The organism is Phycicoccus sp., assembly GCF_035325325.1.
Lineage (GTDB): Bacteria > Actinomycetota > Actinomycetes > Actinomycetales > Dermatophilaceae > Phycicoccus.
This window is the reverse complement of record NZ_DAOLAC010000020.1, coordinates 9562-61286: the sequence shown is the minus strand read 5'-3', so window position 1 is coordinate 61286 and position 51725 is coordinate 9562. Positions and strand designations below refer to the sequence as shown.

The window sequence follows — 51725 nt, the reverse complement described above, 5'->3', positions numbered from 1 at the left end:
GCGGCGAGGACCTCGCGGGCCGCGGCCACGGCGGCGTCGGTGCCGGCGTCGTCGACGTCGAGGTGCCACACGAGGCGGACCGCGCGGGCTCCGACCGCGTACGTGCGCACCCCGCGGGCGAGCAGGGCGTCGACGAACTCCGTCGCGGTGAGGCCGGCCGCCCCGACGTCGAGGACGACGATGTTCGTCTCGACCGTCGCGGGGTCGACGACGCCGGGCGCCGCGGCCGCGCAGGCCTCGGCGAAGCGCCGGGCCCGGGCGTGGTCGTCGGCGAGCCGCTCGACGTGGTGCTCGAGCGCGTGCAGGCCGGCCGCCGCGAGGATGCCGACCTGGCGCATCCCGCCGCCGTACCGCTTGCGCCAGACCCGGGCCTCGGCCATCGCGTCGGCCGACCCCACGAGGACCGACCCCACCGGAGCGCCGAGCCCCTTGGACAGGCAGACCGAGACGGTGTCGAACTCGCGGCCGTAGTCGGCCAGCGCCACCCCGGACGCCACGTGGGCGTTCCAGAGCCGGGCGCCGTCGAGGTGCATCGCGACCCCGCGCTCGCGGGTCGCCGCACGCACCTCGCGGATGGCCCCGAGCGGCTGGACCGTGCCGCCGCCGAAGTTGTGCGTGTTCTCGACGACGACGAGCGCGGTCTCGACCTGGTACGGCCCGACCCCGGTCGTCACGAGGGACATCGGCCCGGCCGGGTCGAGCAGCCCGCGCTCGCTCGCCCAGGTGCGGCTCGTGATGCCCGAGAACACCGCGGCCGCCCCGAGCTCGGCGCGCACGACGTGGGCCTGCTGGTCGGCGACGAGCTCCCGGCCCGGCGCGACGTGGAGGCGCAGCCCGAGCTGGTTGGCCATCGACCCGGTCGGGGTGAACAGCCCCGCCTCGTGGCCGAGCAGCCCGGCGACGCGCTCCTCGAGGGCGCGCACGGTGGGGTCCTCGCCGAAGACGTCGTCACCGACGTCGGCGCGGGCCATCGCCTCCCGCATCGCCGGAGTGGGACGGGTCAGGGTGTCGGACAACAGGTCCGCGAGGATCTCGGCCACGGCGGTCAGTCCTGGGCCAGCATCTCGGCGACCAGGAAGGCCAGCTCTAGGCTCTGCTGGTGGTTGAGCCGCGGGTCGCACACCGACTCGTAACGCGTGCCGAGGTCGGCGTCGAGGATCTTCTCCGAGCCGCCGATGCACTCGGTGACGTCGTTGCCGGTCAGCTCGACGTGGATGCCGCCGGGGTGCGTGCCGAGCCCGCGGTGCACCTCGAAGAAGCCGCGCACCTCGTCGACGACGTCCTCGAAGTCACGGGTCTTGAAGCCCGACGCCGACGAGAAGGTGTTGCCGTGCATGGGGTCGCACACCCACGAGACCTGCGCCCCGGAGGCGGTGACCTTCTCGACGATGGTCGGCAGCGCCTCCCGGACCCGGCCGGCGCCCATCCGGGTGATGAAGGTCAGCCGGCCGGGCTCGCGGTGCGGGTCGATGACCTCGATCATCCGCAGCAGGTCGTCGACGTCGGCGTTCGCGGACACCTTGACGCCCACCGGGTTCCGGACGCGGGAGACGAAGTCGATGTGCGCGCCGTCGAGGTCGCGGGTGCGCTCGCCGACCCAGATGAAGTGGCCCGAGGTGTCGTAGAGGTCGCCGGTGCGGGAGTCGACACGGGTCAGCGGCCGCTCGTAGTCCAGCAGCAGTGCCTCGTGCGCGGAGAAGAACTCGGTCGTGCGCATCGCCTCGAAGTCGGCGCCGCAGGCGGCCATGAAGCGCATCGCCTTGTCGATGTCGCGGGCCAGCCGCTCGTAGCGGGCGTTCGCGGCGTTGGCGACGAAGCCCTTGTTCCACAGGTGCACGTGGCGCAGGTCGGCGAAGCCACCGGTCGTGAAGGCCCGCACGAGGTTGAGGGTGGCGCTGCTCGCGTGGTAGCCGCGGACCAGCCGCATCGGGTCGGGGGTGCGCGCGTCGAGGGTGAAGTCGTAGGCGTTGACCATGTCGCCGCGGTACGCCGGCAGGGTGACGCCCTCGCGGGTCTCGTCGTGGCTCGAGCGCGGCTTGGCGTACTGCCCGGCCATCCGGCCGACCTTGACCACCGGCATCGACGCGCCGTAGGTGAGGACGGCCGCCATCTGGAGGATGGTCTTGACCCGGTCGCGGATGTTGTCGGCGGTCGCGGAGTCGAAGGTCTCGGCGCAGTCGCCGCCCTGGAGCACGAAGGCCTCGCCGCGCGAGACGGCGCCCATCCGCTCGCGCAGGACGTCGCACTCGCCGGCGAAGACGAGCGGCGGGTAGGTGGCGAGCGTCCCGACGGCCTCGTCGAGGGCGGCGCGGTCGGGCCAGACCGGCTGCTGGGCGGCCGGGAGGTCGGCACCGGCGGCGAGCCGCTGGAGGGGGTCGGAGGGCGCGGTCGTGCTCACGGTCGTCAATGGTAGGTCGGCGTCCGCCATCCGGGACACGTGGCCCGGATGCCGGAAGCCGGGCGCGCGCTCAGGAGCCGGCCGGCTCCTCGTCCTCGAGGCCGTGGGCGAGGGCGAACCGGACCAGCTCGACCCGGTTGTGCAGGTGCAGCTTGCCGAGGGTGTTCTGGACGTGGTTCTGCACCGTCCGGTGCGAGAGGACGAGCTGGGCGGCGATCTCCCTGCTCGACATGCCGGTGGCCACGAGCCGGAGGATCTCGGTCTCGCGCGCGGTCAGCTGCGGGATCGGCCGGGCGGGGTCAACCGGCGCCGGGGGCTGCGGTTCGCTGCCGAGCCGGCGGAACTCGCCGAGCACGAGCCCGGCCAGCCCGGGGGTGAACACCGCCTCGCCGCGCGCGGTCGCGAGCACCGCCTCGAGGATCTCCCCGGGCGACGCCGACTTCACGAGGTACCCGGTGGCCCCGGCCTTGATCGCGGCGAGGACGTCCTGCTGCTCGCCGCTCGCCGAGAGGATGAGCACCCGCGTCGGCAGGTCGCCGAGGGCACGGCACACCTCGTCGCCGCGCATCCCCGGGAGGTTGAGGTCGAGGACGAGGACGTCCGGGCGGGTGGCCCGGGTGCGGCGCACGGCGGCCGGGCCGTCGGCGGCGGTGCCGACGACCTCGACCCCGCGGGCCACGAGGTCGCGCTCGAGGGCGCTGAGCCACAGGGGGTGGTCGTCGGCGACGAGCACCCGGGGCGCGGGCGGCGCGGGGGCGTCGGTCACGGGCGCTCCTCGGGATGGCGCGGGACGGTGATGCGCACCGTGCATCCTGCCCCGGGACGGGTGGTCCAGGTGGCCGACCCGCCGAGGTCCTCGACCCGGCCGCGGATCGAGGAGCTGACCCCGAGCCGGCCCCGCGACGCGGCCGCGACGAGCTCGCCCGGCTCGGCCCCGACCCCGTCGTCGCGGACGGTCAGCTCGACGCCCGAGACGTCGCCCTCGAGCAGCACCCAGGCCCGGGCGCCCTCCCCGGCGTGCCGGGCGACGTTGTCGAGGACCGCCCCGAGGGCGGCGTCCAGCTCGCGAGCCACCTGCGGGTCGACGAGCAGCGGGTCCCCGGGGACCGCGACGCTCACCCCGGGCCGCTCGTGCGCCGTCACGGCCAGCCGCAGGTCGACCTCCGCGCCGTCGGCACCGTGCAGGTCGATCGGGGTCTCCCCCGGCGCGCCGGCTCCGGAGACGAACCGGCGCAGGGCGCGCTCCTGGTCGGCGGCGAGCGTGGCCAGCTCCTCGGCGGGCCCGCCGAGCTCGACACCGCGCCGGTGGATCCAGGCGAGCGACTGGAGCACGCCGTCGTGGACCACCCGGGCGATCCGCTCGCGCTCGCGCAGCCGCTCGCGCTCGAGGAGGACCAGCTCCTCGCGGGCCAGCCCGGAGCGGGCGAGGTCGACGGCGAGGCCGATCAGACCGCCGAGCAGCACGAGGATGACGATGTTGTGGACCGTCGCCTGGGTCGGCCGGCCGGCGATCTCGAGCAGGTCGGCCGCGGCGACGACGCCGGCGGCGAGGAGCCCGCCGCGGGCACCGGCGACCACGGCGCCCCCGGCGACCGAGCCGGCGGCCCAGACCGTCGGCAGCGTGTACTGGCCCGCGGCGACGGCGGCCGTCCCGTCGGCGAGCGGCGTGGCGAGCACGGCAGCCACGGCGATGACGACCTCCACGGCGACGACGGCCCGGCTCCGGCGCCGGTAGAGCAGCAGTCCGAGCGACCAGGCCGCCATCACCGCGAGGACGAGCACCGCCACCCACGGACGGATCATCGCGTCACGGCGGGTCCACGCGAGGAGGGCGGCGTACCCGGTGGCGATCGGGCGGAAGACGTCGAGCCCGCGCAGGAACGCCTCGACGACGACCGGTTCGCGCCGGCCGGTGCGCTCCGAGCGCGGCCCGAGGACCCCCACGGCGTGCCTCAGCTCGCGCGCCGCTCCGGGCCGGCGTCGTCGCGCCGACCGGCGGAGCCCTCCTCGAGCCCCTCGGCGTCGAGCGCGGCCTCGAGCTCGGTGGCGGCCCGGCCGGGCTGCGCGGCCTCGGCGGCCTCCTTGGCCCGGTTCTTCCGCTCGCGCGCGATGCGGTCCTTCATCGCGGTCGCGTACATGTCGACGTACTCCTGGCCGGAGAGCTCCATCAGCGCGTACATGATCTCGTCGGTGACCGAGCGCAGGACGAAGCGGTCGCCCTCCATCCCCTCGTAGCGGGAGAAGTCGAGCGGCTCGCCGATGCGCACGCCGATGCGGACCAGCTTGGGGATCTTCGCGCCGGTCGGCTGTGCCTTGTCGGTGTCGATCATCGCGACCGGGATGACCGGCACGCCCGCCTCGAGGGCCATCCGCGCCACCCCGGTGCGGCCCTTGTAGAGCCGGCCGTCGGGGCTGCGCGTGCCCTCGGGGTAGAGGCCGAGGAGCTCGCCGCGGCGCAGCACCTTCAGGCCCGAGCTGAGCGCCGCCTCGCTCGCCCGGCCGCCGGAGCGGTCGATCGGCAGCTGGCCGACGCCCTTGAAGAACGCGGCGGTCAGCCGGCCCTTGAGCCCGACGCCGGTGAAGTAGTCGGACTTCGCGAGGAAGGTCATCCGGCGGGGCACGACGAGCGGCAGGAAGATCGAGTCGGAGAAGGAGAGGTGGTTGCTCGCGAAGATCGCGGCCCCCTCCTCGGGGATGTTCTCCGCGCCCTCGACCCAGGGCCGGAACAGCAGGCGCAGGATCGGCCCGAGGACGACCGTCTTCAGCACCCAGTAGATCACCGGACCACCCTTCTGCCGTGTCCCCGGGAAGCCTAGTGCACCCCCGCGGTGTTGCCTCCCCGTCACGGGTCCCGGGCGGGCCCGCGGCGACGGCGCCGCCCACCACAGGTGATCGTGCGAAGATCGGTCCCGCCCCCCACACGATCCGAGGAGCACCGTGAGCGAGCGGCCCGACGAGATGGACGAGCGCGACGTCGACGCGCGCTTCGCGTCCATCGTCGCGGCGTGGGAGGGCACCGGCGACACCGACGACGACACCCCGGACGGCCCCAACCGCCCGGACGGCCCGTCGGCGTCCGCCCCGGCCACCGAGGAGGAGTCGCCCGAGCGCCCGCCGACCGTCCGACCGCCGTGGGTCAACCCGCCGCTGGACCTCGTCGTCCCCGCGTCGGCGTGGCGGGCCGCCGAGGCCCCCGAGCCCCGGGCCGCCGAGGAGTCCGCGGGCGACGCCGCCGAGGACGCCGCCGACGAGGAGCACTTCGAGCCACCGGCCGTGCACCTGCCGCCGCAGGAGGACCTCCACTTCTGGGGAGCGGTCGCCGGGCTGGTGGCCGGTCCGCTGTGCCTGCTCTACGTCGCGATCGCCCGCCCGTTCCACAGCACCCGCTGGTTCGTCGCCGGCCTCGCGCTCTCGCTGCTCGGGTTCGGGCTGCTCGTCCTGCGCCAGCCGCGGCACCGCGACGAGGACGACGACGGCGCCCGGCTCTGACCGACCGGGCGGGACGCGCCCTCAGCCGACCTCGAGGTCGACCCACGCCGGCCGGTGGTCGCTCGCGGCGGCCCACACCGCCTCCGGCAGCGCCACCTCACGGGCCGGCAGGACCCGCAGCCCCGGCGAGGCGAAGAGCACGTCGAGCGGCCGGTGCGGTGCGCGCGCCGGGTAGGTCGGGGTCCCGGGCCCCGCGACGGCGAGCCCGCCGGGGTCGCCGACCCGCCGGTAGGCCTCGCCGTCCGGCCCCTCGTTGAGGTCGCCGGCGACGACGAGCGGCTCGACCCCCCGCAGCGCCTCGAGGACCGCCGCGACGTGGCGCACCCGCTCCGGGGCGCGCAGCGAGAGGTGCAGCGAGACGGCCGTCACCTCGTGCCCGCCGGGAAGGCGCACGTGCGCCCTCGCCCAGCCGCGGGTGCGGTCCGGCCAGCGCACCGGCAGCCGGTGGTGCGAGGCGGCGAGCAGCTCGACGTGGGGTGCGGTGAGCACGGTCGTGCCACCGCTGCCGGTCTGCCGCCCGCTCCAGCGCATCCCGCAGCGCGCGGCGAAGCGACGCAGCCGCCACGGGGCGAGCAGCCGGCGCGGCACCTCCTGGAGGCAGAGGAGGTCCGGGTCGATCGCCCGGACGACGCGGGCGGCGAGGTGGTGGTCGTCGAGGAAGTCGCGGGTGTTGTAGGTCGCGACCCGGAACCGCTCGGGGGGCACGGCGCCGACGTCAGCCGGTGCGCCCGGCGGAGTCGTCGGCGTGGTCCGCGGCCTCGGCCCAGGCGAGGTCGGCCGCGCCGACCCGGGCGAGGTCGGCGGCCCCGACCAGGCCGGCCTCGTTGCCGAGCTGGGCGGCGACGATGGCCGCCTCGGGCCGGTACCCGCGACCGGTCAGCTGACGGCGGAAGGCCTCGCGGGCGGGACCGAGGAGCAGGTCGCCGGCGGCGCTCACCCCGCCGCCGATGACGAACGTGCCGGGGTCGAGGGCCGCCGCGAGGTCGGCGATGCCGACGCCGAGCCAGCGCCCGATCTCGCCGAGCAGCTCGCGGGCCAGCGGGTCGCCGTCGCGGGCGGCCTCGGTGACGAGCGGTCCGGTCAGCTCGCCGGGGTCGCCGCCGACCCGCTCGAAGAGGTCGGAGACGACCGGGCTGCCGGCCGACATCAGGGAGCGGGCCTCGCGCACCAGGGCGTTGCCGGAGGCGTACTGCTCCCAGCAGCCGCGGTTCCCGCACTCGCAGCGGATGCCGTCCGGGACGACCTGCATGTGCCCGAACTCCCCGGCGATGCCGAAGCGGCCGCGCATCACCCGACCGTCGATGACGATGCCGCCGCCGATCCCGGTGCCGAGGTTGACCATGACGAGGTGGCTCTCGCCGCGCCCGGCGCCGAACCGGTGCTCGGCCCACACGGCGGCGTTGGCGTCGTTGTCGACGAAGATCGGCAGGGCGAGGCGCTGACCGAGGGCCTGGCGCAGCGGCTCGTTGCGCCACGACAGGTGGGGCGCGAAGACGACGGTCGCCCGGTCGGCGGCGACGAAGCCGGCCGCGCCGATGCCGACGGCCACGACCTCGTCCGGGCCGCCCTCGAGCAGCTCCTCGACGGCCGAGACGATGGTGTCCTCGACCACGCGCGGGCTCGTCGAGCGGTGCGGGGTGTCGCGGCGGGCCCGACGCAGGACGGCTCCGGAGGCGTCGACGACCCCGGCGGCGACCTTCGTGCCGCCGATGTCGACCCCGATCGCGAGGGGACCGTCAGTCACCGTGCTCCTCCTCGGGCGACGCCTCCCGGGCGCGGGCGGAGGCGAGGTCGCCGAGCACGGCGGCCGCGAAGCCGGCGAGCTCGGCCAGGCCGGTGAGGGTCTCCGGACTCAGCCGGCGCACGAACGCCGAGGCCCGACAGACCGGACACCACTGGCACACCGGGTCGTCGCAGGTGAACCCGGCGTCGCGGGGGGCCTCGTCCTGCTGGGCCTTCGCCCGCCCGCCGGGGTCGGGACCGGGGTCGCCGGCCCGGGCGCCGGTCGCGGACGCGGCGTCGTGCCCGGCCCGGCGGAGGCTCTCGAGCAGCCGCCCGGCCTCCTCGGCGACGCTCCCGACGTCCTCGTGCCAGCGCTGCGCGGTCATCGGTGCGCTCAGCCCTCGACGCGCTTCTTCAGCTCGCTCAGGGCGGCGTCGATGATGAGCTTCTCGGCCTTGCGCTTGAGCATCCCGATCATCGGGATGGTGAGGTCGACCTCGAGCGAGTAGGCGACGCGGGTGCCGCCGCCCGCGCGCTCGAGGGTGTAACTGCCGGTGAGGCCCTTGAGGAGGGTGGCCCGCACGAGGTGCCACGACACGGTGCCCGTGCCGTCCTCGGCGACGTCCCAGTCGTACTCCAGCACGTACTGGTCCTTGATGGCCCCCGCGTCCAGGGTGAACTCGACCTGGTCGGCCCAGCCGTCGCCGTCCTCGGTGAGGACGGTGCACGCCTTCACCTGCTCGGCCCACTCCGGGTACTCCTCGAAGGCCGCGATGACATCGAGGACCTCGCCGGGCGCCGCGGCGATGTCGATGGTGGAGCGTGTGCGGTCGGCCATGGCACCGCAGGCTACCCGCACGCCGGGGCCTAGAGTTGAGGGGCCGCCCACCTGCCGTACGAAGGAGTCCGACGGTGCACGAGACCTCCACGCCCCTCGTCCTGCCCGCGACGAGCGAGGGCACCCTCGGGGACCTGCCGGCCCGGCTCGCGGCGGACCGGCCGGGCCGCGTCGCCTTCTCGGTCCGCGCGGGGAGCGGCTGGACCGACGTCACGAGCGCCACCTTCGCCGCCGAGGTCACCGCCCTGGCCAAGGGGTTCGTCGCCGCGGGCATCGGCGTCGGCGACGTCGTCGGCATCATGAGCCGCACCCGGTACGAGTGGACCCTCGCCGACTTCGCGCTGTGGGCCGCGGGCGCGGTCCCGGTGCCGATCTACGAGACCTCCTCCCCCGACCAGGTCGAGTGGATCCTCGGCGACTCCGGCGCCGTCGGCGTCCTCGTCGAGGGCGAGGGCCACCTCGCCGCGGTCGAGAAGGTCCGCGAGCGCCTCCCCGACCTGGCCCACGTGTGGGTCCTCGACCACGGCGACGTCGACACCCTGAGCCACGACGGCGCCGACGTCGACGACGCCGAGCTCGCCGCCCGCCGCGAGGGCCTCGACCGCGACAGCCTCGCGACGGTCATCTACACCTCCGGTACGACCGGCCGCCCCAAGGGTGTCGAGCTGAGCCACGGCAACTTCCTCACCCTCGCCGAGAACACGGCCGAGCAGATCGCCGTGGTCGTCAAGGGCGAGGGGGCCTCGACCCTCCTGTTCCTCCCGCTCGCCCACGTCTTCGCCCGCTTCATCGAGGTCCTCGCCGTCACCGCCGGGGTGCGGATGGGCCACTCCTCCGACCTCAAGACGCTGATGGACGACTTCGCGTCCTTCCGGCCGACCTTCATCCTCGCGGTGCCCCGGGTCTTCGAGAAGGTCTACAACTCGGCCGAGGCCAAGGCCGAGGCCGGCGGCAAGGGCAGGATCTTCGCCGGTGCGGCGGCCACCGCCATCGCCTGGTCCGAGGCCCTCGACGCCGGGACGGTGCCGCTCGGGCTGCGCCTGCGGCACGCCGTCTTCGACCGGCTGGTCTACGCGAAGCTGCGCGAGGCGATGGGCGGTCGGGTGCAGTACGCCGTCTCGGGCGGCGCCCCGCTCGGCACCCGGCTGGGGCACTTCTTCCGCGGCATCGGGGTCTCGATCCTCGAGGGCTACGGGCTGACCGAGACGACGGCCCCCGCCTGCGTCAACCTCCCGGACGCCATGCGCATCGGCACCGTCGGCCCGCCGCTGCCCGGGGTCGACCTGCGGATCGCGGACGACGGCGAGATCTGCATCCGTGGCGTCAACGTCTTCCGGGAGTACCGCGGCAACCCGGACGCCACCCACGAGTCGGTGCGCGACGGGTGGTTCCACACCGGCGACATCGGCGAGCTCGACGACGCCGGGTACCTGCGGATCACCGGTCGCAAGAAGGAGATCCTCGTCACCGCGGGCGGCAAGAACGTCGCGCCGGCCGTGCTCGAGGACCGGCTGCGCGCCCACCCCCTCGTCAGCCAGTGCATCGTCGTCGGCGACGGCAAGCCGTTCATCGCGGCCCTGGTCACCCTCGACGAGGAGATGTACCCCGGCTGGGCGGCCAACCACGGCCTCGAGGGCGTGCCGTTCGCGAAGGCCAAGGACGACGACCGCGTCCGGGCCGAGATCCAGAAGGCGGTCGACGACGCGAACACCGCCGTCTCCAAGGCCGAGTCGATCCGCAAGTTCCACATCCTCGACGCCGACTTCACCGAGGAGTCCGGCCACCTCACCCCGTCGCTCAAGCTCAAGCGCAACGTCGTGATGCGCGACTTCGGCGACGAGGTCGACGCGCTCTACGGTGGGTGACCCGGTCGGCGCGCCGGCCGTCCGGCGCGCCGTCCCCGCCCTGCTCCCGCCCCTCCTCCTCGCCACCGCGTGGCTCGCGTGGTTCGGGGTGCTCCAGTGGAGCGTCGTCCGCTTCCGGGTCCCGATCCTGCTCACCCTCACGGCGTACACGCTGCTGCTCGGCGGCTGGCTGGTGCGTCGGTGGGTGGTCCGCGAGGTCCCCCGGTGGCTCCCTCCGGTGGTCCTCGTCGGGTCCGTCGTCCTCACGCTCACCGTGCCGCTCTTCTCGTACCTGCGCGGCGGCTGGCTCACGGCGGCCCTCACCGTCCTCGCCGTCGGCGGGCTGGGCTGCGCCGCACTGCTGCTCGTCCCCGGTCGGCGTGGGGCGCTGCTCGCCCTCGGCGCCGCCGCGGCGACGCACGCGGCGCTCGCGACCGTCGCGATCCTCGGAGACCGGGCGCCCCGCATCGACGTGTGGGTGGTCCTCCAGCAGGGGGCCGACGCGATGGCGCGCGGCGAGAACGTCTACACCCAGCAGTGGAGCAACTCCCCCGGCGTCCAGGACTTCTTCCCCTACCTGCCGTGGATGGCCGTGCTCACCGCGCCCGGCCGGTGGGTCGCCGGCGACGTGCGCTGGATGCTCCTCGTCTGGACCCTCGTCCTGCTCGCCGGCCTCGTGGCGCTCGCCGGCGGGTGGCGGGGCGGGGGGGACCGCGCCCCGGCCGCCTCGGCGGGGCGCGGCCTCGCCCCCCGCACCCCGACCCAGGTCGACCAGGCCTGGACCGAGCCGGTGCTCGCCGCGCTCCTGGTCTGGTGGGCGGCCCTCGTCCGGCGCGGGCACGCGTGGTGGGCGGTGCTGCCGCTGGCCCTCGCCTGCGCGAGCAAGCAGCACCTCGCGCTCCTCGCCCCCGTCCTCCTCGTGTGGCAGCCGTTCGGCTGGCGGCGCACCCTCGCGACCGGCGGCCTCACCGCGGCGCTCGTGGCCCCGTGGGTACTCGCCGAGCCGGCCGCGTTCGTCCACGACACCGTGACGACCCTGCTGACCTTCCACCCGATCCGCTTCGCCAACACCTGGTACCTGTGGTTCCTCAACGAGCACGGCGTCGAGCTGCCCTTCGCGGTCACCGGGCTCGCGATGCTCGCGGCCGTCGCGGCCGCGGTGTGGATGGTGGGGCGCCGGCAGCCCGACGTCGGCGAGGTGCTGCGCTGGCTCGCGCTCGTCCTCGCCGTCGCGAACCTCGTGAACAAGCAGGCCTTCTACAACCAGTTCTGGCTCGTCGGGGCGCTCGTCCTCGCCTCGCTCGTCGTCCCGGTCACCGTGCGAGGGCCGCGAGCCGCTGCCGCCACGCCCGGGTGAACCCGGCCCGGTCGGTGCCGAGGACGGCCGGCATCGCGGCGTCGCAGGCCCGCTCGGCGGCGTCCTCGTCGCCGGGCACCGTGCACGCCCGCACGAGCCGCACCACGGCCCCCTCGCCGTCCCGCTCCGCGACGAGCTCGACGGCCTGCCACGCCGCGAGGTAGCCGACCTCGATGTCGCCCTGCGCGGGGTCGAGGTCGGCGGCCGTGGGGACGGCGGTGGGGGCGGTGCCGGCGCGGACCGCGGCGGTGAGGGGTGCGAGCAGGGCGGACACCGCGACGTCGGCGCGGGCGTAGCCGAGGTGGTCGGCGTACCCCTCGGCGAGCCACGTCGGGGTCGTGCCGGCCAGCGTGGCACGCACCGCGACGTGGGTCAGCTCGTGGGTGAGCACGACGTCGCGCCCGCTCGGGGTGAGCCGGCGGTGCGCGACGGGGTCGAGGACCACGCGGTCGCCGGTGGCGCGACCGTCGGCCCCGACCGGACCGTCGGTCGTGCCCGCGACCTCGCCGACGGTGGTCCCGGCGTGGCCGAGGAGCGCGGCAGCCTGGGCCGCGGTGCCCGGGAGGAGGACGAGCACCTGCGCCGGGGTGCCGTCCCACGTCCGGCGGAGCCCGGGCAGCGCGCGGTCCACGGTGGCGGAAGCGGCCGCCAGCTCGCCGGCCGCACCGACGCCGACGACGACGGCGTGGGCGGTGCGCCGGACGGTGGCCCCGGGCAGGACGACCCACGGCGGCGCGGCCCGCCCGTCGGCCGGCGTGGCCGAGCGCACCCGCCAGCGCCCGTCGACCTCGGCGACGGCGTAGCGGACGGTCGCCGTGCGGTCGGCGCGGTCGAGACCGCCCAGCCGGTAGCGGACGGTGACGTCGACCGCCGACGGGTCGTCGACCGGGGCGACGACGTCGTGGGCCAGGCGCTGGACCCGCAGGGCGCGGGCGGTCGCGAGCTGGCCCAGCTGCGCGCGCCCCTCGCGCGAGCCGGCGTCGGCGAGGGTCGCCCGGAAGGCGGCGGTGTCGCCGGTGAGCACGGCGGCGTCGCGCCGGGCGAGGAGGTCCTGGAGCACGCTCGCGACGTCGGAGGCGGACCGGCCGGCGGCCGACGCCGAGAGGGCCCCGGACGGGGCGGAGGGCGGGACGGCCGGGGAGCGCCCGCCGGCGCCCGAGCACCCGGCGAGGGCCACGAGGAGGAGCGCCGCCACCGTCCGCGCCCGGTGGCGGGTGGGAGGACGGCCGGTCACCCGGCACATCGTAGGCAGCCGCCCCCCGGGGCCGTCGCCGGTCGCCCGCGGGCTCGGGCTCAGCCGACGGCGCGGGCGCCCCGGGCCGCCGGGTCGAGCGTGGCCCGGGCCCTGGCGGCCTCCTCGGGGTCGACGAGACCGGCCCGCACGAGGCGGGTCACGACGGCCCGCTCCTCGGCGTCGAGCGAGGTCTCGGTGCGGGTGCCGGAGATGCTCAGGAGCACCGGCACCATGCAGTCGTCGCAGTGCAGCTCGCGCACCGGGCAGGTGCGGCAGTCGATGGTCATCACGTCGTCACGGGTCATGCGTCTCACCTCGTCCATGTCGTCGTGGACGACGCTAGACGCCACCACCGACACCACCCCCGGCCCCCGCGCGCCTCGCGGGGGATGTCGGCGGGGCGACCTACCGTTCCGGACATGGCGATGGTCCAGGGCACGTTCGACGACCTGGGCACCCCGCTGTCGGGGGTCACCTTCGTCGTCGTCGACCTCGAGACCACCGGGGGCAGCCCGGCCGAGTGCGGAATCACCGAGATCGGCGCCGTCAAGGTGCGCGGCGGCGAGGTCGTCGCCGAGTTCCAGACCCTCGTCAACCCCGGCGCCCCGATCCCGGCGTTCATCTCGGTGCTCACCGGCATCACCGACGCGATGGTCGCCGACGCCCCGCGCATCGAGGCCGCCCTGCCGGCCTTCCTCGAGTTCGCCGCCGGGGCGGTCCTCGTCGCCCACAACGCCCGGTTCGACGTCTCCTTCCTCAAGGCCGCCGCGGCCCGCACCGAGCGCGACTGGCCCGGCTTCGCCGTCCTCGACACCGTCCACCTCGCCCGCCAGCTGGTCCGCCGCGACGAGGCGCCCAACCACCGGCTCGGCTCGCTGGCCCGGCTGTTCCGCTCGACGACGACCCCCGACCACCGGGCGCTCCACGACGCGCGGGCCACCGTCGACGTCCTCCACGGGCTCATCGAGCGCGTCGGCAACCTCGGGGTGCACTCGCTCGAGGAGCTCCTCGACTACACCGTGCGGGTCTCCCCCGCCCGGCGCCGCAAGCGCCACCTCGCCGACGGGCTGCCCGACGCGCCGGGCGTCTACCTCTTCAAGGACGGCCAGGGGCGCGTCCTCTACGTCGGCACCTCGGTCTCCATCCGCACCCGCGTCCGCTCGTACTTCACCGCCTCCGAGCACCGGCGCCGGATGGGCGAGATGGTCCGGCTGGCCGAGTCGGTCTCGCCGGTCGTCTGCGCGACGACCCTCGAGGCCGAGGTCCGCGAGCTGCGGCTCATCGCGCAGCACAAGCCGCGCTACAACCGCCGCTCGCGCCACCCCGAGAAGGCGCTGTGGGTCAAGCTGACCGTCGAGCCGTTCCCGCGGCTGTCCATCGTCCGCACGGTCGCCGACGACGGCGCCCGGTACGCGGGCCCGTTCGGGTCGCGCGGCGCCGCCGAGGCCGCGGTCGCGGCGGTCCACGAGGTCCTCCCGCTCCGGCAGTGCGTCGAACGGCTCTCGCCCAAGCGGGTCCGCACCGCCTGCGCCCTCGCCGAGATGGGCCGCTGCGGTGCGCCGTGCACCGGCGCCCAGGGGGTCGACGAGTACGCCGAGGTCGTCGAGCGTGCGGCCCTCCTCCTCGACGGCCACGGCCGCGAGCTGCTCGTCGCCCTCCAGGACCGGATGGCGGCGCTCTCGGCGGCGCAGCGCTTCGAGGACGCCCAGGTGGTCCGCGACCGCCTCGTCGCCCTCGTCCGCGGCGCGGCCCGCAGCCAGCGCCTCGACCCGCTCGCCCGCATCCCCGAGCTCGTCGCGGCCCGGCGCTCGCTCACCGGCGGCTGGGAGGTCGTCTGCGTGCGGTACGGCCGGCTCGCCGGCAGCACCACCGCGCCGCGCGGCGCGGACCCGATGCCCTACATCGATGCCCTGCGGGCCAGCGCCGAGGTCGTCGCGGCGCCGGTGGCCCCGGAGACCGCGGCCACCACCGAGGAGAGCGAGAAGGTGCTGCGCTGGCTCGAGTCGCCCGGCGTGCGCGTCGTCGACGTCGACGGGCCGTGGACCTGCCCCGTCGGCGGCGCGGCCGCGGTCCGCGAGCAGCTCGAGCCGCTCGAGACCTCGCGCCGCCGCACCGCCGGGTTCGCCGGCGTCCGCTGACTCGCGCGGCTCCTCGGTGCGACCCGGACGCCGACCGTCCGCAACGAGCCGTACCGTCCGGTCCATGAGCGCCAAACCCCTCCTCGACCTCGTCGTCCTCGACTGCCCCGACGCCCTGGCCCTCGGCCGCTTCTACGCCGAGGTCCTCGGCTGGGAGCTCGAGGACGGCGCCGACGCCGACTGGGCCACCCTCTCCCCGCCCGGCGGCGGCATCACGCCCGAACGCCGGGACGGGCGCACCTCCCTCGCATTCCAGCGGATCGCTGACTGGGTCGCCCCCACCTGGCCCGGCGGCGCGCACCCGCAGCAGGTGCACCTCGACCTCTCGGTGCCCGACATCGCCGCCGCCGAGCCGGCGGTCCTCGCCGCCGGGGCGACCGTGCACGAGCACCAGCCCTCGGAGAACGGCGGCTTCCGGGTCTACCTCGACCCGGCGGGCCACCCCTTCTGCCTCGTGCGCGGCTGACCCGTCGTCCCCCACGTCGTCCCGCCGCCCCAGCCTCGCCCCGCCTCCCTGGTCCTGCGTCGCCGGGGTGCCATGGCACCCCGGCGAGGCATGGCCGCCGCGGCGACGCGAGGTCGCCCCGGCGGACGGACGCGGCCGCCCCCGGCGTAGCGTCGCCAAGGTGAGCGACCTCCACCTCGTCGACGTCCCCGTCCCCGGCGGCCGTGCCGAGGCCCACCTCTCACGGCCCCCGTCGGGCCAGGGCCCCGGCGTCCTCCTCGTCATGGACGCCATCGGCCTGCGCCCCCGGATCGCCGCGATGTGCGACCGCATCGCGTCCTGGGGCTACGTCGTCCTCGCCCCCAACGTCTTCCACCGCTCCGGCACGGTCGCCGAGCTGATGCCGACCGGCGACCTGCGCACCCCCGAGGGCCGGGAGGCCTTCATGGGCCTCGCCATGCCCCGGGTCGCCGCGCTGACCACCGACCTCGCCGTCCCGGACCTCGCCGCCTACCTCGAGCACCTCACCGGGCTCGAGGGCGTCACCGGCGACCGGGTGGGCGTCACCGGCTACTGCATGGGGGCCCGGCTGGCCCTGCGCGCGGCCGCGCTGCGCCCAGACGTCGTCGCGGCCTGCGGCGGCTTCCACGGCGGGGGCCTGGTCACGGACGCTCCGGACAGCCCGCACCTCGGCCTGGCCACCACCCGCGCCGAGCTCGTCTTCGGCCACGCCGACGGCGACCGGTCGATGCCGCCCGAGGCGGTGGCCGCCCTCGGCGCCGCCGCCGCGGACGCCGGCCTCACCGTGCGCAACGAGGTGTACCCGGACGCGCCGCACGGCTACACGATGGCCGACACCTCGATGTACCAGGAGGCGGGCGCCGAACGGCACTTCACCGTGCTGCGCGACCTGCTCGACCGCACCCTGTGAGCCGGCCCGCGGGTGGCTAGGCTGACCGCGTGATCACCGCCATCGTCCTCATCAGCGCCGACGTCGACCGCATCCCCGAGGTGGCGCAGGAGATCGCCGACCTCGAGGGCGTCACCGAGGTCTACTCCGTGGCCGGCGACGCCGACCTCGTCGCGATGGTGCGGGTGCGCCGGCACGAGGCGCTCGCCGACGTCATCGCCGACCGGCTCAACAAGGTCACGGGCGTGACGGGCACGAACACGCACATCGCCTTCCGCACCTACTCCTCGCACGACCTCGAGTCGGCGTTCAGCCTCGGCATCGAGGACTGACCGGACCACCGCCCGGCGCGGTCAGGCGCCGGCGAGCTCGCGGGTCGTCGAGACCCACCGGTCAAGCAGCGCGGCGGCGTCCCCGGCGTCGAGGGCGTGCTCGGCCCGCCGCACCCCGGCGGCCAGCGCCTCGGCGAGGGTCGCGTCCGACGGCGTGCCGTCGAGCCCGGCCGCGACCGCCAGGGCCATCCCCGCGTTGAGGACCACCGCGTCGCGCACCGGGCCGGCGTCACCGGCGAACACCCGCCGCGCGACCTCGGCGTTGAACGCGGGGTCTCCCCCGCGCAGCGCCTCGACCGGCGCCGGAGCCAGCTCGACGTCGTCGGGGCCGACCGACAGCTCGGTGACCGCGCCGTCACGGACCCACCAGACCGTCGACGTCGTCGCGAGGGTCAGCTCGTCGAGGCCGTCGTCACCGCGGAACACGGCGGCCGCGCGGCCGCGCCCGGCGAACACCCCGGCGATGAGCGGCGCGATGCGGGCGTCGGCGACCCCGACGGCCGCGTAGGTGGGCTGGCCCGGGTTGGTCAGCGGACCGAGCGCGTTGAACGCCGTGCCCACCCCGAGGCCCGACCGCGCCACCGCCGCGTGCCGCATCGAGGGGTGGAACGCCGCGGCGAAGCAGAAGGTGATGCCGACCCGGTGGGCCACCTCCGCGACCCGGTCCGGGGCGAGCGAGAGGTCGACCCCGAGCTCCTCGAGGACGTCGGCCGAGCCGGAGGACGAGGAGGCCGCGCGGTTGCCGTGCTTGACGACCCGCAGCCCGGTCGAGGCGACGACGACCGAGGCCATCGTCGAGATGTTGACCGAGTGCATCCGGTCGCCACCGGTGCCGACGATGTCGGTGCTCGGCCCCGGGACCTCGATGCGGTGCGCGTGCTCGAGCATCATGTCGGCGAGGCCGCGCAGCTCCTCGACCGTCTCGCCCTTGGCCCGCAGCGCGACGAGGAAGCCGGCCAGCTGCACCGGCGAGGCCTCGCCGGCCATCACCTGGTCCATCGCCCAGCGGGCGGCGTCGGTGGAGAGGTCCTCGCGGCGGAGCAGGGCGGCGAGGAGGTCCGGCCAGGTGAGGTCGCCGGTCGGCGTGGGGGCCACGCGCGTCAGCCGACGGCGACCCGCTCGCGGGCGAGCCGGGCGATGGCCTCGGCGACCGCGATGGGGTCGAGCGGGTGCGGCACGGCGTCGTCGGCGAGCGACCAGGCGGCGAGCCAGGCGTCCTGCGGGCGGCCGGTGAGGACGAGGACCGGCGGGCAGCGGAAGATCTCGTTCTTCAGCTGGCGGCACAGGCCCAGGCCCCCGGTGGGCGTGGCCTCGCCGTCGAGCACCGCGACGTCGATGCCGCCCGCGTCCATCGCCTCGACGACCGCCTCCGCCGTCGCGCACTCCTGCCACGAGACGACCTCGACGTCGCGGGCCGGCCGGCGGCCGGCCGCCGCCCGCACGGCGTCGCGGGTGGTGATGTCGTCGCTGTAGAGGAGGACCCGGACGCGGTGGATGCCGTCGGTGGCCTGCGTGGACGGGCCCGCGGGGGCGTGCGCATCGCTCATGCAGGCATCGTAGCGAGGGGCCGCCGCGCCGCCCGACACGCCCGCTCACCGGGAACAGGCCGCCGTGGCGACTCGTTGTCGAGCGTTTCGGGGGGTCGCCTCGTCAGACCCCCTCCGGTGTCGGCATAATGCCGTCCGTGGCGACTTCTGCAGCAGCTTCGGTCAAGCACGCGGGACCGGTCCCGTCCATCCCCGGCCAGGGCCCCGCGACGCGGCCGAACATGGTCGCCGTCGGCACCATGGTGTGGCTCTCCAGCGAGCTGATGTTCTTCGCGGCGCTCTTCGCGTTCTACTTCACGCTGCGCGGCCACCTCCCGGACCTGTGGAAGGACCACGCGGCGACGCTCAACGTCCCGTACGCGACGCTCAACACGATCATCCTCGTCGTGTCCTCGGTGTGGTGCCAGCTCGGCGTCCTCCAGGCCGAGCGCGGGGTGGTCGCCCGCCCGGCCGGCACGTCGCTGCTCAAGGTCAGCACGTGGGGCATGCGCGAGTGGTACGTCCTCACGTACGTCTTCGGCGCCGTGTTCATCGCCGGCCAGGTGTTCGAGTACGCCACGCTCGTCACCGAGGGCATCACCCTCTCCTCCGACTCCTACGGGTCGATCTTCTACCTCGCCACCGGCTTCCACGGGATGCACGTGACGGGTGGCCTCATCGCCTTCCTCCTCATCCTCGGGCGTACCTTCACCACCCGCCGCTACAGCCACGCGCAGGCCACCGGCGCGGTCGTCACGTCGTACTACTGGCACTTCGTCGACGTGGTCTGGATCGCCCTGTTCCTCATGATCTACGTCCTGAAGTGACCTCTCCCGCACGCCGACTCGACACACACTCGACACGCAGCAGACGACAGGAAGCATCGTGAACGCACTGGCAGCCCGCCGCCGGCACCCGGCGGCGATCGCCGTCCTCCTCATGCTCGGCCTCTTCCTCACCGGCGCCGTGTACGCCGCCGTCGCGCCGGAGCCCGCGGACGCCACGACGCAGGCGCTGCCGGCCCAGTCGGTCGAGGAGGGCAAGTCGCTCTTCCGCGCGAACTGCGCGACCTGCCACGGCGTCAACGCCGAGGGCCGCCAGACCGGCAACGGCAACCAGATCGCCGGCCCGCCGCTCGCCGGGGTCGGCGCCGCCGCCGTCGACTTCCAGGTCGGCACCGGCCGGATGCCGATGACCCAGCCGGGCACCCAGGCCGCGCGCTCGAAGACGGTGAAGTTCAGCCAGGAGCAGATCGACGCGCTCGCCGCGTACGTCGCCTCCCTCGCCCCCGGTCCGAGCGTCCCCAGCGAGGAGGCCGTCGACCCGACCAAGGGCGACCCCGCGATGGGCGGTGAGCTCTTCCGCGTCAACTGCGCGATGTGCCACAACTTCGCCGGATCCGGCGGTGCCCTGACCCGCGGCAAGTACGCCCCGTCCCTCAAGGACGTCTCCGGCAAGCACATCTACGAGGCGATGGCCACCGGCCCGCAGAGCATGCCGGTGTTCAACGACGCGAACATGTCGCCCGAGAACAAGCGGAACATCATCGCCTTCCTCGACACGATCAACAAGCAGGAGAACCCGGGTGGCCTCACGCTCGGGTCGCTCGGCCCGGTGACCGAGGGCATGTTCGCCTGGGTCTTCGGTCTCGGCATCCTCGTCGGATGCGCCGTCTGGCTCGGTTCCAAGGCCGCCTGACCGCCCGCCGCTCCCCTTCCGTCGACGACAGATCGGTACCCCGATGAACGAGCAGGACCACACCGCACCCGGCACCGAGGTGACGCCCACCGACGGCCACGGCAGCGCCGTGCGCCTCGACGAGGGCCACGTCGTCGGGACGGGCGGCCTCCCCGAGCGGTTCACCAACCCGGGCCTGCCCACGCACGTCCCGCGGATGGCCGACCTCGACGAGGCCGCCGCGCGGCGGGCCGAGAAGCAGGTCGCCACGCTCTTCGGCATCTCCATCCTCGGGACCCTGCTCTTCATCGTCCTGTACTTCGCCCTCGACGTGAACCAGACCGTCTTCGTCCCCGGCGTCGGCGAGACGAGCGCCACGAACGTCGGCCTCGGGGTCTGCCTCGCGCTCAGCCTGCTCGGCATCGGCCTCGGCGCGGTCCACTGGGCCAAGACCCTCATGCCCGACCACGAGGTGGTCGAGGAGCGTCACCCGATGCGGGCCAGCGACGCCGACCGCGCCGAGGCGGTCCGGGTCATGACCGAGGAGGGCGGGAAGTCGCAGATCACCCGCCGCCCCCTCATCAAGTACACGCTCGGCGGCGCCATGGCCCTCTTCCCGCTCGGCCTCGCCCTCCAGGTCGGCGGTTCGCTCGGCCCGATGCCGCAGAAGAGCCTCTCGCTCACCTGGTGGAACGGCGGCCCGAGCGGCCCGGGCGAGGAGCCCACGTTCAAGCCGCTGCGCCTCATGAAGGACCCCGAGAACGAGCCGATCAAGGCCTCGGACGTCACGATCGGGTCGGTCTTCCACGTCATGCCCGAGGGCCTGCTGCCGAACCCGGAGACCGGTGAGGGCGGCGCGAAGCACCTCCTCGAGGAGAAGGCCAAGGCGGCCGTGCTCCTCATGCGGCTCGACCCCTCGCAGATCCAGTCCCAGAAGGAGCTCGCCTGGGGCCACGAGGGCATCGTCGCCTACTCCAAGATCTGCACCCACGTCGGCTGTCCGGTCGGCCTCTACGAGCAGCAGACCCACCACCTGCTCTGCCCGTGCCACCAGTCGACCTTCGACGTGACCCAGGACTGCAAGGTCATCTTCGGCCCCGCGAAGCGTCCGCTGCCACAATTGAAGATCACGGTCGACGACGAGGGCTACCTCGTCTCCGCACAGCCGTTCCGCGAGGCGGTCGGCCCGAGCTTCTGGGAGCGTGGACAGTGAGCACCCACACCACGACCGACGGCGCGCGTCCGGCCGACGCCCTCCGCGCCGGCGACGGGCCGCGCCACGTCGCCCCCTCGGCCGCCGCGAAGAAGATCGGCGGGGTCGCCGGCTGGGTCGACGACCGCACCGGCGCCGCCAAGCCGGTCGGCTACCTCATGAAGAAGGTCTTCCCGGACCACTGGTCCTTCATGCTCGGTGAGATCGCGATGTACTCGATGATCATCTGCCTCATCACCGGCGCCTTCCTCACCTTCTGGTTCATCCCCAGTGCCGGCCACACGATCTACGACGGCTCGTACGTGCCGCTGCGTGGCCAGTCGATGTCCGAGGCGTACTCCTCGACGCTGCACATCTCGTTCGACATCAAGGGCGGGCTGATCATCCGCCAGATCCACCACTGGGCGGCGCTGATGTTCATCGTCGCGCTGACCGTCCACATGTTCCGGGTGTTCTTCACCGGGGCGTTCCGCAAGCCGCGCGAGATCAACTGGGTCATCGGCACCTTCCTCGCGCTGCTCGCGATCATCGAGGGCTTCGCCGGCTACTCCCTGCCCGACGACCTGCTCTCGGGCACCGGCATCCGCGCGATGGCGGGCTTCACCCAGACCTCACCCGTCATCGGTACCTACCTGGTGTACGGCATCTTCGGTGGGCCCTTCCCCGGCGAGATGATCATCCCGCGGCTGTACTCCGCCCACGTGCTGCTCATCCCGGCGATCCTCGTCGGGCTGTTCACCGCCCACATCGGGCTCGTCGCGCTGCAGAAGCACACGCAGTACCCCGGGCCGGGCCGTACCAACGACAACGTCGTCGGCTACCCGGTGATGCCGGTGTACGCCGCGAAGGCCGGTGGCTTCTTCTTCATCGTCTTCGGCGTCATCGCCCTCATGGGCGCCCTGGTCCAGATCAACCCGATCTGGGCGTACGGGCCCTACGACCCCTCCCCCGTCACCGCGGGCTCGCAGCCGGACTGGTACATGGGCTTCGCCGACGGCGCGCTGCGGCTGCTGCCCGGCTGGCTGGAGTTCCACTTCCTCGGCTTCACGCTGTCGCTGAACATCGCGCTCGGCGCGCTCGTCCTGCTGCCGCTCGTCTACACCGTCCTCGGGATCTACCCGTTCCTCGAACGGTGGGTCACCGGCGACCAGCGGGAGCACCACCTGCTCGACCGGCCGCGCAACGCCCCGACCCGCACCGGCATCGGGATGGCCGGCATCACGGCCTACACGGTGTTCATGTTCGCCGCCGGCAACGACATCATGGCGATCAAGCTCGGGATGTCGATCAACGACATCACGTGGTTCTTCCGGATCGCCCTCTTCGTCGCGCCGCCGATCGTGTTCTGGGTGACCAAGCGGGTCTGCCTCTCGCTCCAGCGGCGTGACCGGGACACGGTCCTCCACGGCCGCGAGTCCGGCACCATCGTCCGCACCCCGGACGGCCGGTTCTTCGAGCGGCACGAGGCCGGGCTGCCCGAGGACCAGTGGCTCCTCGTCCAGCACGACGCCGTCGCCCCGCTGCAGCTCGAGCCCGAGGTCGACGAGCACGGCGTGGCCCGGCCCGCGGCACGCAAGGACCGCCTGCGGGAACGGCTCTCGCGCTTCTACTTCGCCGACGCCGTCAACCCGGTCACCCCGGCCGAGCTCGCGGCCGCCCACCACCACGGCCACGAGACCGAGGCCATCGAGGCCCCGGCGCACGCCGGCGAGGTCGAGTCCGCGGGGGCTGCCGAGCGGCACTGACCCCGCTCGTCCACCGAGGCCGCACCCGCTCGCCGGGTGCGGCCTCGGTGCGTCCCGGCCCGCGCGCCTAGGCTGGAGCGCGTGACGACGCCGGTGCCGACGCCCCTGCCCCGCTCGCGGCCCGAGGACGAGGGTGTGCTGCCCGCCGCCCTCGACGCCCTCCTCACCCGCTGGGCGGCGGTCGGGGTCGAGGCGCACGGGCTGACCGTGCTCCGCCGCGGCCGGGTCGTCGCCGAGGCCGCCTGGGCGCCCTACCGGGCCGACAGTGCCCAGCTGGTCTACTCGGTGAGCAAGACGCTCACCGGCTGCGCCGCCGGCCTGGCCGTCGCCGAGGGGGTCATCTCGCTCGAGGACCGGCTCGTCGACCTCTTCCCCGAGGCGGCCGACGTCGCCGGACCCCGTGCTGCTCGGCTGACCCTGCACCACGTCCTGTCGATGTCGACCGGCCACCGCGAGGACACCCTCGACTGGCTGATGGCCGACGGCGACTTCCCGCGGCACTTCCTCTCCCGCGAGCCCGAGGAGGAACCGGGCTCCTGGTTCGTCTACCACAACGGGGCCACGCTCATGGCGGCCCTGGCGGTCCAGCGGCGCACCGGCGAGCGGCTGCTCGACCACCTGCGCCCCCGGCTGCTCGACCCGCTCGGCGTCGAGGTGTCGGCCCGGCCCCGCAGCGACGGCCTCGACATCGGGTACTCGGGGATGCACCTGAACACCGAGGGCATCGCGCGGCTCGGCGAGCTGCTCCGCCTCGACGGGGTGTGGCAGGGCCGCCGGTTGCTCCCGGAGGGCTGGGTGGGGCGGATGACCGGGTTCCGCGTCGACACCACCGCGCACCCCGACCCGACGGACTGGCACCAGGGCTACGGCTACCAGGTGTGGCGCTCCCGGCACGACGGGTTCCGGGCCGACGGCGCGTGGGGCCAGTACGCCCTCGTCCACCCGGCCGCCGAGCTGGTCGTGGCCGTCACCTCGTGCAGCACCGACACCCAGGCCCTCCTCGACGCCGTGTGGGAGGAGCTGCTCGCGGCCCTGGCCGACGGCCCGCTCCCTCGGGACGACGCGGCCCACGCCCGGCTCCTCGAGCGGCTCGGTGCCGCCGCGCTCCCACCCGCCGCGTCGACGGCGGCACCGGACCGTCCCGGGCCGTGGACCTTCGCCCACGCGCCCGACGAGGACCACCCCGCGCTGCGCTCCCTGCGGGTCGAGGCCAGCGGAAGCACGCACGCCCCGTGGCGGCTCGTCGTCGACGACGGCGCCGAGCTCGTCCTCGCGGCCGGCGACGGCGCGTGGGAGGACACCGACGGCCCGTTCTCGGCCTCCGCCGGCTGGAGCGCCCCCGGGGTCCTCGAGGCCCGCGTCGCCGCGACGGCGACCCCGCACGTGCTCCACCTGCGCGGGGAGGACGGCGTCCTCACCGCCCGCTGGAACGGCCGTCCGCTCGGCTGGGCGGCCCTGCGCGGCCTGCGGGCCCCGGGGACGTGACACACGTGCGCCCGCTGACTCCCGAGCAGTTCGACGCGATCGTCGAGGACGCCCTCGACGAGGTGCCCGAGGAGCTGATGGCGATGCTCGACAACGTCGTCTTCCTCGTCGAGGAGGAGCCGCCCGCCGACGACCCGGAGCTGCTCGGCGTCTACGACGGCGTGCCGCTCACCGAGCGCGGGGACGGCTGGGGGGCCGGTGCGCTGCCCGACCGGATCGTCCTGTTCCGCGGGCCGCTGACCCGGATGTGCGAGGACCTCGAGGAGCTGACCGAGGAGATCGCCGTGACCGTCGTGCACGAGATCGCGCACCACTTCGGCATCGACGACGACGCCCTCCACGAGCTCGGGTGGGGCTGAGGCCGATCGCGGCGCTCAGAGGGCGTGCGGGCCCTTCCAGTACTCGAAGGTCCAGCCCACGAGGGCAGGGATCGCGAAGAACGCCCCGATGATGAAGAGCCACCAGCCGACGGCGAGGCCGAGGAAGCAGGTCGCGGCCGCGGCGCCGAGGAAGAGCGGCTGCCAGCTGTGCGGGCTGAAGAAGCCGTACTCGCCCTGGATCTCGTCGATCTCCCCCAGGGGGTCGTCGGACGGGTCGATGTCCAGCTTGCGGCGGGTCATCCACACGTACCAGGCGATCATGAACCCGAGCAGGCCACCGAGGATGAGCCCGATCGTCCCGACCCACTCGGTCCCGAGGGTCGTGGACGAGGTCCAGAGCCCGTAGATGGTGGCCATCGTGAAGGCGAAGACCCCGACGAGCATGCCGAGTCGTTCCATCGCGCGCATCGGTCAGTCCTCCTTGCGCTCGTCGACGAAGGCCTTGTCGTGCAGGTCGGCCGGGCCGAGGGCCGAGACCAGCCCGCTGTCGCCCGAGTGCCCCGCGTCGTGGACGCCGGCGACGGCGGCCTCCGGGTGGTGCAGGTCGAACGCGGGTCGCTCGGACCGGATCCGGGGGATGCGGTCGAAGTTGTGCCGGGGCGGCGGGCACGAGGTGGCCCACTCCAGCGACGCGCCGTAGCCCCACGGGTCGTCGGTCTCGACGAGAGGCGCGTACCGCCACGTCTTCCAGACGTTGTACAGGAACGGGATCATCGAGGCGCCGAGGAGGAAGGCACCGGCGGTCGAGATCTGGTTGCCCAGCGTGAAGCCGTCCTCGGGCATGTAGTCGGCGTAGCGCCGGGGCATGCCCTGCGCGCCGAGGATGTGCTGGACGAAGAACGTCGTGTGGAAGCCGATGAACAGCATCCAGAAGTGGACCTTGCCGAGCTTCTCGTCGAGCATCCGGCCGGTCAGCTTGGGCCACCAGAAGTAGAACCCGGCGAACATCGCGAAGACGACGGTGCCGAAGACGACGTAGTGGAAGTGGGCGACGACGAAGTAGCTGTCCGAGAGCTGGAAGTCCAGCGCCGGGCTGGCGAGGATGACGCCGGTCAGGCCGCCGAAGAGGAAGGTGACGAGGAACCCGAGCGCCCAGAGCAGGGGGGTGGAGAAGTCCAGCTTGCCGCCCCACATCGTGCCGATCCAGTTGAAGAACTTCACGCCGGTCGGCACGGCGATGAGCATCGTCATGATCGCGAAGAAGGGCAGCAGCACCTGGCCGGTGACGTACATGTGGTGGGCCCAGACGCTGACCGAGAGGGCCGCGATGGCGATCGTGGCGTAGACGAGGGTCTTGTACCCGAAGATCGGCTTGCGCGAGAAGGCGGGCAGGACCTCGGAGATGATCCCGAAGAACGGCAGGGCGATGATGTAGACCTCGGGGTGCCCGAAGAACCAGAAGATGTGCTGCCACATCAGCGCCCCACCGCTGGAGGCCTCGAAGATGTGCGCTCCGAACCGTCGGTCGGCGCCGAGCGCGAAGAGGGCCGCGGCGAGGGCCGGGAAGACGAGGATCACGAGGATGGAGGTGACGAGCACCGTCCACGTGAAGACCGGCATCCGGAACATCGTCATGCCCGGCGCGCGCATGGTGAGGATCGTCGTGATGAAGTTGACCGCGCCGAGGATGGTGCCGAAGCCGCTGAGCGCGAGGCCGAAGACCCACAGGTCGCCGCCGATGCCCGGGCTGTAGGTGCTGTCCGAGAGCGGGGCGTAGGCGAACCAGCCGAACGCCGCGGCGCCGTTGGGGGTGAGGAAGCCGGCGCCGGCGATCAGGCCACCGAAGAGGTAGAGCCAGTAGGCGAACATGTTCAGCCGCGGGAACGAGACGTCGGGCGCCCCGATCTGCAGCGGCATCAGCGCGTTGGCGAAGCCGGCGAACAGCGGTGTCGCGAAGAGCAGCAGCATGATCGTGCCGTGCATCGTGAACAGCTGGTTGTACTGGTCGGGGTTGTCGACGATCTGCAGCCCCGGCTCGGCGAGCTCGGCCCGGATGAGCAGGGCCATCACGCCGCCGACGAGGAACCAGGCGAACGAGGTGATGAAGTAGAGGTTGCCGATGACCTTGTGGTCGGTCGTCGTCGCCCACTTCACGACGGTCGCGCCCGGCGACAGGCGGCGGGTGCGCGCGGGGGCGCCCGCCTCGCGGAGCATCGTGGTGTCGGTCGCGGCGCTCATGCTCAGTTCCCTCCGCCGGTCGGGACGGTCTGACCCTGCATCAGCTGCTCGCGGTTGAGCGTGTTGCCCAGCAGGCCCGTCTGGTCGGCCGCCCGCAGGTCGGCCATGTGCTGGTCGTAGTCGGCGCGCGAGACGACCTTGACGTTGAAGAGCATCTGGGAGTGGTAGGCGCCGCACAGCTCGGCGCACTTGCCCTTGAACTGCCCCTCCACGGTCGGCACGACCTGGAAGCGGTTGACCCGCCCCGGGATGATGTCCATCTTCTGGAGGAAGGCCGGCACCCAGAACGAGTGGATGACGTCGCGCGAGGTGAGGACGAACTCGACGCGCTCACCGACCGGCAGGTAGAGGGTCGGGATGGTCTTCTCGGCGCCGGGCTCGCCGGTGAGGATGGCCTGGGTGCCCACCTCGTGCACGTCGTCGTCGAGGTAGTTGAAGTCCCAGCTCCACTGCTTGCCGACGACGTTGATCGTCACGTCGGGCTTCTTCGAGGTGTCGACGAGGGCCGACTCGTCGCGGGCCGTGTAGTAGAAGAACACGACGACCATGAGCATCGGGACGACCGTGTAGAGGATCTCGATCGGGATGTTGTAGCGCAGCTGGACCGGCAGCTCGGTGTCGTCCTGGTGGCGGCGGTACGCGCCGATGCACCAGACGATGAGGCCGATGACGAGCAGGCCGACGCCGATGAGCGTGATCCAGGCGCCGATCCACAGCGTGGTGACGCGCTCGCCGCCCTCGGTGACCGCGTGCGGGAGCCATCCGGTGGAGGCGTCACCGCGCAGGTCGCCGCTGGCGCAGCCGCCCAGGGCGAGGGTGCCCAGGACGCCGGCGAGGACCAGGGCGCCGCGGCGCCGGAACGGTCGGCCGGGCGTGGAGGAGTCGTGCTGGCGCACCGCTGCACCCTTCGTGTCGAGGAGCGAGGACGATCGCAGCAAACCCTACTGCACGGGTACCTCGGGAGGCATGCAGGGGGGCTACCGTCGAGCCGTGCCGCACAGCCCTGTTGAACCGTCCCCGGAGGGCGTCCGCGCGGGGCCGGCGGACGCGCCCGCCGAGGGGGTCCTCGACGCCTCCCGCGGGCCGCTCCACCCGCTCGCCGCCCGCACCCTCGAGGCGGCCGTCGGCGTGGCGTGGGCCGACCCGACGCGGGTCCACGGTCCCGGCCGCGCCGCCCGGGCCCACCTCGACACGGCGCGGGCCGTGCTGGCCGGGGCGCTCGGCGTCCGGCCCGGTGAGCTCTCCGTCCACCCGAGCGCCGAGGACGCCCTCGCCGTCGGGCTCGAGGGCCTGCGCCACGCCCGGCGCCGGACCGGTGACGTCGTCGTCGCTGGAGCCGCCGAGCGCTCGGTGCTCCTCCTGCGGGCCGGGGACGCCGCCCCGGTCCCGGTCGACGGGCTCGGCCGGGTCGACGCGGCGGCCTGGGTGGCGGCGGTCGCCGCGCCGGGGGTCGCCGCGGCCGTCCTCCAGACGGCGAACGGCGAGGTCGGCACCCGGCAACCGGTCGCGACGCTCGACGCCGCCGCCCGCGCCGCCGGTGTCCCCCTCCTCCTCGACGCCACGGCATCGCTCGGGCGCGACCCGCTCGGCCCCGAGGGGTCGGTCGTCGTGGCCGACGCCGCCTCCTTCGGTGGGCCGCCGCTCGGCCTGCTCGGGGTGCGCACCGGCACCCGCTGGTCCCTCCCCGGCCCCCGGGCCGAGGCCGAGCAGGGGCGGGTCCTCGCGGCGCCCTGGGTCCCGCTGGTCCTCGCCGCGGCCGAGGCGTGGCGGCAGACCGAGGCCGCGGCCGCCGAGGACGCCACGCAGGCCCGCGCGCTCGTCGCCCGGGTGCGGGCCGCGGCCGCCGGCATCCGCGACGTCGAGGTGCTCGGCGACCCCGACGACCGCCTCCCCCACGTCGTCACCTTCAGCGTCCTGCTCGCCGACGGCGAGGCGCTCGTCGACGAGCTGGCCCGGCGCGGGCTCGCCGTCGCCTCCGGCTCGGCCTGCACCTCGAGCGTCCTGCGTCCGAGCCACGTGCTCGCCGCGATGGGGGTGCTGACCCACGGCAACGTGCGGGTCGTCCTGCCGCTCGCCTCGGTCTCCCCGGGCCGGGAGGCCGACGTCGAGCGCCTCCGGGCCGAGCTGACGGACGCCGTGCGGACGGTCCGGCGCCGGATGGGGACCGAGGACCTGTGAGCGAGCCCGCACTCGTCGACGCCCGGGGCACGCGCTGCCCCGTGCCCGTCGTCCGGGTCGCCCGGGTCGCCCGCGACCTCTCCCCCGGTGACGTCGTGGTCCTCCTCGCCGACGACGTCGCAGCTCGCTCCGACGTCCCGGCCTGGGCCCGGATGCGCGGGCACACCGTGACCCTGGCCGACGAGGAGGGCTGGACCCGCTACACCGTGCTCGTCGACGGAGCCTCGGCCGCGAGGTCGACCTGAGGCGCCTCGAGCGCGACGGCGAGGCGGCGCAGGTACTCCTCGCGCGGCCACTCCCGGGCCCCGAGCCGGCGCAGGTGGTCGGTCGCCCACTGCACGTCGACCAGCCGGCGCGGGTCGCCGTCGGCCTCGAACCGGCGGACCAGCGCGACGAGCGCCACCTTGGAGGCGTCGCGGACGCGGTGGAACATCGACTCCCCGGCGAACAGGCCGCCGACGGACACGCCGTAGAGGCCGCCGACGAGCTCGCCGTCTCGCCAGACCTCGACGCTGTGCGCCCACCCGAGCTCGTGGAGGCGCGTGTAGGCCGCCTCCACCTCCGGCGTGATCCAGCGGCCCTCGCGCGCCGGGTCGGCGCAGCCGGCGACGACGTCGGCGAAGGCCCGGTCGACGCTCACCTCGAAGCGGCCGAGCACCTTGCGCAGCGACGGCCGCACGCGCAGGGCTCCCGCCGGGATGACGCCGCGGGGGTCGGGCGACCACCAGCCGACCGTCCCCCGCCCGTCCCGGCCCAGGCCCATCGGGAAGAGCCCCAGCCGGTAGGCCTCGAGGAGGGTGCCGGGCTCGAGGTCGGCGCCTGCCGCGACGAGGTCGTCCCCCGGCGTGGCCCGGGCGGCGTCGAGGAGCCAGCCGGTGTGCGGCGGCTCGACGGGCGGGAAGACCACCGGGGGCCTCCGGGCCCTCAGTCGCGGGCGGTGCGCACGTGCGGGGCGATGTCCGCCGCCGCCTCGGCGCCGTAGGCCGCCGTGACCCGGTCGAGGAACCCGCTCCGACCGACCGAGTACTCCTGGGTGCCCACCGTCTCGAGGACGTACGCCGCGAGCACCGAGCCGATCTGCGCGCACCGCTCGTGCGAGAGCCGCCCGGCCAGCCCGACGAGGAACCCGGCGCGGAAGGCGTCGCCCACCCCGGTGGGGTCCACCCGCTCGACCTCACCCGCCACCGGCACGTGGACCGGGTCGGCGCCGCGGGTGCGGATCTCGGCGCCGTCCTTGCCGAGGGTCACGACGCGGGTGGTCACCCGGTCGTCGATCTCCTCCTGGCTCCAGCCGGTCTTGGTCGAGGTGAGGTGCGACTCGTACTCGTTGGTGATGAGGATGTCGGCGCCGTCGACGAGCTTGCGGATGAACGGCCCGTCGGCGAAGGCCAGCTGCTGGGAGGGGTCGGCGACGAAGGGGATGCCCCGCGCCCGGCACTCCTCGGTGTGCCGGAGCATCGCCTCGGGGTCGTCGGCGCCGACGAGGACGAGGTCGAGGTCCCACCGCTCGTGGATCGGACCGAGCTCGATCATCCGGGCCTCGGACATCGCCCCGGAGTAGAACGTCGCGATCTGGGCCATGTCGTCGTCGGTCGTGCAGACGAACCGGGCGGTGTGCTGGGTGTCCGAGACGTGCACGTGGTCGGTGACGACGCCGTGCCGGGTCAGCCAGCTGCGGTAGTCGCCGAAGTCCTCGCCGGCGGCGCCGATGAGCAGCGGGCGCGCCCCCAGCACGGCCATCCCGAAGCAGATGTTCCCGGCCACCCCGCCGCGGCGGATCTCCAGCCGGTCGGCGAGGAAGCTGACCGAGATCTTGTCGAGCTGCTCGACGACGAGGGAGTCGGCGAACCTCCCGCGGAAGGTCATGAGGTGGTCGGTGGCGATGGACCCGGCGACGGCGATCTGCACGCGAGCAACCTACCCGGACCCCGGGGACGCGGACGGGCCCGGACCCCCCGAGGAGGTCCGGGCCCGTCCGGGGGCGTCAGCTGAAGCTGTCGCCGCAGGCGCAGGAGCTGCCCGCGTTGGGGTTGTCGATCGTGAAGCCCTGCTTCTCGATGGTGTCGGAGAAGTCGATCGTCGCGCCCTCGAGGTACGGGGCGCTCATCCGGTCGACGACGACCTCGACGCCCTCGAAGTCGCGCACGAGGTCGCCGTCGAGGGTGCGCTCGTCGAAGTAGAGCTGGTAGATGAGGCCGGAGCAGCCGCCCGGCTGGACGCCGACGCGCAGCCGCAGGTCGTCGCGACCCTCCTGCGCGAGCAGGGAGGCGACCTTCGAGGCGGCGACGTCGGTGAGGAGGACGCCGTGCGCGGCGACCTCGGGGGTGGCCTCGGTGGTCTGGAGCTGGTCGCTCATGGTGAGGACTCCTCGGTGCTGTGGGTCTGGGGCGCGTCCGTGGCGGGCGCGTGCTCGGGGCCGGTGACCCGGCCTCGTGGGGTGAACCGCGGGGACGGGCCCGGTGTTCCCGGGGTTCCTCCACTGTACGTCGCGGGCCGGACCGTCCGGGCCATCGCCCCGCCCGGGGACGACGGCGCGGGGCCTCACCGCGCCGGGGACCAGGTGCGCGCGACCCGGGCCGCGCGGGCCCGGAGCGTGGCGACCGGGTCGGCGACCATCGCCTCGACCTCGCGCGGGTGGTCGGCGACGGCGTAGCAGCCGGCAAGGCCCATCGACATCGTCTCGCGGCGGCCGACGAGGAGCTCGCCCGCGACGACGACCGCGGGGCGCCCGGTGGCCATCGTCGCCTCGGCGACCCCGGACACGACCGACCCGCGCACGGCGGTCCAGTCCAGCCGCCCGGTGGCGGTGACGACGAGGTCGCTGCCGGCGGCCGCGACGTCGAAGCCGGTGACCCGCAGCACCTCGCTCACCGCGCCGGCCTGCCGGGCACCGAGGGCGAGCAGGGCGTAGCCGAGGCCGCCGGCGGCCCCCGCGCCCGGCTCGCGGTCCAGTCGGCGGGGGGCCCCGGTCAGCAGGTCGAGGGGCGGGTGCGGCAGGGCGCGGGTCAGCAGGTCGGTGAAGTGGCCGAGCGCGCCCTCGAGGTCCTGGGCGGTCTGCGGCGTCGCCCCCTTGCCCGGTGCGTCGACGGCGCTGGTGCCGGACAGCCCGAGGAGCGGGATGAGGTCGTCGGTCGCGAGGACGATCTCGACCGCGGCGAACCGCTCGACGACGTCGGGCAGCCCGGCGAGCGCGTCCGCGCCGGCGTCGCGCAGGGCGAGGCCGCCGCGGGCCAGGGCGGAGGCCGGGCCGGCGCCGAGGGCGGCCAGCAGGCCGGCTCCGGCGTCGTTCGTCGCGCCGCCGCCGACGCCGACGACGATGCGGCCGGCACCCTCCTGGAGGGCGGTCTCGAGGAGCTGGCCGACCCCCCAAGTGCTCGTGAGCGCCGGGTCGCGCTCGTCGGCCGAGAGCAGGTGCAGCCCGCTCGCCTGGGACGCCTCGAGGTAGGCGGTGCGCCGGTCGGGCTCGTCGACGAGCAGGACGGCCGCGGGGACGTCGCGGCCGAGGGGGTCGCTGACCGTCGTCGCGACGGTCGTGCCGCCGACGGCCCGCTCGAGGACGTCGAGGAAGCCCGGCCCGCCGGCCGAGAGCGGGAGCAGCCGGAGGTCGTCGTGCGGGGCCCCCTCGGCCCAGCCCTCCCCCAGCGCGGTCGCGGTCTGCACCGGCCCCAGGGTCGACCCGAAGGCGTCGGGAGCGATGAGCACGCGCACGGGGCGAGCGTATCGCCGCAGCCCGCGCGGGGTGTCGGTGGCCGGGCCTACCGTCGGGGCACCGACGAGCGCCCAGGAGGCCCCGATGACCGACACCGCCACCGACCTCGACCCCGAGCGGGTCGCCCTGCTCGAGGCGCTCGCGCAGCAGCGCCACTTCCTGCTCCACACCGTCGAGGGACTCACCGACGAGCAAGCCCGGCTGACCCCGACGGCGAGCGAGCTGTGCCTCGGCGGCATCGTCAAGCACGTCGCCCTCACCGAGCGGGGCTGGACCGACTTCGTCGAGCGCGGCGCGATGGCCGGCGGGGACGACGCCGACCTCGACGCGCGGGCGCGCGAGTTCCGGCTGCTGGAGGACGAGACGCTCGAGGGCGTCGTCGCCCTCTACCGCGAGGTGGCGGCCCACACCGACGAGCTCATCCGGACCTGCGACCTCTCGGCCGACCACCCGCTGCCGCCCGCGCCGTGGTTCCGTCCCGGTGAGCGGCGCAGCGCCCGACGGGTGTTCGTCCACGTCCTCAGCGAGCTCGCGCACCACACCGGGCACGCCGACATCATCCGCGAGACGATCGACGGCCAGAAGAGCATGGGCTGAGCGCCTAGGATCGGGCGCCGTGAGCACCACGACCGGCGAGCCCCGGCCCGCGCCCCTCCCCCTCCTCGTCCTCGGCCACGGCCGCGACCTCGCCACCGAGCGCGGGGTGGAGTGCCCCGGCGAGCTCCCCGCGCCGTCCGACCCCGGGCTCGTCGAGCGCGCCCGGGCGGCGAAGGCGGCGCTCGGCGACCGGCTCTTCGTCCTCGGTCACCACTACCAGCGCGACGAGGTCATCGAGTTCGCCGACGTCACCGGCGACTCCTTCAAGCTGGCCAAGGAGGCCGCGGCCCGCCCGGACGCCGAGTACGTCGTCTTCTGCGGCGTCCACTTCATGGCCGAGTCGGCCGACGTCCTCACCGCCGACACCCAGACCGTCGTCCTGCCCGACCTCGCCGCCGGCTGCTCGATGGCCGACATGGCCGCGATCGACCAGGTCGAGGAGTGCTGGGACGAGCTCGTCGCCGCCGGGGTCGCGGACGTCACCGTGCCGGTGACGTACATGAACTCGTCGGCGGCCATCAAGGCCTTCACCGGGCGACACGGCGGCACGGTGTGCACCTCGTCGAACGCGCGGACCGCCCTCACCTGGGCGCTCGAGCAGGCCGGCGAGGGCGGCAAGGTCCTCTTCCTCCCCGACCAGCACCTCGGCCGCAACACCTACGTCCGCGACCTCGGCGGCTCCCTCGACGGCTGCGTCGTCTGGGACCCCCACACGCCGATGGGCGGCCTGACCCCCGAGGAGCTGCGCGACGCGACGATGATCCTGTGGCGCGGGCACTGCTCGGTCCACGGCCGGTTCTCCGTCGAGGCGGTCGGGGCGGCCCCCCGCGAGGTCCCCGGCGTGCGGGGCATCGTCCACCCCGAGTGCCGCCACGAGGTCGTCGAGCTCGCCGACGAGGTGGGCTCGACCGAGAAGATCATCAAGACCATCGCCGCCGCTCCCGCCGGGACGGCCTGGGCGGTCGGCACCGAGCTCAACCTGGTCCGCCGGCTCGCCGCGCAGTTCCCCGAGCAGCGGATCGTCTTCCTCGAGAAGAACGTCTGCTACTGCTCGACGATGAACCGCATCGACCTGCCGCACCTCGTGTGGGCGCTCGAGTCGCTCGTCGACGGGCGGGTCGTCAACCCGATCCACGTCGACCCCGAGGTGGCGCACTGGGCCCGGGTCGCCCTCGACCGGATGCTCGCCCTGCCCGGCGAGACCGCCAAGGACTGACCGCGGTCAGGCGTGGACGAGGCCGTCCGCGCCGACGTGCGGGTTGTGCGCCGTCGGCACCCGCTCGCCCTCCGGCGGTGGACCCGGCGGCGTGCCGTCGCCGAACGGGCGCCCGCCGAGGGACTCGCGGCCGTGCGGCGTCGCCCAGCCGGCGAGGTCCGGGCCGGCCGGCACGACCCCGGTCGGGTTGATGTCGCGGTGCACCTCGTAGTAGTGGCTCTTGACGTGGACGAAGTCCGTCGTGTCCCCGAAGCCGGGGGTCTGGAAGAGGTCGCGAGCGTAGGCCCACAGCACCGGGAGCTCGGTGAGCTTCTGCCGGTTGCACTTGAAGTGCCCGTGGTAGACGGCGTCGAAGCGCGCGAGGGTCGTGAACAGCCGGACGTCGGCCTCGGTGATGGTCTCGCCCATGAGGTAGCGCCGCCTCGCGAGCCGCTCCTCCAGCCAGTCCAGCGCGGTCCAGAGCCGCTCGTAGGCGGCGGCGTAGGCGGCCTGGGTGCCGGCGAACCCGCAGCGGTACACGCCGTTGTTCACCTCGGTGTAGACGCGCTGCATCACCGCGTCCATCTCCTCGCGCAGCGCCTCCGGGTAGAGGTCCGGCGCGCCCGGGCGGTGGTGCGCACGCCACTGGGTCGAGAGGTCGAGGGTCAGCTGGGCGAACCCGTTGGTCACGACCTTCCCGCTCGGGACGTCGACGAGCGCCGGCACCGTGATGCCGCGCGGGTAGCCGGGGAAGCGCTTCTCGTACGCGTCCTTGATCCGCGGGATGCCCAGGACCGGGTCGAGGCCGCCGGGGTCGAGGTCGAAGGTCCACGAGTCGGCGTCGTGGGTCGGTCCGCAGATCCCCATCGAGATGGCGTCCTCGAGCCCGAGCAGCCGGCGGACGATGATCGCCCGGTTGGCCCACGGGCACGCGCGCGCCACGACGAGCCGGTAGCGGCCGGCCTCGACCGGCCACTCGTGCTCCCCCGCACCGTCGACCGTCACCCGGTCCTCGATGTAGTTCGTGTCGCGCCGGAAGTCGTCCTCGACGTAGGTGCCCTGGGCCATCGCTCGATCCTGCCTCAGGCCGGCAGCGCGCCGAGCCGGGCGAGCAGCAGGGCCTCGGCGAGGCAGACGGTCTCGAACTCGCCGAGGTGCAGCGACTCGTTGGCGCCGTGGGCCCGGGCGTCGGGGTCCTCGACCCCGGTGACGAGGATGGCCGCCTCGGGGAACTGCTCGGCGAAGGCCGCGACGAACGGGATCGAGCCGCCGACGCCGATGTCGACCGGGGCGACACCCCAGGCGTCCTCGAACGCGGCGCGCGCCTGGTCGTAGACCGGGCCGTCGGCGTCGGCGGCGAACCCGAGGCCCCGCTCGTCGAGCTCCACCTCGACCCGCGCGCCCCACGGCACGTGCGCGAGGACGTGCTCGCGCAGCCGCTCGAAGGCGTCGAGGTCGTGCTCGTCCGGGGCGATCCGCATCGAGACCTTCGCGGCGGCCGTCGGGACGAGGGTGTTCGAGGAGGTCGCGATGGTCGGTGCGTCGATGCCGATCGTCGTGAGCGACGGCTTGGTCCACATCCGGGTCAGCAGGCTGCCGGAGCCGATCGGGTGCACCCCGTCGAGCAGCCCCGACTCCCGCCGCAGCCGCTCCTCGTCGTAGTCGAGGTCGGAGGCCACGCCCTCCTTGAGGCCGGGGACGGCCACGCTCCCCTCGTCGTCGTGGAGGGCGGCGAGGAGCCGGACGAGCACCATGAGGGCGTCCGGCACGGCGCCCCCGAACATCCCGGAGTGCACGCCGTGGTCGAGGGTCGAGACCGTGATGACCGCCCGGATCATCCCGCGCAGGGTGGTCGTCAGGGCCGGCTCGCCGATGTCCCAGTTGCCCGAGTCGGCGAGGACGATGGCGTCGGCGCGCAGCTTCTCGCCGTGCCGCTCGAGGATGGTGGGGAGCGAGTCGGAGCCGATCTCCTCCTCGCCCTCGACGAAGATCGTCACCCCCACCGGCAGGTCGTCGCCGTGCGCGCGCAGGGCGGCGACGTGCGCCATGATTCCGGCCTTGTCGTCGGCGGCGCCGCGGCCGTAGAGCCGCCCGTCACGCTCCGTCGGCTCGAAGGGCGCACTCTCCCAGAGGGACTCGTCCCCGGGCGGCTGGACGTCGTGGTGCGCGTAGAGCATCACCGTGCGCGACCCGGGCGGGCCGGGCCGGTGCCCGATGACCGCCGGCCGGCCGCCCTCGCGGACGATCTCGACCGCCAGCCCCTCGGCGCGCAGCAGCGCGGCGGTGGCCTCGGCGCTCGCCTCGACGTGCGCCTGGTCGAAGGCGTCGAGCGAGACGGAGGGGATGCGGGTCAGCGCCTCGAGGTCGGCACGGACCTGCGGCATCAGCTCGCGGACCCGCTCGCGGAGGGCGGTCTTCTGGTCGTCGGTCAGCACGTCGGTCACGTCGACCGACCCTACCCACCGCCGGGCCCGCCGTGGCCGGCCCGGCCCGCCCCGGGCCGGAGCACCCCCGCGGTGCACCTAGAGTTGGCCTCGTGTTCGGACGCAGCAAGTCGAGTGAGCAGGCCCCCGCGGAGACCGCGACGCAGCGGGAGGGCGCGAAGAACCGCCCCACCCCCAAGCGCCGCGACCAGGAGGCCGCGCGCCGTCGACCGCTCGTCGTCGCCGACCGCAAGGAGGCGCGCACCCGTGACCGCGAGGCCCGCCGCGAGCAGCTGGCGACCGTCCGCAAGGCCCTCGAGTCCGGTGACGAGTCGCACTACCCGCCCCGCGACCGCGGCCCGGTGCGGCGGTACATCCGCAACTACGTCGACGCGCGGCGCAACCTCGGCGAGTTCCTCCTGCCGGTGATGCTCATCGTCCTCGCGCTGAGCCTCGTCCGGAACGTCACCATCTTCACGGTGAGCGTCTACCTCACCTGGGGCGCGGTGCTCCTCGTCATCGTCGACACCGCGCTCATGTGGCGCCGCCTCAAGGGCCGCCTCGTCGCCAAGTTCGGCGCCGACGCCCTCCCCCGCGGCAGCATGTCCTACGCCGTGATGCGCGTCTTCCAGCTGCGCCGCAGCCGCCGCCCGGTCCCCGTCGTCAAGCGCGGCGAGTACCCCTCCTGAGCGGGCCCGCTCCTCAGCGCCCGGCCGCCGCGCGGGCCAGGCACAGCGCCGAGCGCATCGTCCCGTAGCCGCGCGCCGCGAGCGGCGAGTCGTCGCGGGCGTCGTCCGAGCACCCGGCCGGGCCCCCCGGCGCCGGGAGGACCCCCTCCCCGGCGACCGCGCTCTGCCCCTCGCACGCGGTGCCCGGCAGCGGCGCGAGGCCGGCCCCGACGACCTGGTCGTCGCGGGCGCAGCGCAGTGTCCGCAACGACTCGTCGGACAGCACCCACCCCAGCGGGGCGGCGATGCTCGGCCGGGTCGGCTGGTAGAAGACCTTGACCGCCGGGCCGCGCCAGCGCTCGACGGCCGCGCACGCGCCGGTGGTGTCGTCGGCGCAGCCGGGCAGCACCCCGTCGGTGGCGAGGACGGCGAGCGAGCGGTGCAGCTGGGTGTCGGTCGAGGACAGCGCCGCCGTGGCCGCTCCCTTGGTCAGCAGGGGCACGAGCACCTCGTTCGTCGCGCCCGCCGGGTCGGCGGACAGGTCACTGCCCGAGCCGTTGTCGAGGTAGACGAGCACCGGTACGACGAGCGGCGTCGCGCCCCCGCCGGCGGTGAGGACGGCACCGTTGTGCGCGCGCAGCGCCGGCAGCCACCGCGGCGCGAGGTCGACGAGGGTCCCGAGGCCGTCGTTGTCGGCGTACCCGCCGTCGACGAGCTGCTGCGCGTCGGGCGACGTGCTCCCGGGCGGGCAGCCGGTCGTCACCACCCCGGACGGTGTGACGTACGGGAAGCGGGACGCGAGCAGCGCCACCGTGCTCGCCCGCAGCGCCGGCGCCGGGCCGGAGCAGCCCGTGCGCAGCGTCGCGAGCAGGTCGACCGTGTCGGGGACGGCCGTGGGCGTCCGGCAGTCGCGGGCGTCGGCGGCCGGGTCGAGGGCCACCTGGCTGAGGACGGCGCGGCAGTGCGTCGCGACGGACGTGGAGTTGAGGACGAGCGCGCCGGTGACCCGCCCGGTCGGCGCGTCGAGGTAGGGGGTGCGCAGCGCCGGGACCGCCCGCTCCCACTCGCGCTCCATCAACCCGGCCCGGTCGACCCAGCCCTGCTCACCGGCGGTCGGGAAGGCCAGGCCGGTGACCGAGCGCAGCGGGTCGCGGACGAGCAGGCCGGAGACGGCGACGCCGAGGGTGTCCGGGCCGGCCATCGCCTCGACGGCCGGGAAGGCGTCCCCCGCGGCGAAGGCGGACACCGTGAGGCCGACCGCTCCCCCGCTGGCGCCGGAGGAGGCCAGGGCCTCGGCGCAGTCCCCGCCGGCGGCGGCGAGCGCGTCGGTGCCGAGGGCGGTCCAGGCGGCGGCGCGGATGCCACCGCCCTCGGCCGCGAGGAGGAAGAGCGGCCGCACGCGGTAGGGCGTGTCGGGCAGCGGGGTGTCGCACCCCGGCCGGGCGAGGAGGCCGGCCAGCCGCGTCCCGAGGTCGGGGCGGCTGCCGGGGTCGGGTGCGGCCTCGCTCGACACCCGCAGCCCGTGCACCCGCGCGTCGCTGCCGGTGAGCCCCACGACGACGGCGGTGAGGACGACGACGGTCATCACGGGGGCGGTCCGCAGCAGCGGCGTCATCGGCCGGGAGAGCACGTCCGGTGCGCCACCGCCCTGGAGGAGGATGACGGTGGCGCCGAGCGGCAGGGCGACCGCCGAGACCGCGAGGAGCATGACGCCGATGACGCCGAGCGCGCCCGCGACCGGCTCCGGCCACAGGCCGACGGCGACGAAGGCGACGACGCCACAGGTGAGGAGGATCCAGCCCCCGAGCCGCGAGCGCCACCGGCCCACCGCGTCGAGGACCCGTCCCGGGACGAGCGCGACGAGCATCCGCTCCGGCGCGACCCGGCCCAGCCACCGCCCGGCCCACCGGGCGGCCGCGAAGGTGCCGAGGGTGCCGGCCACCCCGGCGAGGAGGAGGACGAGGTTCCAGCCGAGGATGCCGAGGGCGACCGGGGCGGTGAAGGCGCGCACGAGGCCGAGCCCGGGGATGACGAGGACGAGGATCCCGAGGACGTCGCCGACGACCGTCGTCGTCGCCGCCTGCGCGGCGGTCACCGGACGGCGGTACGGCCCCCACGGCAGCGGGCGGCCACCCCGGCGCAGGAGGAGCGAGCCCAGCCACACGAGCAGGGGCACCGCGACGGCGATCGCGAACCGCGGGACGATGAGGTCCCAGGACCCGAGCAGCGCCCGCGACACGAGCGCACCGACGGCGATGACCGCCGCGGTGACGAACCACGGGAGGAGGGCCGGCGGCCGGTAGGGGGCCGCGCTCGGCGGGTCGGCGTCACCGGGGACGCAGGCCGCGACGTAGTGGCTGCGCAGCCGGCCGACGACGGTGACGACGAGGGCGACGACCGCGGTGAGCGCACCGCTCACGAGCATCCGGAGTCCGGGGGCATCGTCGACCCACTGGCGCTGGACGTCCGGGAGCTGGTCGAGGATGTCGGAGCCGGAGGCGAGCCCGAGCGCGCCGAACGGCACGACGACGAGCAGGCTGAAGCGGTGGGTGTAGAGCGCGGCCAGGACCCGCCGCACCGCTCCGGCGGGAACCTCCTCGTCCCCGGGCCGCCACGGCGAGGTCTGGGCCGGCCCACGGGGGGTGTCGCCGCGTTGCCGGCGGCCCACGACCGCCGCCACCACGGCGACCACCAGCCCGGTCCACTTGGCCGTGGAGGCACCGACGAGGACCGTGGGGTGCCCCCGCCCGTCCAGCAGGTCGAGGAGGAGGGCGGACTCGACGACGTCGGCCAGCGCGCCGACGGCCAGCCCCACGAACGCGGCGGCGTACCAGGTCCGCCCCGGCGAGGTCCCGGTCGCGGCCCGGCGCAGGACCCAGCCGCCGCCCCCCGCGTAGAGGGCGATGAACACGAGGTCGACGAGCGCGTACGCGAGGACCCAGTGCCCCAGGCCCGGGACGGCGGCGACCGTGGGCGCGAGGTCGGACCAGGCGGTGACGGTGGCCGCACGCCCGGCGAGGGCGCCGGGGCCGGTCAGCGCGGTGAGCGAGACGGTGTGCCCGGCGGTGACGACCTGGCCGACGAGTGCGTCGAGCTGGCCGAGGGCGATGAGGGCCGCGACGACGGCCGCTGCCCAGGTGCCGACCAGCACGGTGCGCCACGACGGCACCGTCGCGGCGAACGCGGCCCGCACGGGGTCCTGCGGCCCCTCCGGTGCACCCGGCATCGCCCTCTCCTGCCCCGGGCGCGGCGCCCGTCGGCTCATCCTGCCGTGGAGGAGGGAGCCGGGCCAGCGGTGATACGCGACCGGGCTAGGGCGCGGCCTCGAGGCTCATCGGGCCGTAGACGACACCACCGTCGCGGTGCAGGGTGACCGAGGCGACGCCGGCGTCGGCGAGCTCGTGCCAGACCTCACCGAACCAGCTCTCGGCGTCGGACTGGGTGGGGAAGGTCGACTCCGTCGTCGGCGGACCGGTGACCGCCGCGCCGTCGGCGTCGGCGTAGGTCCAGCTCCACTGCTCGCTCACGACGACCGCACCCCCGCCTCGACGAACGGCGGCTTGGTGACGGTGGCCTCGAGCGCCCGGCCGCGGACGTCGACGACGACCTCGTCGCCGAGCGTGACCGAGCGGTCGAGCAGCGCGAGGGCGATGCCCTGCCTGCGGGTCGGGGAGAAGGTGCCGGAGGTCACCTCGCCGACCGTCGTCCCCGCGGCGTCGCGGACCTCGCAGTGGGCGCGGGGGATGCCGCGGCCGGTCACGACGAGCCCGCGCATGAGCCGGGTCTCCTTCGCGGCCCGCTCGGCGGTCAGCGCCTCCTTGCCCCAGAACGCCTCCTTGTCCCAGCCGACGGCCCACGCCGCGCCGGCCATGACCGGCGTGATGTCGAGGGAGAGGTCGTTGCCGTGCAGCGGGTAGCCCATCTCGGTGCGCAGGGTGTCGCGGGCGCCGAGGCCGGCGGGCAGGCCGCCCTCCTCGCCGGCGGCCGCGAGCAGTGCGTCCCAGACCGAGCCGGTGACGTCCCAGGCCGGGACGATCTCGTAGCCGCGCTCCCCCGTGTAGCCGGTGCGGCAGACGATGACCGGCAGGCCCTCCCACGTGGTCTCGACGAAGCTCATGTAGTCGTGGTCGACCGGCAGGCCGAGCCGCGTCAGGACCTCGTCCGAGCGCGGGCCCTGGACCGCGATGACGCCGTAGCCGTGGTGGAGGTCCTCGACGAGGACGCCCTCGGGGGCCGCCGCGGCGAGCAGCTCGACGACCCGCGCGGTGTTGGCCGCGTTGGGGATGAGGAAGACGTCCTCGTCCGAGCGCAGGTACTGGATGAGGTCGTCGACGACGCCGCCGTCGTCCGTGCAGCACATCGTGTACTGGGCCTGCCCGGGACCGATCCGGCGCAGGTCGTTGGTGAGGCAGGCGTTGACGAAGTCGGCGGCACCGGGGCCGCTGACCCGGGCCTTGCCGAGGTGCGAGACGTCGAAGACGCCGACCCGCTCGCGGACGGCGGTGTGCTCGGCGACGACCCCGCCCCCGGGGTACTCGATCGGCATGGCCCAACCGCCGAAGTCGGCCATCTTCGCGCCGAGGGCGAGGTGCCGGTCGTGCAGCGGCGAGTGCTTGAGGTCGGTCATGGTCGGCACGTTACCGCGCCCCCCGGGCCCTCCCGGCGCCCCGGATAGTCTGCCGGCATGACTTCACTGACCGTGACGACCAAGACCTCCGCCGACCTCCCCGTGGACGCCCTCGTCGTCGGTTCCGTCGGGACCGGCGAGGGTGCCGACCTCGCCGCCGGGCACGGGCTCCCGCGCAAGGCCGTCGTCCACCTCCAGGCCGTGCTCGCCGACCTCGAGGCCACCGGACGCGCCGAGGAGGTGCACCGCGTCGTCGCCGTGCCGGGCGTCAAGGCGACCTCCGTCGTCGTCACCGGCCTCGGCCCGGGCACCACCCGTCGCACCGCGTTCGAGCACACCGTGCTCCGCGAGGCCGCCGCCGCGGCGCTGCGCACGGTCCGCGGCAAGAAGGCGGTGGGCGTGGCCCTCCCGACCCCGGACACCGAGTCCCTGTCGGCGGTCGCCGACGGCGCGTTCGCCGGCTGCTACGTCTACGACAAGGCGGCCCCGCTGCCGGCGCGCAAGGGCCGCCCCGCCGCCACGCCGCCCGCCGGCCCCAAGATCGTCGTCGTCTCCGGCGCCGGCCAGGGCAAGGCGGCCAAGGACGTCGTCGCCCGGGCCGCGACGCTCGGCGCCGCCCGCGACTGGGCCCGCGACCTCGTCAACATGCCGCCGAACCTGCTCTTCCCGCAGTCCTTCGCCGACGCCGTCAAGAAGCGCGCCGCCGACTCCCCCGCCAAGATCACCGTCTCCGTGCTCGACGAGAAGGCGCTGGCCAAGGGCGGCTTCGGCGGCATCACCGGCGTCGGCCAGGGCTCGGCCAACCCGCCGCGCATCGTGACGATGACCTGGGCACCCTCGGGAGCCCGGGGCTCGGTCGCGCTCGTCGGCAAGGGCATCACCTTCGACACCGGCGGCCTCAACCTCAAGCCGTCGACCGGCATGGTGACGATGAAGTGCGACATGGCCGGTGCCGCCGCGGTCGCGGCCACCGTCCTCGCCGCCGCCGAGACCGGGGTCCCGGTCGCCGTCACCGGCTACCTCTGCCTCGCCGAGAACATGCCCGGTGGCGGCGCCCAGCGGCCGAGCGACGTCGTCGTCATGCGCGACGGCACGAGCGTCGAGATCCTCGACACCGACGCCGAGGGCCGGATGGTGCTCGGCGACGGCATCTGCCTCGCCGCGGAGAAGAGCCCGGACTGGATCGTCGACATCGCGACGCTCACCGGGGCCCAGATGATCGCCCTCGGCGACGACATCGCCGGGGTGATGGGCAACGACGACGCCTTCCGCGCCACGGTCGTCGCCGCCGCCGACGCCGCCGGCGAGGGGGCCTGGCCGATGCCGCTGCCGGCCGCCCTCCGCGCGAAGCTCGACACCCCGGTGGCCGACATCGCGCACAAGGGCGACCGCGCCGGCGGGATGCTCACCGCCGCGAAGTTCCTCGAGGAGTTCGTGCCCGAGGGCACGACGTGGGCGCACGTCGACATCGCCGGCCCGGCGTTCAACGACAAGGGTCCGAAGGGGCGCAACCCCAAGGGCGGCACCGGGTTCGGGGTCGCCACCCTCCTCGGTCTCGTCGAGGCCCACGGCGCCCGCGGCTGAGCGGGTTGAGCCACCCCGGCGTCGTCGGGGTGGCTCAGCCGCCGCTCTTGCGCCGGAACATCTGCTGGCGGGCGCTGGTCTCCGGTCCGTGCGCGTGGTCGACCTTGCCGTGGTCGGTGGTGTCGGAGACGTCGGTGCCGGCGTGCGCCTGCTTCTTCTCGAGCGCGGCGCGGAACCGTTCCTTGACCTCGTCGGGCACGGCGGCGCGGGGTCGGTCCTTCGATGACATCGGGGGTGTCCTCCTCGTCGGTGGGCGGGGGGTCAACCGTCGCACGGGGTCCGCCGCCCCGGCCACCGGGTTCCGCGCTCAGGCCCTGCCGTCGCGGCGCTGGCGGGCGGTCCAGGCGCGCATCCGGGCCGGGTAGCCGGTGAGGTTGACGTCGTAGACGGGCACGCCGAGCCCGCGGGCGACGTCGAACGCCTGGGGCCGGCTGGGCAGGGCGCGCCGGGTCCACTCGCCGTCGTGGGCGATGAGCACGAGCGTCGTCGCGGTGACGTTGGTCGCCGGCTCGACGTAGGCCTCGACCCCCCGCCGGGTGCGGACGAAGTCCTCGAGGTGCGCCCGGGCGCTCCCGAGGTCGCTGCCGTCGTGCGGTGCGACACCCCGCCGCCCACGTCTCCACCACGCCATGCGCACACGATAGGCGAGCGACCTGCGCCCCCACCGGTGGTCCCGCCCGCACGGCGGCCTCGTGCCGCGCCGCCGGGAGTGACAGGATGCGGGACGGAGCCGGCGCGCCCACCCCGTGCCGCCGTGCCCACGGACCGCCACCGCGAGAACGGAGCAGCACCGCATGCCGGCCACCGCCGAACCCACCCACGACGTCGTCGTCCTCGGAGGAGGCAGCGGCGGCTACGCGTGCGCGCTGCGCGCCGCCGAGCTCGGGCTCTCCGTCGCGCTGGTCGAGAAGGACCTCCTCGGCGGCACCTGCCTGCACCGCGGCTGCATCCCGACCAAGGCGCTGCTCCACGCGGCGGAGGTCGCGGACGCCGCGCGCGAGGCCGGACGGTTCGGGGTGCGCGCCACCCTGGAGGGCATCGACCTGCCCGCCGTCACCGCCTACCGCGAGGGTGTCGTCGCCCGGCTGCACAAGGGCCTCCAGGGGCTGGTCAGGGGCCGCGCGGTCGACTACGTCGAGGGCCACGGCCGGCTCGACGGGCCGCACACCGTGGTCGTCGGCGACCGGCGCCTCGTCGGCCGCCACGTCGTCCTCGCCACCGGTTCCTTCGCCCGCACGCTGCCCGGCCTCGAGCTCGGTGGCCGGGTCATGACGAGCGACCAGGCGCTCGGGCTCGAGGAGGTCCCCGGGCGGGCCGTCGTCCTCGGTGGCGGGGTCATCGGCGTCGAGTTCGCCTCCGTCCTGCGCTCCTTCGGCGCCGAGGTCACGGTCGTCGAGGCCCTGCCCCGGCTCGTCGCGGCCGAGGACGCCGCCTCGAGCAAGGCGCTCGAGCGCGCGTTCCGCAAGCGCGGCATCACGGTGCGCACCGGCGCCCGGTTCGCGTCCGCCACCGACGGGCCGGACGCCGTCACCGTCCGGCTCGAGGACGGCACCGAGCTCGAGGCCGACCTGTTGCTCGTCGCCGTCGGCCGCGGCCCGGTCACCGACGGGCTCGGGTACGAGGAGGCCGGCGTCACCCTCGAGCGGGGCTTCGTCGTCACCGACGAGCGGTGCCGCACCGGGGTGGAGGGCCTCTGGGCGGTCGGCGACATCGTGCCCGGACTGCAGCTGGCGCACCGCGGCTTCGCCCAGGGCATCCTCGTCGCCGAGTCGATCGCCGGGCTCGACCCGCGACCGGTCGAGGGGTCGAGCATCCCCCGCGTCACCTACTGCGACCCGGAGGTCGCCTCGGTCGGGCTCACCGAGGAGCAGGCGCGCGAGCGGCACGGGGAGGCGGTCGAGGTCTTCGAGTACAACCTCGGCGGCAACGGGAAGTCGCAGATCCTCGGGACCCAGGGCTTCGTCAAGCTCGTCCGCGTGGTCGACGGCCCGGTCGTCGGGATCCACATGGTCGGCTCGCGGATGGGTGAGCAGGTCGGCGAGGCCCAGCTCGTCGTCGGCTGGGAGGCCCACCCCGAGGACGTCACGCCGTTCGTCCACGCCCACCCGACCCAGAACGAGGCCCTCGGCGAGGCCCACCTGGCGCTCGCCGGCAAGCCGCTGCACGCACACAACTAGAGTGATGACCGCCACCGCCCACGAAGGAGAGCACCACTGATGTCGGAACGTGTACAGATGCCCGCACTCGGCGAGTCCGTCACCGAGGGGACCGTGACGCGGTGGCTCAAGAGTGTCGGCGACGAGGTCGCGGTCGACGAGCCGCTCCTCGAGGTCTCCACCGACAAGGTCGACACCGAGATCCCCTCGCCGGTCGCCGGCACGCTCCAGGAGATCCTCGTCCAGGAGGACGACACCGTCCCCGTCGGCGCCGACCTCGCGGTCATCGGCGAGGGCGCGGGTTCCGAGGGCTCCTCGGGTGGCGGCGAGTCCGCCCCGGCGCAGGAGGAGTCGACCTCCGGCTCCGGCTCCGGATCGGGTGAGGGTCCGGCCGACGAGGTCGCGGACCCCGCCGACACCGGCGCGGTCGCCGAGGCCGGCGACGAGGGCGGGCAGGAGCCCGCCGAGCCGCAGGCCGGCGGCGACGAGCGGGAGCAGTCGGCGCAGCAGGAGCAGTCGGCGCCGGCGGGGTCGGGCGACTCCGGCTCCTCCGCCGGCGGGTCGGGCGACGGCACGACGGTCCAGATGCCCGCGCTCGGCGAGTCGGTCACCGAGGGCACGGTGACCCGCTGGCTGAAGTCCGAGGGCGACGAGGTCGCCGTCGACGAGCCGCTGCTCGAGGTCTCCACCGACAAGGTCGACACCGAGATCCCCTCGCCGGTGGCCGGCACCCTGACGAAGATCCTCGTCCAGGAGGACGAGACGGTGCCGGTCGGCGCCGACCTCGCCGTCGTCGGCGGGTCCGGGGGGGGCAGCGCGCCCGCCGAGGCGCCGGCGCAGGCCGACGTCCCCGCCGAGGAGACCCCGGCCGCGGAGGACCAGCCCGAGCCCGAGCCGCAGCAGCCGGCCCCGGCCGAGCGGGAGCCCGAGCCGGCTCCCGCCGACGAGGCGCCGGCGCAGGAGAAGCCCGACGAGGCGGCGGCCGCCGCGGACGACGCCCCGTCGGCGAGCACCGCTCCGGCCTCGGGCAGCTCGACGGCGCCGACCCCTCGGGCCGACGAGTCCGACGCGAGCAGCTACGTCACCCCGCTCGTCCGCAAGCTCGCCGCCGACCACGGCATCGACCTCGCGAGCCTCACCGGCACCGGCATCGGCGGGCGCATCCGCAAGCAGGACGTCCTCGCCGCCGCCGAGGCCAAGAAGGCCCCCGAGCCGGAGCCCCAGGCGCCGGCCGCCCAGGCGCCCGCGGCCGCGCCGCAGGCCTCGGCCGCCACGAAGGCCCCGGTCGACACCAGCCTGCGCGGCACGACCCAGCCGATGTCGCGGCTGCGCAAGACGATCGCCCGCCGGATGGTCGAGTCGCTCCAGGTCTCGGCCCAGCTGACGACGGTCGTCGAGGTCGACGTCACCCGCATCGCGCGGCTGCGCGACCGGGCCAAGGCCGACTTCGCCCAGCGCGAGGGCACCAAGCTCAGCTTCCTGCCGTTCTTCGCGCTCGCCGCCGTCGAGGCCCTCAAGGCCCACCCGATGGTCAACGCGAGCATCGAGGACGACCAGGTGACCTACCACGGGTCCGAGAACCTGGGCATGGCCGTCGACACCGAGAAGGGGCTCATCGTCCCGGTCCTCAAGAACGCCGGCGACCTCAACATCGCCGGCCTGGCCCGGGGCATCGCCGACCTGGCGGACCGGACGCGGAGCAACAAGATCATGCCGGACGACCTGGCCGGCGGGACCTTCACCATCACCAACACCGGCTCGCGCGGGGCGCTCTTCGACACCCCGATCATCAACCAGCCGCAGGTCGGCATCCTCGGCACCGGTGCGGTCGTCAAGCGCCCGGTCGTCGTCCGGGGCGAGGACGGTGGCGAGACGATCGCCATCCGCTCGATGGTCTACCTCGCCCTCTCCTACGACCACCGGATCGTCGACGGCGCCGACGCCGCGCGCTTCCTCTCGACGATGAAGCAGCGCCTCGAGGAGGGCGCGTTCGAGGCCGACCTCGGCCTCTGACGCCCGCGCCGTGGCCCGCATCGTCGTCACCGGGTCCTCCGGCCTCATCGGCACCGCTCTCGTCGCCGCGCTCCGCGAGCGCGGCGACGAGGTCGTCCGACTGGTCCGCCGGGCCCCGTCCGCCGCGGACGAGGTGCGCTGGGACCCCGCCTCCCGACACCTCGACCCCGCGGTCCTCGACGACGTCGACGGCGTCGTCAACCTCGCCGGTGCGGGCGTCGGCGACAAGCGGTGGACCCCGGCGTACAAGCACACGATCCTCGCCTCGCGCACCGACTCCACGACGGCGGTCGCCACGGCGGTGGCCGCGGCCGACCACCCGGTGCGGCTCGTGTCCGGCTCCGCGGTCGGCTACTACGGCGACCGCGGGGACGAGGAGCTGACCGAGGCCAACCCTCCCGGCACCGGCTTCCTCTCCGACGTCGTCATCGCCTGGGAGGCCGCGGCCGCCCCGGCGGTCGAGGCCGGGGCACCGGTCGCGTTCGCGCGCACCGGGATCGTCATGGCGCGGAACGGCGGCGCGATGCAGCCGCTGCTCCGGCTCGCCCGGCTCGGGCTCGGCGGTCCGCTCGGCCTCGGCCGCCAGTTCTGGCCGTGGATCACCCTGACCGACGAGGTGGGAGCGCTGCTGCACCTCCTCGACCACCCCGAGGTCACCGGGCCGGTCAACCTCTGCGGCCCCTCACCCGCGCGCCAGCGCGACGTCGCCGCGGCGCTCGGGCGAGCCCTGCACCGGCCGGCGCTGCTGCCCGCGCCCTCCCCCGCGCTCCGCCTCGGGGTCGGTGAGTTCGCCGGTGAGATCCTCGGCAGCCAGCGCATCGTCGGCGCCGTGCGCCGCGAGAGCGGCTACCGCCACGTCCACCCCGACCTCGACACCGCCGCCCGCTGGCTCGTCGCCTGAGTCGTCGCCACCGGGTGGCGGTGCTCGCGCGCGACGTGCCGCAGCCGCCGCTGCTGCGTGGTGGTGGGCGGCGGAGCCGTCGACGGCCCGGCGCGGCCCCCGCGGAAGAACACCCGCTTGGTCAGCTCGGCCGCGACGACGTAGCAGCCGGTCACCGCCACGAGCAGGAGGACGAGCCGCACCGACGGCTGCCCGAGGCCGAGCGCCGGCCGCACGGCGGGGACGAACGGCAACGAGACGGTGACGCCGGCGACGAGGGCCGACGTGAGGACGAGCGCCACCCCGGGACGGCTGCGCCACGACGGGCGTCGGCTGCGGAGCACGAAGAGGACCGCGAGCTCGGTGAGCGTCGACCCGACGAACCAGCCGGTGCGGAAGAGCGTCGCCCCGGCGTCCAGCACCTGGAGCAGGAGGGCGAAGGTCAGCAGGTCGAAGGCGCTGCTCAGCATCCCGAACACGACCATGAAGTCACGCACCTGGCGCAGGTCCCACCGGCGCGGGCGCCGCACGTCCTCGGGGTCGACCCGGTCCCCGGCCAGCGTGACGCTCGGGAGGTCGGAGAGGAAGTTCAGCAGGAGGATCTGCCGCGGCAGGAGGGGCAGGAAGGGCAGGAACGCCGAGGCGGCGGCCATGCTGGCGGTGTTGCCGAAGTTCGCGCTGACCGTCGTGTAGACGTACTTGAGGGTGTTGGTGAACGTCTGCCGGCCGAGTCGCACTCCCCGCACGAGGACGCCGAGGTCCTTCTCCAGCAGCACCATCGCCGCCGCGCTCTTCGCGACGTCGACCGCGGTGTCGACCGAGATGCCGACGTCGGCGAGGTGCAGCGGTCCGGCGTCGTTGATGCCGTCGCCGAGGTAGCCGACGACCGCGCCGTCGGCCCGGAACGCCTCGATCACCCGCTCCTTGTGCGTCGGGGTCAGCTCGGCGAACGCGTCGGCGGAGCGCACCAGCCCCCGCAGCGCGTCGGCGTCCGCGGCCTCCACCTCCAGTCCGGTGAGCACCCTCGGGTCGGTGACGCCCACCGCCCGGGCGACGTCGGCCGCCACGAGCCGGTTGTCGCCGGTGAGCATGACCAGCCGGATGCCGAGCTCCGCGAGGTCCGCGACGGTGCGGGCGACGTCGTCCTTCGGCGGGTCCTCGAAGGCGAGGAGGCCGAGGAGCACCATCCCCTGCTCGTCGTCGACGGTCACCGCGGTGCGGCCGGGCAGCCGGCGTTCGGCGACGGCGAGGACACGGCGACCACCGGCGCTCAGCCGGTGGATCCGGGCCTCGAGCGCCTCCCGGGCGGGGGTGTCGAGGGCCGTGGGGGCCCCGTCCGGCCCGACCAGCCGGTCGCACACCGCGAGGACCGACCGGTACGCCCCCTTGGTCACGAGGACCGGCGCCTCCTCCCCGTCGACGAGGACCGACAGCCGCTTGCGGTCGAAGTCGAAGGGGACCTCGTCGAGGGCGCGCCGGTCGGCCGGACGGGGCACGGCGCGGAGCACCGCGTCGTCGAGGGGGTTGGTGAAGCCGGTCTGGAGGGCGGCGTTGAGGGCGGCCCGGTCGGCGACGCGCGGGCTGTGCACCCCGGTGGCGTCGACCGTGGCCGCGAGCCGCAGGACGCCGGTGGTCAGGGTGCCGGTCTTGTCGGTGCAGAGCACGTCCATGCTGCCGAGGTCCTCGATGGCGTCGAGCCGGCGCACGATGACCGAGGAGGCCGCCATCCGCCGGGCCCCGGTCGAGAGGGAGACCGCGACGATGGCGGGCAGCATCTGCGGGGTCACCCCGACGGCCAGGGCGAGGGAGAAGAGCAGCGCGTCGACGAGTGGACGGCCCAGGACCACGTTGACGACGAGGATGACGGCGGTCAGGCCGAGGGTCACCCGGGCCAGGAGGAGCCCGAGCCGCGCGGTGCCCTGCTCGAAGCTCGTCGGGGCGCTGCGGGCGGTGAGGACGCGCGACATGCGGCCCAGCTCGGTGTGCGCACCGGTGACGACCGCGACCGCCTCGCCCCGGCCGCTCACGACGTGGCCGCCCTGGAGCAGGGCGCTGTGCCGGTCGGCGAGCGGTGCGTCCGTGGGCGCGGGGTCGGCGTGCTTGTGCCGGGGGTAGGTCTCCCCGGTCAGGGCGGACTGGTCGGCCTGCAGCGCCTCGGCGACGAGCACCCGGCAGTCGCAGGGGATGACGTCGCCCGCGTCCAGGAGGACGACGTCGCCGACGACGACCTCCTCGGGCCGCACGGAGACCACCCGGCCGGAGCGCCGCACCTCGACGTGCACCTGGACGCGGTCGAGCAGCCGCGCCACGGTGACCGCCGCCCCGTGCTCCTGCCAGAACCCGAGCAGGCCGCTGAGCAGGACGATGACCGCGATGATCAGCGCGTCGACGTGGTCGCCGAGGACGAGGGAGAGGGCCGTCGCGCACAGGAGGACGACGACGACCGGCTGGCTGAACTGGCGGGCGAGCTCGTGGGCCACGGTGAGCGCCGGCCGCTGAGCGTGCGCCCGCTGGTGGGGCGCTCGCGCCGCGGCCTCGGCGTCGGTGAGGCCCTCGGGGCGCCCGCCGACCGAGGCGAGCACGGTCGCGGGTGGCTGCGACCAGTACGGCGGGACGGCGCCGGCCGCGGCATCGACCGCGTCGGCCACGTCGGCGCCTGCTCCGCGCGGATGCCGCACCGTGCCGGACCACCTCCTGCGCCCGGGGCCCCGCCGGCCGACCGGGGGGCGTCTCGGCTCCAGTGTGCTCCCGCGCCGGACGGACGGCGGGCCCGCGTGGCGGGGG

General features: G+C 74.8%; 50 protein-coding genes. 22 read left to right on the top strand and 28 right to left on the bottom strand.

Features of this window, described 5'->3' with window-relative positions; translation table 11 throughout:
• The 5 genes from PKA89_RS12730 to PKA89_RS12710 form a co-directional block, all read right to left on the bottom strand.
• On the bottom strand, positions 1-1040 hold a 1040-nt coding region (locus tag PKA89_RS12730), incomplete at its 3' end, for a threonine aldolase family protein (RefSeq protein WP_324419992.1).
• 5 nt (positions 1041-1045) lie between these two features.
• A complete protein-coding gene (locus PKA89_RS12725) occupies positions 1046-2428 on the bottom strand; it encodes a 3-deoxy-7-phosphoheptulonate synthase class II (RefSeq protein WP_324419990.1) in 1383 nt (460 codons plus the stop codon).
• Between the two features lie 40 nt (positions 2429-2468).
• Positions 2469-3164 carry a response regulator transcription factor gene (locus tag PKA89_RS12720; protein ID WP_324419988.1) on the bottom strand — a complete coding sequence of 232 codons (696 nt, stop codon included), beginning with the start codon at positions 3162-3164 and terminating at the stop codon, positions 2469-2471.
• Positions 3161-4342 carry a DUF5931 domain-containing protein gene (locus PKA89_RS12715; protein WP_324419986.1) on the bottom strand — a complete coding sequence of 394 codons (1182 nt, stop codon included), beginning with the start codon at positions 4340-4342 and terminating at the stop codon, positions 3161-3163. Before PKA89_RS12715 ends, PKA89_RS12720 begins: the two co-directional genes overlap by 4 nt.
• Before the next feature lie 8 nt (positions 4343-4350).
• Positions 4351-5178, bottom strand: coding sequence for a lysophospholipid acyltransferase family protein (locus PKA89_RS12710; RefSeq protein WP_324419984.1), 828 nt, complete (start codon positions 5176-5178; stop codon positions 4351-4353).
• Positions 5179-5335: 157 nt separating this feature from the next.
• Here PKA89_RS12710 and PKA89_RS12705 point away from each other — a divergent pair, with 157 nt between their 5' ends.
• A complete protein-coding gene (locus tag PKA89_RS12705; RefSeq protein WP_324419982.1) occupies positions 5336-5887 on the top strand; it encodes a hypothetical protein in 552 nt (183 codons plus the stop codon).
• Positions 5888-5908: 21 nt separating this feature from the next.
• Here PKA89_RS12705 and PKA89_RS12700 read toward each other — a convergent pair whose 3' ends face one another.
• The 4 genes from PKA89_RS12700 to PKA89_RS12685 are packed head-to-tail and all read right to left on the bottom strand — an operon-like array spanning position 5909 to position 8447.
• Positions 5909-6592 (bottom strand): endonuclease/exonuclease/phosphatase family protein, encoded by a 684-nt coding sequence (locus PKA89_RS12700; RefSeq protein ID WP_324419980.1) that lies wholly within the window; start codon positions 6590-6592, stop codon positions 5909-5911.
• Positions 6593-6602: 10 nt separating this feature from the next.
• Complete coding sequence (locus tag PKA89_RS12695) at positions 6603-7631, bottom strand: ROK family glucokinase (protein WP_324419978.1); 1029 nt, start codon at positions 7629-7631, stop codon at positions 6603-6605.
• Complete coding sequence (locus tag PKA89_RS12690; protein WP_324419976.1) at positions 7624-7995, bottom strand: hypothetical protein; 372 nt, start codon at positions 7993-7995, stop codon at positions 7624-7626. The genes PKA89_RS12695 and PKA89_RS12690 overlap by 8 nt, the downstream gene beginning before the upstream one ends.
• 8 nt (positions 7996-8003) lie before the next feature.
• The gene (locus tag PKA89_RS12685) at positions 8004-8447 is read right to left on the bottom strand and encodes an SRPBCC family protein (protein WP_324419974.1); all 444 of its coding nucleotides are present in this window, start codon (positions 8445-8447) and stop codon (positions 8004-8006) included.
• 74 nt (positions 8448-8521) lie between these two features.
• On the opposite strand from PKA89_RS12685, the gene PKA89_RS12680 reads away from it, so the two are divergent.
• Positions 8522-10312 carry an AMP-binding protein gene (locus PKA89_RS12680; protein ID WP_324419972.1) on the top strand — a complete coding sequence of 597 codons (1791 nt, stop codon included), beginning with the start codon at positions 8522-8524 and terminating at the stop codon, positions 10310-10312.
• Positions 10305-11648 carry a hypothetical protein gene (locus tag PKA89_RS12675; RefSeq protein ID WP_324419970.1) on the top strand — a complete coding sequence of 448 codons (1344 nt, stop codon included), beginning with the start codon at positions 10305-10307 and terminating at the stop codon, positions 11646-11648. Before PKA89_RS12680 ends, PKA89_RS12675 begins: the two co-directional genes overlap by 8 nt.
• Here the strand turns inward: PKA89_RS12675 and PKA89_RS12670 are convergent.
• Complete coding sequence (locus PKA89_RS12670) at positions 11605-12882, bottom strand: hypothetical protein (RefSeq protein ID WP_324419969.1); 1278 nt, start codon at positions 12880-12882, stop codon at positions 11605-11607. The two genes, PKA89_RS12675 and PKA89_RS12670, sit on opposite strands and share 44 nt — an antisense overlap.
• A 59-nt stretch (positions 12883-12941) precedes the next feature.
• Positions 12942-13187 carry a hypothetical protein gene (locus tag PKA89_RS12665; protein ID WP_324419967.1) on the bottom strand — a complete coding sequence of 82 codons (246 nt, stop codon included), beginning with the start codon at positions 13185-13187 and terminating at the stop codon, positions 12942-12944.
• 114 nt (positions 13188-13301) lie between these two features.
• Here PKA89_RS12665 and PKA89_RS12660 point away from each other — a divergent pair, with 114 nt between their 5' ends.
• The 4 genes from PKA89_RS12660 (at position 13302) to PKA89_RS12645 (ending at position 16707) form a co-directional block, all read left to right on the top strand.
• Positions 13302-15020, top strand: a complete 1719-nt coding sequence (locus tag PKA89_RS12660; protein WP_324419965.1) for a DEDD exonuclease domain-containing protein — start codon at positions 13302-13304, stop codon at positions 15018-15020.
• A 64-nt stretch (positions 15021-15084) separates the two neighbouring features.
• Entirely contained in the window at positions 15085-15486 is a 402-nt protein-coding gene (locus PKA89_RS12655; protein WP_324419963.1) for a VOC family protein, read from the top strand.
• 160 nt (positions 15487-15646) lie between these two features.
• A complete protein-coding gene (locus tag PKA89_RS12650) occupies positions 15647-16396 on the top strand; it encodes a dienelactone hydrolase family protein (RefSeq protein WP_324419961.1) in 750 nt (249 codons plus the stop codon).
• Positions 16397-16425: 29 nt separating this feature from the next.
• Positions 16426-16707 carry an Lrp/AsnC ligand binding domain-containing protein gene (locus PKA89_RS12645; RefSeq protein ID WP_324419959.1) on the top strand — a complete coding sequence of 94 codons (282 nt, stop codon included), beginning with the start codon at positions 16426-16428 and terminating at the stop codon, positions 16705-16707.
• A 21-nt stretch (positions 16708-16728) separates the two neighbouring features.
• Here PKA89_RS12645 and trpD read toward each other — a convergent pair whose 3' ends face one another.
• Both trpD and PKA89_RS12635 read right to left on the bottom strand, forming a co-directional pair.
• The gene (trpD, locus tag PKA89_RS12640) at positions 16729-17802 is read right to left on the bottom strand and encodes an anthranilate phosphoribosyltransferase (RefSeq protein ID WP_324419957.1); all 1074 of its coding nucleotides are present in this window, start codon (positions 17800-17802) and stop codon (positions 16729-16731) included.
• A gap of 5 nt (positions 17803-17807) precedes the next feature.
• Positions 17808-18254: a hypothetical protein gene (locus tag PKA89_RS12635; protein WP_324419955.1), complete on the bottom strand. Its 447-nt coding sequence runs from the start codon at positions 18252-18254 to the stop codon at positions 17808-17810.
• Between the two features lie 221 nt (positions 18255-18475).
• Between PKA89_RS12635 and PKA89_RS12630 the strand changes: the two genes are divergently transcribed.
• From PKA89_RS12630 to PKA89_RS12605, 6 genes are all read left to right on the top strand, one after another.
• Positions 18476-19060: a heme-copper oxidase subunit III gene (locus PKA89_RS12630; RefSeq protein WP_324419998.1), complete on the top strand. Its 585-nt coding sequence runs from the start codon at positions 18476-18478 to the stop codon at positions 19058-19060.
• A gap of 58 nt (positions 19061-19118) precedes the next feature.
• Positions 19119-19931: a cytochrome c gene (locus tag PKA89_RS12625; protein ID WP_324419953.1), complete on the top strand. Its 813-nt coding sequence runs from the start codon at positions 19119-19121 to the stop codon at positions 19929-19931.
• A 43-nt stretch (positions 19932-19974) separates the two neighbouring features.
• Positions 19975-21123 (top strand): Rieske 2Fe-2S domain-containing protein, encoded by a 1149-nt coding sequence (locus tag PKA89_RS12620; protein WP_324419951.1) that lies wholly within the window; start codon positions 19975-19977, stop codon positions 21121-21123.
• Positions 21120-22868, top strand: coding sequence for a ubiquinol-cytochrome c reductase cytochrome b subunit (locus PKA89_RS12615; protein ID WP_324419949.1), 1749 nt, complete (start codon positions 21120-21122; stop codon positions 22866-22868). Before PKA89_RS12620 ends, PKA89_RS12615 begins: the two co-directional genes overlap by 4 nt.
• Positions 22869-22949: 81 nt before the next feature.
• A complete protein-coding gene (locus tag PKA89_RS12610) occupies positions 22950-24353 on the top strand; it encodes a serine hydrolase (RefSeq protein ID WP_324419948.1) in 1404 nt (467 codons plus the stop codon).
• 5 nt (positions 24354-24358) lie between these two features.
• The gene (locus tag PKA89_RS12605; RefSeq protein WP_324419946.1) at positions 24359-24712 is read left to right on the top strand and encodes a metallopeptidase family protein; all 354 of its coding nucleotides are present in this window, start codon (positions 24359-24361) and stop codon (positions 24710-24712) included.
• A gap of 15 nt (positions 24713-24727) precedes the next feature.
• On the opposite strand, the gene PKA89_RS12600 is transcribed toward PKA89_RS12605, so the two are convergent.
• Genes PKA89_RS12600 through coxB form a run of 3 tightly spaced genes read right to left on the bottom strand, consistent with a single transcriptional unit; the run spans position 24728 to position 27735 of the window.
• Entirely contained in the window at positions 24728-25141 is a 414-nt protein-coding gene (locus PKA89_RS12600; protein WP_324419944.1) for a cytochrome c oxidase subunit 4, read from the bottom strand.
• 3 nt (positions 25142-25144) lie between these two features.
• Positions 25145-26887: a cytochrome c oxidase subunit I gene (gene ctaD, locus PKA89_RS12595; protein ID WP_324419996.1), complete on the bottom strand. Its 1743-nt coding sequence runs from the start codon at positions 26885-26887 to the stop codon at positions 25145-25147.
• Between the two features lie 26 nt (positions 26888-26913).
• Positions 26914-27735 (bottom strand): cytochrome c oxidase subunit II, encoded by an 822-nt coding sequence (gene coxB, locus PKA89_RS12590; protein WP_324419994.1) that lies wholly within the window; start codon positions 27733-27735, stop codon positions 26914-26916.
• Positions 27736-27901: 166 nt separating this feature from the next.
• Here coxB and PKA89_RS12585 point away from each other — a divergent pair, with 166 nt between their 5' ends.
• Both PKA89_RS12585 and PKA89_RS12580 read left to right on the top strand, forming a co-directional pair.
• Positions 27902-29089: an aminotransferase class V-fold PLP-dependent enzyme gene (locus PKA89_RS12585; RefSeq protein WP_324419942.1), complete on the top strand. Its 1188-nt coding sequence runs from the start codon at positions 27902-27904 to the stop codon at positions 29087-29089.
• Complete coding sequence (locus PKA89_RS12580; RefSeq protein ID WP_324419940.1) at positions 29086-29334, top strand: sulfurtransferase TusA family protein; 249 nt, start codon at positions 29086-29088, stop codon at positions 29332-29334. The genes PKA89_RS12585 and PKA89_RS12580 overlap by 4 nt, the downstream gene beginning before the upstream one ends.
• Here PKA89_RS12580 and aat read toward each other — a convergent pair.
• From aat to PKA89_RS12560, 4 genes are all read right to left on the bottom strand, one after another.
• Positions 29289-29996: a leucyl/phenylalanyl-tRNA--protein transferase gene (gene aat / locus PKA89_RS12575; RefSeq protein WP_324419938.1), complete on the bottom strand. Its 708-nt coding sequence runs from the start codon at positions 29994-29996 to the stop codon at positions 29289-29291. The two genes, PKA89_RS12580 and aat, sit on opposite strands and share 46 nt — an antisense overlap.
• A 17-nt stretch (positions 29997-30013) precedes the next feature.
• Positions 30014-30997, bottom strand: coding sequence for a carbohydrate kinase family protein (locus PKA89_RS12570; RefSeq protein ID WP_324419936.1), 984 nt, complete (start codon positions 30995-30997; stop codon positions 30014-30016).
• 76 nt (positions 30998-31073) lie between these two features.
• Positions 31074-31445, bottom strand: coding sequence for an iron-sulfur cluster assembly accessory protein (locus PKA89_RS12565; RefSeq protein ID WP_324419934.1), 372 nt, complete (start codon positions 31443-31445; stop codon positions 31074-31076).
• A 185-nt stretch (positions 31446-31630) separates the two neighbouring features.
• Positions 31631-32797 (bottom strand): glycerate kinase, encoded by a 1167-nt coding sequence (locus PKA89_RS12560; RefSeq protein ID WP_324419932.1) that lies wholly within the window; start codon positions 32795-32797, stop codon positions 31631-31633.
• Between the two features lie 85 nt (positions 32798-32882).
• On the opposite strand from PKA89_RS12560, the gene PKA89_RS12555 reads away from it, so the two are divergent.
• Together PKA89_RS12555 and nadA are read left to right on the top strand one after the other, a co-directional pair.
• Complete coding sequence (locus tag PKA89_RS12555; protein ID WP_324419930.1) at positions 32883-33395, top strand: DinB family protein; 513 nt, start codon at positions 32883-32885, stop codon at positions 33393-33395.
• A gap of 19 nt (positions 33396-33414) precedes the next feature.
• Positions 33415-34611 carry a quinolinate synthase NadA gene (nadA, locus tag PKA89_RS12550; RefSeq protein ID WP_324419928.1) on the top strand — a complete coding sequence of 399 codons (1197 nt, stop codon included), beginning with the start codon at positions 33415-33417 and terminating at the stop codon, positions 34609-34611.
• A 6-nt stretch (positions 34612-34617) separates the two neighbouring features.
• Here nadA and PKA89_RS12545 read toward each other — a convergent pair whose 3' ends face one another.
• Both PKA89_RS12545 and PKA89_RS12540 read right to left on the bottom strand, forming a co-directional pair.
• Complete coding sequence (locus PKA89_RS12545; RefSeq protein WP_324419926.1) at positions 34618-35658, bottom strand: glutathione S-transferase C-terminal domain-containing protein; 1041 nt, start codon at positions 35656-35658, stop codon at positions 34618-34620.
• A gap of 14 nt (positions 35659-35672) precedes the next feature.
• Positions 35673-37034 carry a dipeptidase gene (locus tag PKA89_RS12540; protein ID WP_324419924.1) on the bottom strand — a complete coding sequence of 454 codons (1362 nt, stop codon included), beginning with the start codon at positions 37032-37034 and terminating at the stop codon, positions 35673-35675.
• A gap of 92 nt (positions 37035-37126) precedes the next feature.
• Here PKA89_RS12540 and PKA89_RS12535 point away from each other — a divergent pair, with 92 nt between their 5' ends.
• The gene (locus PKA89_RS12535) at positions 37127-37702 is read left to right on the top strand and encodes a DUF3043 domain-containing protein (protein ID WP_324419922.1); all 576 of its coding nucleotides are present in this window, start codon (positions 37127-37129) and stop codon (positions 37700-37702) included.
• A gap of 13 nt (positions 37703-37715) precedes the next feature.
• Here the strand turns inward: PKA89_RS12535 and PKA89_RS12530 are convergent, their stop codons facing one another.
• The 3 genes from PKA89_RS12530 to gcvT form a co-directional block, all read right to left on the bottom strand.
• A complete protein-coding gene (locus PKA89_RS12530) occupies positions 37716-40907 on the bottom strand; it encodes a hypothetical protein (RefSeq protein WP_324419920.1) in 3192 nt (1063 codons plus the stop codon).
• An 85-nt stretch (positions 40908-40992) separates the two neighbouring features.
• On the bottom strand, positions 40993-41208 hold the full coding sequence (locus PKA89_RS12525; RefSeq protein WP_324419918.1) for a hypothetical protein: 216 nt from the start codon (positions 41206-41208) through the stop codon (positions 40993-40995).
• Entirely contained in the window at positions 41205-42308 is a 1104-nt protein-coding gene (gene gcvT, locus PKA89_RS12520) for a glycine cleavage system aminomethyltransferase GcvT (protein WP_324419916.1), read from the bottom strand. The genes PKA89_RS12525 and gcvT overlap by 4 nt, the downstream gene beginning before the upstream one ends.
• A 57-nt stretch (positions 42309-42365) precedes the next feature.
• Here gcvT and PKA89_RS12515 point away from each other — a divergent pair, with 57 nt between their 5' ends.
• Positions 42366-43892, top strand: coding sequence for a leucyl aminopeptidase (locus PKA89_RS12515; protein WP_324419914.1), 1527 nt, complete (start codon positions 42366-42368; stop codon positions 43890-43892).
• Between the two features lie 34 nt (positions 43893-43926).
• On the opposite strand, the gene PKA89_RS12510 is transcribed toward PKA89_RS12515, so the two are convergent.
• The gene (locus PKA89_RS12510; protein ID WP_324419912.1) at positions 43927-44121 is read right to left on the bottom strand and encodes a DUF5302 domain-containing protein; all 195 of its coding nucleotides are present in this window, start codon (positions 44119-44121) and stop codon (positions 43927-43929) included.
• A 78-nt stretch (positions 44122-44199) separates the two neighbouring features.
• Positions 44200-44523 (bottom strand): hypothetical protein, encoded by a 324-nt coding sequence (locus PKA89_RS12505; RefSeq protein ID WP_324419910.1) that lies wholly within the window; start codon positions 44521-44523, stop codon positions 44200-44202.
• Positions 44524-44686: 163 nt separating this feature from the next.
• Here PKA89_RS12505 and lpdA point away from each other — a divergent pair, with 163 nt between their 5' ends.
• Genes lpdA through PKA89_RS12490 form a run of 3 tightly spaced genes read left to right on the top strand, consistent with a single transcriptional unit; the run spans position 44687 to position 48962 of the window.
• The gene (gene lpdA / locus PKA89_RS12500; RefSeq protein WP_324419908.1) at positions 44687-46069 is read left to right on the top strand and encodes a dihydrolipoyl dehydrogenase; all 1383 of its coding nucleotides are present in this window, start codon (positions 44687-44689) and stop codon (positions 46067-46069) included.
• A 39-nt stretch (positions 46070-46108) separates the two neighbouring features.
• Complete coding sequence (gene sucB, locus PKA89_RS12495) at positions 46109-48061, top strand: 2-oxoglutarate dehydrogenase, E2 component, dihydrolipoamide succinyltransferase (RefSeq protein ID WP_324419906.1); 1953 nt, start codon at positions 46109-46111, stop codon at positions 48059-48061.
• A gap of 10 nt (positions 48062-48071) precedes the next feature.
• Positions 48072-48962, top strand: a complete 891-nt coding sequence (locus PKA89_RS12490; RefSeq protein WP_324419904.1) for a TIGR01777 family oxidoreductase — start codon at positions 48072-48074, stop codon at positions 48960-48962.
• Here PKA89_RS12490 and mgtA read toward each other — a convergent pair.
• The gene (gene mgtA, locus PKA89_RS12485) at positions 48908-51589 is read right to left on the bottom strand and encodes a magnesium-translocating P-type ATPase (protein WP_324419902.1); all 2682 of its coding nucleotides are present in this window, start codon (positions 51587-51589) and stop codon (positions 48908-48910) included. The two genes, PKA89_RS12490 and mgtA, sit on opposite strands and share 55 nt — an antisense overlap.
• Positions 51590-51725 lie beyond the last annotated feature (136 nt).

Excerpts from the sequence above, each read along its gene's own strand:
- PKA89_RS12555 (WP_324419930.1), top strand. The coding sequence starts at position 32,883 with ATGACCGACACCGCCACCGACCTCGACCCCGAGCGGGTCGCCCTGCTC.
- PKA89_RS12545 (WP_324419926.1), bottom strand. The coding sequence starts at position 35,658 with ATGGCCCAGGGCACCTACGTCGAGGACGACTTCCGGCGCGACACGAAC.
- PKA89_RS12635 (WP_324419955.1), bottom strand. The coding sequence starts at position 18,254 with ATGAGCGATGCGCACGCCCCCGCGGGCCCGTCCACGCAGGCCACCGAC.
- PKA89_RS12660 (WP_324419965.1), top strand. The coding sequence starts at position 13,302 with ATGGCGATGGTCCAGGGCACGTTCGACGACCTGGGCACCCCGCTGTCG.
- PKA89_RS12515 (WP_324419914.1), top strand. The coding sequence starts at position 42,366 with ATGACTTCACTGACCGTGACGACCAAGACCTCCGCCGACCTCCCCGTG.
- PKA89_RS12510 (WP_324419912.1), bottom strand. The coding sequence starts at position 44,121 with ATGTCATCGAAGGACCGACCCCGCGCCGCCGTGCCCGACGAGGTCAAG.
- PKA89_RS12530 (WP_324419920.1), bottom strand. The coding sequence starts at position 40,907 with ATGCCGGGTGCACCGGAGGGGCCGCAGGACCCCGTGCGGGCCGCGTTC.
- PKA89_RS12620 (WP_324419951.1), top strand. The coding sequence starts at position 19,975 with ATGAACGAGCAGGACCACACCGCACCCGGCACCGAGGTGACGCCCACC.
- gcvT (WP_324419916.1), bottom strand. The coding sequence starts at position 42,308 with ATGACCGACCTCAAGCACTCGCCGCTGCACGACCGGCACCTCGCCCTC.
- PKA89_RS12630 (WP_324419998.1), top strand. The coding sequence starts at position 18,476 with ATGGTCGCCGTCGGCACCATGGTGTGGCTCTCCAGCGAGCTGATGTTC.
- PKA89_RS12655 (WP_324419963.1), top strand. The coding sequence starts at position 15,085 with ATGAGCGCCAAACCCCTCCTCGACCTCGTCGTCCTCGACTGCCCCGAC.
- PKA89_RS12690 (WP_324419976.1), bottom strand. The coding sequence starts at position 7,995 with ATGACCGCGCAGCGCTGGCACGAGGACGTCGGGAGCGTCGCCGAGGAG.
- PKA89_RS12725 (WP_324419990.1), bottom strand. The coding sequence starts at position 2,428 with ATGGCGGACGCCGACCTACCATTGACGACCGTGAGCACGACCGCGCCC.
- PKA89_RS12565 (WP_324419934.1), bottom strand. The coding sequence starts at position 31,445 with ATGAGCGACCAGCTCCAGACCACCGAGGCCACCCCCGAGGTCGCCGCG.
- sucB (WP_324419906.1), top strand. The coding sequence starts at position 46,109 with ATGTCGGAACGTGTACAGATGCCCGCACTCGGCGAGTCCGTCACCGAG.
- PKA89_RS12685 (WP_324419974.1), bottom strand. The coding sequence starts at position 8,447 with ATGGCCGACCGCACACGCTCCACCATCGACATCGCCGCGGCGCCCGGC.
- PKA89_RS12505 (WP_324419910.1), bottom strand. The coding sequence starts at position 44,523 with ATGGCGTGGTGGAGACGTGGGCGGCGGGGTGTCGCACCGCACGACGGC.
- PKA89_RS12665 (WP_324419967.1), bottom strand. The coding sequence starts at position 13,187 with ATGACCCGTGACGACGTGATGACCATCGACTGCCGCACCTGCCCGGTG.
- PKA89_RS12600 (WP_324419944.1), bottom strand. The coding sequence starts at position 25,141 with ATGCGCGCGATGGAACGACTCGGCATGCTCGTCGGGGTCTTCGCCTTC.
- ctaD (WP_324419996.1), bottom strand. The coding sequence starts at position 26,887 with ATGCTCCGCGAGGCGGGCGCCCCCGCGCGCACCCGCCGCCTGTCGCCG.
- lpdA (WP_324419908.1), top strand. The coding sequence starts at position 44,687 with ATGCCGGCCACCGCCGAACCCACCCACGACGTCGTCGTCCTCGGAGGA.